Source organism: Phenylobacterium sp. (genome assembly GCF_035309685.1).
Taxonomy (GTDB): domain Bacteria; phylum Pseudomonadota; class Alphaproteobacteria; order Caulobacterales; family Caulobacteraceae; genus Phenylobacterium.
This window is the reverse complement of the sequence record NZ_DATGEX010000046.1, coordinates 1-55,192: the sequence shown is the minus strand read 5'-3', so window position 1 is coordinate 55,192 and position 55,192 is coordinate 1. Positions and strand designations below refer to the sequence as shown.

Here is a 55,192-nt window from a genome sequence, read left to right as displayed (position 1 = left end):
CGGCCGCCAGTTCGCCTTTGAGATCGATCCGCAGCGCAAGGAAAAGATGCTCAAAGGCCTGGACGCCATCGGCGAGACCCTGCTGGCGGCCTCCGAGATCGACACCTACGAGATGAAGCGGGCGCTGGACCGGCCCTGGCTCGAAGACGCCTGAAGGACTGACCATGAGCATCATCATCGCCGGCACGGTCCGCGTGCCGCCCGACCAACTGGCCGGCCTCAGACCGCACCAGCTGCGGATGCTGGCGGCCAGCCGCGCCGAGGACGGCTGCCTGACCTACAGCTATGGCGAGGACGTCGCCGAGCCCGGCCTGATCCGCGTCTTCGAGGTCTGGCGCGACCAGGCCGCCATCGACGCCCATTTCAAGGCGCCGCACATGGCCGTCTGGCGGGCCGCCTGCGCCGAGCATGGGGTTTCCGACCGCAAGCTCTTCGCCTACGAGACGGCCTCGGAACGCGCTCTAGCCTGAAGGCCCACCCATGACCGACCTGCTGCTCCTGCCCGGCGACGGGATCGGGCCCGAGGTGACCGCGCAGGTGCGCCGCGTGGCGACCCGCCTCGCCAACGACCTGAAGATCGACGAGCGCCCCTTCGGCGGGCAGAGCTTCGACGAGCTCGGCAGCCCGCTCACCGACGAGACGCTGGCCACCGCCAAGGCGTCGAAGGCGGTGCTGATGGGCGCGGTCGGCGGGCCGAAGTGGGCCAATGCGCCGCGCGACAAGCGCCCGGAAGCCGGCCTGCTCGGCTTACGCGCCGGCATGGGCGTGTTCGCGAACCTGCGCCCCGCCATCTGCTTCGGCCCGCTGGCCGGCGCCTCGACGCTGAAGCGCGAAGTGATCGAGGGCCTCGACCTGATGATCGTGCGCGAGCTGACCGGCGGGGTCTATTTCGGCAAGCCGCGCGGCATCGAGGACCTGCCCGGCGGCGGGCGGCGCGGCGTCGACACCCAGGTCTACACCACCTTCGAGATCGAGCGGATCGCCCGCGTCGCCTTCGAGCTGGCCCGCAAGCGCAAGAACAAGGTCCACTCGGCCGAAAAGTCCAATGTCATGGAGACCGGCTTGCTCTGGCGGCAAGTCGTCACGGATCTGCACAAGCGCGACTACGCCGACGTCGAGCTGGAGCACATCCTGGCCGACAACGCCGCCATGCAGCTGGTCAAGAACCCCAAGCAGTTCGACGTCATGGTCACTGACAACCTGTTCGGCGACATCCTCTCGGACGAGGCGGCCCAGCTCACCGGGTCGCTCGGCATGCTGCCGTCCGCCGCGCTCGGCGAGCCCGGGACGCCCGGCCTCTACGAGCCGATCCACGGCTCGGCGCCGGACATCGCCGGCCAGGGCATCGCCAATCCGCTGGCCGCGATCCTCTCCTTCGAGATGGCGCTGCGCTGGTCGCTGGACCGCGCCGACCTGGCGGACAAGCTCTACGCCGCGGTCGGCAAGGCCCTGGAAAAAGGCGCGCGCACGCCGGATCTGGGCGGCGGCCTCACCACCCTGCAGATGGCCGACGCGGTGCTGGCCGAGCTTTAGAGCGCGCGGCGCAGGAACACCGTGCCCTCCACCGGGGTGTCGTAGTAGCGCGGCGTCGGGCCGAAGCCGGTCTGCCGATAGAGCGCCAGCGCCTCGGCCATGGTCGGCAGGGTGTCGAGCTTGATCCCGCAATAGCCGATCGACCTTGCTCGCGAGACGATCGCCTCGACCAGCGCCCGGCCCAGGCCCATCCGGCGTCCGGCGGGGGCGACGTAGAGCCGCTTCATCTCGGCGTCGCCGCCGCGCTCGGGCCGGAGCGCGACACAGCCGAGCACGTCGCCCGCCGGTCCGGCGGCGATCAGCAGCTCGCCGCCCGGCGGACCGTACTTGCCCGGCAGGTCGGCGACCTCGGCGGCGAAGTCCTGGTAGCCCAGGTCGACGCCCAGCGACTGCGCATAGGCCTCGAACAGCGCCGCGACGGCGGCGAGGTCGCCCGCCGACTCCGCGCGCCGGATCTGGACGCCCGCCGGCGTCACAGCTTCAGCCGCCAGGTCTCGCTGACCTCGTCGTGGCCGAAGTCGTCGTGCACCCAGGTGCGCTCCAGCTCGAAGCCCTGGGCGGCGTAGATGCCGCGCGCGGCGACGAGCACCGCGTGGGTCCAGAGCACGATCTCGCGGTAGCCGGCGGCCCGGGCGAAGTCGACGCACTGCGCCACCAGCCGCTTGCCGAGGCCCAGGCCCCGCGCGGCCGGCGTCAGCATCAGCAGGCGCAGCCGCGCGACGCCGGGGTCTTCGTCCCTCACCAGGAAAACGCAGCCGATCCGCTCACCCTCCCGCTCGGCGATCCAGCAGCGCTCCATCGTCGCGTCGTAGCGGTCCAGGAAATCGGCGCAGATCCGCGCCGTCTCGGCTTCGATGTGGCCGTTCCAGCCGTATTCGCGGGCGTAGGTCACGCCGTGGCGCTCGACGATCCAGCCCATGTCGCCCGCCTGGTGGCGGCGCAGCCGCACCGGCCCGTCGGCCTTCGCGCCCAGCAGGGTCTCCACCTGCGCCATCGCCTCCGTCAACCGCGCGCGGCCGGCGTGCGAGAGCCCGCCCATCATACCCTCCACCAGGGCGTCGGAGCGCCGGTCGAAGGGGGCGAACACCGCCGCGCCGTGCTCGGTCAGCCGCAGCAGCGCGCTGCGGCCGTCGGTGGCGGAGCGTTCGCGGCTGACCACGCCGTCGCGCTCGAAGCGGGCGAGGATGCGGCTCAGGTAGCCGGCGTCGAGGCCGGTGATCTCGCCCACCGCCTTCGCCGTGACCCCATCGCCCTTGGCGATCTCGTAGAGCACCCGGCCCTCGGCCAGGGTGTAGGAGGTGCCGAGGTAGCCCTTTTCCAAGAGGCCGATGGCGCGGGTGTAGAAGCGGTTGAAGCGACGGACCGCGGCGACCGGATCGGCGGCATCGGCAGGCGGATGGTCGGCAAGCATGGCGATCTCCCGAACGCCAGCAGGCTCCAGTTACTTGACGGAGTCAACTATTTGCGGTGAGCGCCACCCGCACCGCCTCGACGGTCCGCGCCACGTCGGCCTCGGTCGTGCGCCAGTTGCAGGCGCTGACCCGCATGCAGCGCCGCCCGCGGAAGGTGACGCCGCCGAACAGCGCCTCGCCGCCGGCGTTGATCGCCGCGATCACCTGGTCGGTGCGCGCGTCGTGGTCGGCCTCGGTGGCCCCGGCCTGCGGCGAGAGGAACCGCACCAGCCCCTGGTTGAGATGCGACGAGGTCACGACCTCGGCCCCGGCCAGCGCGCCGATGCCCGCGGTGATCGCCTGCGCATAGCGGCAGGTGCGGTCGACGAGGTCGGCGACGCCCTCGCGGCCGAGCTCGCGCAGGGCGGCGTAGAGGGCGAACCCCCGTGCGCGGCGGGAGAACTCCGGGTTCCAGTCGATCTGGTCGCGGGCCGCGCCGCCGGCCGGCAGGTAGCTGGTGGCGAGCGTCATGGCCGCCCGGTGGGCCTGGGCGTCGCGGACGAAGGCGAGGCCGGAATCGTAGGGGACGTTCAGGTACTTGTGCGCGTCGGTCGTCCAGCTGTCGCAGAGCTCGATCCCCTCGGCGAGGCCGCGATGGGTGGGCGTCGCGCGCGCCCAGAGGCCAAAGGCGCCGTCCACATGGGTCCAGGCGCCGGCCGCGCGGGCCATGGGCGCGAGCTTCCCGAACGGATCGAAGGCCCCGCGGTTCAGCTCGCCGGCCTGCAGCACCACGATCGTCGGGCCGCCGTCCTCAGCCAAGGCCGCGCGCAGCCCCTCGGGCGCCACGCAGCCGGCCTCGTCCATCGGCAGCGGGACGATGTTGTCCGAGCCCAGGCCCATGAACCGCACCGCGCGGTCCACCGAGCCGTGGCGGTCGGCGTTGGCCAGGATGCGGATCGGCGGCGCCCCGGCCAGGCCCTTGGCCTCCACGTCCCAGCCGCCGTCGCGCAGCACCGCGTGGCGCGCGGCCGCCAGGCAGGTCGCGTGCGCCATCTGGGTGCCGGTCACGAAGCCGACGCTGGTCTGATCCGGCAGGCCGAAAAGGTCCTTCAGCCAGCCCGCCGCGACCTCCTCGACCACCGAGGCGGCCGGTCCGCAGGCGTGGATGCCGGCGTTCTGGTCCCAGGCGGTGGTCAGCCAGTCGGCCGCCATCGCCGCCGGCAGGCCGCCGCCGATCACCCAGCCGAAGAACCGCCCGCTCTGCGAGCCGAGGATGCCGCCCTCGACGTCGGCCACCAGGTCGTCGATCACCTGCACCGGCGCGACGCCCTGCGCGGCCAGCGGCCGACCCAGCCGCGCGCGCATCTCCTCCAGAGTGGCGGTGGTGGCGACCGACCGCGCGTCCAGGCCATCGAGCCAGGCGAAGGCGTGCTCGGCGGCCCGCGTCAGGGCGGCGCGTTCAGGTGTCTTCGTCGGCCCAGTCGTCATTTGGGGAGTCCCTCCAGGCGCGGGACATGGGGTGTCGTCGCGAGCTTCGTCAACGGGGCGATCGCGACAAACGGAAGGGGCATTCGACCTTGCCAAGCCGCGCGGCCGCATGATCCTGTCGCGCCTCGAACCAAGACCGGCGGGGAGATCCGATGGCGTACTGGCTGGTGAAATCAGAGCCCAACAAATACGCCTTCGGCGACCTGCAACGGGACGGCAAGACCGTCTGGGACGGGGTGCGCAACAACGCCGCCGCCCTGCACCTGAAGGCGATGAAGCTGGGCGACGAGGTGCTCTACTACCACTCCCAGGAGGGACTTGAGGTGGTGGGCGTGGCCAAGGTCGTGAAGGAGTCGTTCCTCGATCCCAGCGATCCGGCAGGCCGCTTCGTGGCCGTCGAGCTGGCGCCGGTCCGCGCCCTGCCCAAGCCCGTCAGCCTGCAGGCGATGAAGGCCAATCCGGCGCTCGCCGCCCTGGAGATGATCCGCCAGGGCCGGCTGTCGGTCTCGCCGGTCAGGCCCGCCGAATGGTCCGCGATCCTGAAGATGGCGGGCGCGTAGGCGGCTTCGCCGGCGTCTCGCCGGCGCGGCGCTGTCGGTACGCGCTGGGGCTCATCCCCAGGCGGCGCTGGAACTCGGCGTTGAACAGGCTCTTCGAGGTGAAGCCCGCGTCGTACATCACCGTCTTGATCGGCGCCCCGGGCTCGGCCAGCAGGCGAGCGGCCGCGGCCTCCACGCGGTGGCGGTTGAGGAAGGCGGCCACGTTGCCGCCGTGGCGCTCGTTGATCAGGCGCGAGACCTGCCGCGGCGCGGCGCCCAGGGCGCGGGCGAGACCGTCCAGGCCGAGCGCCGGGTCGAGGAAGGGCTGTCCCGCCATCACCGCCGCCAGCCGCGCGTCCAGGCTGTCGAAGTCCGGCTCGCCCTCGGCGGCGTAGGCGGCGATCAGCGGCGCGCGGCGCAAGGCGCGGCGCAGCGCCCAGAAGAGCGCCAGGCAGGCCGCCGCCAGCGACACCGCCAGCACCGCCAGGTAGCCGGGCGCGCCCAGGAACGAGCCGCTCGCCGAGGCCTGGGCCACGATCACCAGGCGCAGCCCAAGCACCAGCCCCGCCGCGATCAGCACGCCGGCCAGCAGCCGCCAGGTCGCCGCCGACCCATAGGCGTTACGGCCCACCAGGAAGCCGCGCACGGCGGCGGCGAGGTAGAGGCTCCAGACGCCGATGACATAGGCGTCCATCGCCGGCGCCCGCCCGCTCTCCCAGAGCGCGAGCCCCGCCAGCGCTGGGGCGAGGTGCAGAAGATCCAGGGCCGAAAGGCGGGGCGGCGGGCTCCTCGCCTGGCGCACCAGCTGCAGCACCAGCGCCGGCGCCATGAGGTCGAGGAACAGCACCAGATCGCCCAGGCGCGGCCAGTGGGCGATCTGCTGCGCCAGGTTCGCCCCCAGCATCAGGGCCACCACCGCGCAGAGCGCCGACAGGAACAGGCCGGCCCGCGAACGGTCGCTGGGCGCGGTCGCCAGAACCGCGGCGTAGAGCGCGAGCAGCACGCCGGCCGCCGCCTCGAGCGCGATGGCCGCCAGGCCGGACGCGGTCACCACGCCCACGAAACGGACCTCGAACGCATTTGCGGACCTGCGCGGCCGCGCGCGGCGGGCGCATTGCGCCTAGGCCGGGGCGTCGTCGTCCAAGGACCCCGCATGTTGCTCCGCCGCCTGATCCCCGCGCTCCTTCTCCTCGCCCTCGCCGGACCTGGCAGGGCCGCGGCGCGCTGCGACCTCGCCATCGCTCACGTCAACGTCGTGCCGATGAGCCGCGAGACCGTCCTGCCCGACCGCACCGTCCAGGTGCAGGGTGGGCGCATCGTCGCCATCGTCAAGGCGGGCGCTTCGCCGCTTGCCTGCCGCGTGACCGTCGAGGGCCACGGGCGCTATCTGCTGCCGGGCCTGAACGACCTCCACGTCCATCTGGACACCGCCGGCTTCGCCCAGGCCTTCGGGATCAGGGGCGCGCCGCCGGTCGATTTCCCGGCCGGCTTCGCCCTCTACCTCGCCAATGGCGTCACCGGCGTGCGGGTCATGTCGGGCGGGCCGGACATCCTGGCCTTCCGCGACAGCCAGAAGGGCCTGCGCTCAGCCTTTCCGCGCCTGGTGACAGCCAGCCCCATGCTGTCCGGCGCCCCGCCGGTGATCCCCGAGCCGATCACCCGGGTCGTGACGACACCGGACGCCGGCCGGGCGGCGGTCGATGAATACGCCACGGCCGGCTACGACTTCATCAAGGTGCGCGACAACCTGAGGCCCGAGGTGTTCCGCGCGATCCTGGCGCAGGCCAAGGTCCGCGGGCTCTATGTCGACGGCCACATCTCGCAGGGCCAGGGCCTGAGCGTCGCCGATGTGCTCGCCGCCGGCCAGCACGCCGTCGCCCACCTCGACAATTTCGCGCTGGCCATGAAGCGCGACAGCGACGCCCAGACCTACGTCCAGGAACTCCTCGCCTGCGGCTGCTTCGTCTCCTCGACCCTGCAGGTGGAGACCAATGCGCTGCGCCAGATCGCCGACTACGAGGGGATGATTTCGCGGCCGAGCGTGAAATATGTCCCGCCGCTGGCGGTGAAGGCCTTCTGGTCGAAGCCCAACAACGGCTACGCCGACGGCAAGGCCGACCCCGCCTTCTTCCGCGAACTCTACCGGCAAGACGGCGTCCTGCTGCGCGCCTTCGTCGCCGCCGGCGTGCCGGTGGTGGCGGGCACCGACGCCTTGAACCCGATGATCACGCCCGGCGAAAGCTTGCACGAGGAGCTGGAGGCGATGGTCGAGAGCGGGGTCACCCCCTACCAGGCGCTGCGCACCGCCACCGCGGTCCCGGCGCGGGTCGTTCCCGGCTTCGCGGATCTCGGCGAACTGGCGCCCGGCAAGACCGCGAACGCGGTGCTGGTCGAGGGCAATCCGCTCAAGGACCTGACAGCCTTACGGGCCCCGATGGGCGTGATGATCAACGGCCATTGGCTCTCGCGCGCGGACCTGGCGCGGGGTCTCGACCGCGCCGCCGCCAGCTACGCCCGATGATCCCTGGCCGCAGACATTTGCTGGGCGGGGCAGCGGCCTGCGCACTCGCGCCTGGCGCCGCCCTTGCCGCGAGGCCCTGGGCCGCCGTAACGCGGCGCCTCGCCGCCGACTATCCCGCCGATGGGCCCGGCGCGGTGGCCATCGCCGCGCGCGGCGAGCGGATCGCCTACGCCCGGGGCTTCGGCCTCGCCGAGCTGGAGCTGGGCGTTCCCATGGGCGCGGACAGCGTCGTGCGCATCGCCTCGCTGACCAAGCAGTTCACCGCGGTCGCCACCCTCAGGCTCATCGAGGCGGGCGGGCTTTCCCTGGACGACAGCCTGGCGCTGCGGCTCGCCGATTGCCCAACGGCCTGGCGGCCGATCACCCTGCGCAACCTGCTCAGCCAGACCTCGGGGCTTACCGGCGACATGGCGGCGATCTTCGCGCAGCCGCTCGTCGACCGCTCGCCGGGCGAGCTGCTGGCGCCCTTCCGCGACCGGCCGCTGACCGCGCCGCCCGGCGCGCGCTGGGGCTACAGCAATCTCAACTATTGGCTGCTCGGCAAGATCATCGAGACCACCACCGGCGAGCCCTACGCCGACCACATCGTCCGCCATGTGCTGGCGCCCGGCATGACGCGCACGCGCTACGGCGACGTGGGCGCGGTGATCCCGGGGCGGGCGCTCGGCTACGAACGCGAAGGCGGCGGCCCCTGGCGCAACGCGCGCGCTTTCAGCCAGACCATCGGCTACGCGGCCGGCGGGTTCCTCTCGACGCCTGCGGACATGGCCCGCTGGTACGCCGCGCTTGGCCGGGGCGAGATCGTCGGCCGCCGGATGCTCAATCTGGCCGGCGAGGCAGTCCGCACCCTCGACGGCAAGCCCACCGGCTATGGCCTCGGCTGGTATGTCTCCCAGATCGGCGGCGAGCGGGTGCTGCACCACGGCGGCAGCTCGATCGGCTTCATGGCCTACGATTTCTGGGTTCCGGCGCGGCGGCTGTTCGCCGGCGTCTTCCAGAACAGCAGCGATGAGCGCGGCGAACCGCGAGACGCCGCCCGCGCGGTGCTGGCCGCTCTCGTGGCCAAGGCGCCCTAACCCTCGACGGTCATCTGGGTCTGGGTGACCAGCGCCATCAGCTTGCCCTCGTCGTTGGTGATGCGGGTCTGCCAGACGCTGGAGCGGCGGCCGATGTGCAGCGGCGTCGCCTCGCCGGTGACGGTCGAGCCCACCGGCGCGCCGCGCAGGAAGTTGGTCTTGCTCTCCAGCGTCGCGGTCCGCGCGCCGGGCGCAAGGTTCAGCACCCCGCCGATGGCGCCCAGCGCGTCGGCAAACGCCATGTAGGCGCCGCCGTGCAGGATGCCGCCGGACGTGCAGAGGTCGTCGCGCACCGTCATCCGCCCGACGACGCGGGTCTTCTCGCGCTCGACGATCTCGACGCCCATCAGGTCGGAGAAGGGCATGCCGGTGGTCATCTTCGCGCTCCCCGAGGGCGCATCTTTCAAGATGCCACCCCGCCTTAGATCTCATGGATGATGCGAGCCTCTGGGTCCGAGCAAGTCAAGGAGCGGCTCTTTGGCCGCCCGCCTCGCGGCGCGCCTTTGGCGCGTCCTTGAGTTGCTCGGACCCAGAGGCAAACTGGCTGCCATGAGATTTAAGCCGCAGTCCGCGCGGCTGTCCTTACCTCCCCCGCGCAGCGGCGGGAGGGGGACCCTCGGCCAAGCGCAGCGAAGAGCCGAGGGTGGAGGGGGCATGCCTCAGGCGTTGCGGGTCTTTCGAGCAGCTCAAATGTCGAGCTTGTGGCTCGCCCCCTCCACCACTCGCTCTGCGGCGAGTGGTCCCCCTCCCGCCATTGCTGCCGCAATGGGGGAGGTAAGCGGGTTGCGCATTCGCCACGCCCTGACCATCTCAGCACTTCTGCAACCGGCTTTCAGTATCCCTCGCCTTGCGTCGCGGGGGCGCAGGGCGTAACGAACCGCTCCCTCAAGACCAAGGAGAACCGCGATGGGTTACCGGGTGGCCGTTGTTGGCGCCACGGGCAATGTGGGCCGCGAAATGCTGAATATCCTCGAGGAAGTGAACTTCCCCGTGGAGAAAATTCATGCGATCGCGTCGCGCAAATCCATCGGTGTGGAAGTCTCCTTCGGCGATCAGATCGTCCGTTGCGAGGACATCGCCCAGTTCGACTTCGCCAAGGTCGACATCGTGCTGATGAGCGTGTCCGGGATCTTCTCCAAGGAATGGTCGCCGAAGATCGCCGCGGCCGGTCCCATCGTCATCGACAATTCGTCGGCCTGGCGCATGGACCCCGACGTCCCGCTGATCGTGCCGGAAGTGAATCCGGACGACGCGATGTGGGCGAACCGCAAGAACATCATCGCCAACCCGAACTGCTCGACCGTGCAGCTGGTGGTGGCGCTCAAGCCGCTGCACGACCGCGCGCGGATCAAGCGCGTCGTCGTCTCGACCTATCAATCGGTGTCGGGCGCCGGCAAGGAAGGCATGGACGAACTGTTCGACCAGACGAAGAACGTCTTCGTGCTGGGGGCGACCCCGCCGAACAAGTTCCCCAAGCAGATCGCCTTCAACGTCATCCCCTTCATCGGGGAGTTCAAGGACGACGGCTACACCGACGAAGAGCAGAAGATGTGGAACGAGACCCACAAGATGCTCGATCCGGACATCGCGCTGACGGTCACCTGCGTGCGCGTGCCGGTGATGGTCGGCCACTCGGAAGCCGTGAACATCGAGTTCCACGAGCCGCTCGACGAGGACGAGGCGCGCGACATCCTGCGCGAAAGCCCCGGCGTGATCGTCATCGATAAGCGGGATTCCACCGGCTACATGACGCCGAAGGAAGCCCAGGGCGAGTTCCCGGTGTTCGTCAGCCGCATCCGCAACGATCCGACCGTCAAGAACGGCCTGAACATGTGGGTGGTCTCGGACAATCTGCGAAAAGGCGCCGCGCTCAACGCCGTGCAGATCGCAGAGCTGCTCCACGAGCGCGGCCTGATCCGCCAAAAAGCCCTCGCCTGACGCCATGACTAAGCCGGCGCCGGGCGGCGACTCCCGCCCGGCTCTGGCCGCGGCGATCGTCTGCTACCTCATCTGGGGGGTCGTGCCCCTGGTGTTCCAGGCCATGGGACACTTAGGGATGACCCCGTGGGAGATCCTCGCCAACCGCACGGTCTGGGCCGTGCCGATCGCAGCGCTGTTCGTCGTGCTGGCGGGTCAGGGGCGCGAGGTGGCCGCGGTGCTGCGCAACCGGCGCACGCTGGCCTGGCTGACGCTGTCGTCGCTGCTGATCGCCGGCAACTGGGGCATCTACATCTGGGCGGTGAACTCCGGCCGGGTGCTGGAGACGGCGCTTGGCTACTACATCAACCCGCTGCTCGGCATGGCGGCCGGCGCGCTGATCTTCAACGAGAAGATCGACCGGCTGGGCTATCTGGCCATCGCGCTGGCGGTGGTGGGCGTCGCTGTGCAGGCCGTCGCGGTCGGCGGCCTGCCGATCGTCTCCCTGGCGCTGGCGCTGAGCTTCGGCGGCTACGGCATCGTGCGCAAGCGCGTGGCGGCCTCGGCGCAGACGGGCCTCTTGATCGAGTGCCTGGTGCTGGCGATGTTCGGCCTGGCCTATGTGGTCTGGCTGCAGCGCTCGGGCGTCGGCCACCTCGGCAAGAGCCTGCCGGCCACGGCCTGGCTGCTGGCCTGCGGGCCGTTCACCGCCGTGCCGCTGGTGCTGTTCTCCTGGGCGGCCAGGCGGATCCCGCTCTCGTCGCTGGCCTTCCTGCAGTTCTTAGGGCCCACCAGCGGCTTCGTCATCGGCGTGGCGCAGGGCGAGGCGTTCACGCCGCTCAGGGCCGCCTCCTTCGTGTTCATCTGGGGCGGCGCGGTGGTGTTCGCGGTCGCGGCCCTGCGCCGCTCGCGGCCCGAGCTGATGGCCACCGAGCTGGTCGAGCCGGCCGAATGACCAAAGCTTAACTGGGACCCAGACCGCGGGTGTCTTAGTTTCACCGTGGAAGCTGGAGGCCTTGCGCCATGGGCAAGCTGATCGCCGGAACCGTCATCTGCGCCGCCATCTGCACGGGGGCGGCCGTCGCCGCGCCCGCCCGGGCGGTGGGCGTCGACACCCCGCAGGACCAGGGCCCGCAGGCCCAGCAGGTCTATCTGCGCGAGACCCAGAAGGTCACCGCCCGCGCGCAACTGATCTACAAGCTGGCCGACAACGCCCCGGCCGCCGAAGGCCGCGCCGAGGTGGTCGAGCGCAGCCAGGGCCTGGTGGTCTATGAACCGGCCGCCGCGCCCGCCGCCGACCCGCAGGTCCGCCCGGCGAGCCCGGTCCACACCACCACGACCTCGACCGTCAGCTGGACGCCCGCGCCGGCGCTGCCCACCCCGCGCAGCTTCTAGGCCGCCCGACCGGCCTGTCATCAAGCCATCGCAAACCGGGGGCAAAGCCGCCTCCTGGATATGTCCAGGATCTAGGGGCGGCTGATCCGTTGCGCCGAATAGGCGCCGCGCGCATGGTCGGACCCTGCAAGGTCAAGGTTCGAGCCGGAGTACAGCGCATGCGTCCGTTCCCCGCCCTCTGGCTGGCCGCCGCGGCCATCGGCCTGGGCGCCCTGAACCTGGCGGCCGAGCCCGCGCCCAAGCCCCGGCCGATCGGCGAGGCGACCACGGCTCTGCCGGGCGCCCTGCCCGCCGGGAACGGCTTCGATCTCCCCAACGGCTGGCGGGTGACCCCGGCCGGGAAGGTCGTCGCCGACCTCAACGACCTGATCCTGAAGATGCTGCCCTCGCCCGACGGGCGGGTGATCGTCGCCATGCACTCCGGCTACACGCCGCACGGCCTTTCGGTCATCGACGCCAAGACCCACAAGGTGGTGCAGGAAGTGCCGCTGAAGACCACCTGGCTCGGCATGTCCTGGTCGGCCGACGGCAAGACCCTCTACGTCTCCGGCGGCAACGCCAACGGCGAGAAGAAGGAGGCGGCGAGCCTCGGCCCGATCTATGCCCTGGCCTACGCCAACGGCCGGCTGGACCCGACGCCCAAGGCCCAGTTCACCGACAAGCTGCCCACCGACCAGACCTGGTGGTCCGGCGTCCACGCCGACGCCAAGCGCGGCCTGGTCTGGGCCGCCAACCGCGGCACCTCGATGGACGCCACCGACGTCGTGGCCTTCGACGCCAAGACCGGCGCGGTGAAGAAACGCATCCGCGTCGGCGTCAGCCCCTACGAGCTGGCGCTCAGCGCCGACGGCAAGCGGCTCTACGTCTCCGACTGGGGCGACAAGAGCGTCAGCGTGGTCGACATCGCGGCGGAGAAGGTCGTCAAGACCATCCCCGTGGGCTTCAACCCCAACGACATGGCGCTCAGCGCCGACGGGCGCCTGTTCGTCGCCTGCTCCAACGAGAACACCGTCTATGTGATCGACACCCGCACCGGAACGGTGATGCAGGTGATCTCGATCGCGCTGTATCCCAAGGCGCCGCTGGGCTCGACGCCCAACGCGCTGGCGCTCGACGCCAAGCGCAAGCTGCTGTTCGTGGCCAACGCGGACAACGACGACGTGGCGGTGATCGACGTGAAAAAGCGCGAGACCAGCGAGGTCCTGGGCTTCATTCCGGCCGGCTGGTACCCCTCGGCGCTGACCCTCGGCGAGAAGGGCGACGTCCTCTACATCGGCGCCACCAAGGGCGAGTCCGGCCACCCGACGCTGAAAGGCCCGACCAGCCCGCTGGCGTCGAAGTTCAACGGCGACGAGACGATCAAGACCGTGCAGCGCAGCAGCGTCGAGCGCGTGCCCTTGGCCGGCCTGCGGACGCATCTCGCCGCCTGGACGAAGCAGGTGTTCGCCGACACCCCCTACAACGACAAGCTGCTGGCCGAGGCCCGGCCGTTCCGCACCCCCAGCATCATGCCGAGCAAGGTGGGCGCAGGCTCGCCGATCAAGCACATCATCTACATCATCAAGGAAAACCGGACCTACGATCAGGTCTACGGCGACCTGCCGCGCACCAACGGCGACCCGCGCCTGGCGATCTTCGGCCGCCAGATCACGCCCAACCAGCACGCCATGGCCGAGCAGTTCGCGGCCTTCGACAACTGCTACGCCGACGGCGATGTCAGCAAGGACGGCCACTCCTGGGCCAACGCCGCCTACGCCACCGACCAGAACGAGAAGTCCTGGCCCACCGAATACGGCGGCCACAGCCAGTCCACCTGGCGGTCCATGGCCTACATGCCGTCCGGCGGCTACCTGTGGGACGCGGCCAAGCGCAGGGGCCTGACCTACCGCAGCTACGGCGAATATGCGACGCGCGCCTCCACCGGTGAGCCGATGCTGCAGATCTCCGGCGCCAACGGCCTGGTCGGCCACGTCTCGCCCAACTATCTGCAGAACCGGGTGCGCGACACCGAGAACGCCAAGGTCTTCCTCCAGGAGTTCAGCGAGTACGAGAAGAACTTCGACTCACATGACCCCGAGAAGCGCCTGCCCAACTACATCGTCATGTCGATGCAGGAGAACCACACCCACGGCACCGACCCCAAGTCGTTCAGCCCCAGGGCCATGGTCGCCAACCAGGACGTGGCGCTCGGCCAGATGCTGGAGCGCATCACCCACAGCAAGTACTGGCCGGAGACCGCCGTCTTCATCATGGAGGACGACGCCCAGGACGGCCCCGACCACGTGGACGCGCGCCGCACCGCCTGCCTGGTGATCAGCCCCTACATCAAGCGCGGGACCGTCGACTCCACGCTCTACACGACGAGCTCGATGGTGCGTTCGATCGAGCTGCTGCTCGGCCTGCCGCCGCTCAGCCAGTACGACGCGGCCGCCACGCCCTTCTACGCGGTGTTCGGCACCACGCCGGACCTGACGCCCTTCAAGGGCCTGCCGGCGCAGTACGACGTCAACGAGATGAACTCGCCCAAGGCCTACGGCGCCCGCGAAAGCGCCAAGATGAACTTCGCCGACGCCGACGACGCGCCCATGCACCGCCTGAACGAGATCATCTGGAAGAGCGTCAAGGGCCCGGACTCGCCCATGCCGCCGCCGGTGCATCGGTTCCGCGCGGTGGTCGGGCCGGAGGCGGGCGGGAGGGAGTAGGCCGAAAGCCCAACGCGTCGGGGGTGGTCCCACGGAGGGCAGCGGCGACTTCCAGGTCCACCCGCTGGTAGGGCGACGGCGTATTTCTGAGACGCTCTCGCTGTCGTACTCTCCTCGTAGGGAGCAAGGAGGCATGGCTAAGTCACCGCCAAGACCAAGGGCTACACGCGCGCAACGCGGATCAATTGCGCCTCTTGATCCGAACAATACCTTCGAAAAGGTCGTGCCGCCCGAATATGAAATGATGATCGGGCGGGCCATGCACACATGGTCCAGCCTAGAACAGGCTATCGAAGAGGCGGTCTGGGCCTTGCTGTCTCTCGATATTGCCAACGGTCGGATTGTCACCGGCAGGTTGGATGCCAATCACAAGATATCCCTACTTCGAAGGCTTTGCGAAAAACGGCTTCCCCTTAAGGAGTTGCAAAACGTCCTTACGCTCATCGGAAGGCTAGAAGATCTGTATTCGACTAGAAATCTATTCGCTCACGCCATTTGGGGCACCAACAGACCGAGTGGCCAAGTCGTAGCGCTTTCCCTCAAAGAAAAGGTTCCTAACGATTCCTCGGAGGACGTCGTGGTGGCCGCGTACTACGAAATCAGCCAGTTGGGCGAGATCGTACTAAGCATGATGAAGGCTACGAACGCCTTGGTTTCTTTTCGGAAAATGGTTTCGCCCAGATAGCTGGGGCCAACTAGCCTCACCGCCCCGCCAGGCAAAGCGCCAGCCACTCCAACCCCGCCGCATTGGTATGTCCACTTCCGACCCATTGCGGACACTGACCGAGTCCGCCGCCGGCGCGTCCGCGCGGAGCGCCCCTTCGATCTCATGGATGATGCGAGCCTTGGGGTCTCGGCTTGTCAAGGACGCGCTCTTTGGCGCGCCGCTACGCGGCCGGGCGAAGCCCGATCCTTGAGAAGCCGAGACCCCAAGGCAGACTGGCCGGCATGAGACTTAAGGCTGGGAAGGGCCGGCCGGCGGCGACAGGCGCCAAATCCCCACTCGCCGATACCGGCTGATGCTTCTCCTCCCCTTGTGGGAGGAGGTGGCCTGCGGAGCAGGTCGGAGGTGGGGTTTCTCAGACTCACAGCCTCGAACCAGGCTTCGTCTCGCGCGGATGGCTCAGCGCGACCCCACCTCCGTCAGCCATCCGGCTGACACCTCCTCCCACAAGGGGAGGAGGATCTCGATCTGGCCTCTTAAAGGCTCGCGTAGGCCGCCTCGATCAGCCGCCGGGGCCTGCTGTCGTTCAGCAGGTCCGTCGACTGCTTGTTCATCACATAGGCGCCGCCCAGCTTGCGCTCCGGGTCGGCGAAGGCGCAGGAGCCGCCCCAGCCGGAGTGGCCAAAGGTCTCGTCGCCTGGGCCCCAGGGGTGCACGGTCTCGTTGCGCATGAAGCCCGCGCCCCAGCTCATCTCGAAGGGCAGCACCAGGTCGGGGCCACGGATGCGCGAGCGGGCGGCTTCGGCGATCAGGGCGGGCGAGAGAATGTCCTCGCCGTCCAGCCAGCCGTCGTTGGCCAGCGCCCCCATCACCCGCGCCAGCGCCTGGGCGGTGGCATAGCCGGTGGCCGACGGCAGTTCGAACCGGCGCAGGACGTCGGCGCCGAGGCCGCCGGGCTGGGCCCAGGGCGTCAGGAAGGCGGCCTTGGTGGCGGCGTTGAGGTGGCCGAAGTCCGGCAGGGCCTTGGGCCGCTGCAGCTCGGCCACGCGCCCGGCCTCGGCGTCCGGCAGGCCAATCCAGATGTCGAGGCCGAAGGGCACGGCCAGCTCCTCCCGCAGGGCCGCCCCCATGTTCCAGCCCTCGACGCGCCGGAAGATCTCGCCCGCCAGATAGCCGAAGGTGATCGGGTGATAGCCGCTGGCGCTGCCCGGCGGCCAGATCGGCGCCATGGCCGCGAGCTTGGCGCAGATGGCGTCCCAGTCGAACCATTCCGCGGGCTCCATCCGCTCCGGAAAGCCGGAGAGCCCTTCCTGGTGGCTCATCACCTGCTCGACGGTGATCTCAGCTTTGCCCGCCTGGGCGAACTCCGGCCAGAGCGAGGCGACCGTCTGGGCGTAGTCGAGCTTTCCGGCGTCGACCAGCCTGGCGATCATCAGGGCCGCGATGGCCTTGGTGGTCGAGAAGATCGGCGTCAGCGTCCTGTCGTCGAAGGCGCGGGTCTTGGCCCGGTCGGCGTGGCCGGCCCAGATGTCGAGCACGATCTCGCCGGCCTCCACCAGGGTGAAGCGCGCGCCCAGTTCCTCGCCCGCCGCGAAATTGGCCGCGAAGGCGTCCTTCACGGCGTCGAAGCGGATGGGGGCGAGGCCGGCGATCTCGACCAAGGGCAAGCTCCTGGAAGGCTAGAGCGGCTCTATGCGCAAGGCCGCGGTGGGGCGCACCAGCCGCTCGCCGAGCGCGATGATCGGCAGTTCCGGCGCGCGCCAGTCCTGCGCGGCCTGCACCACCTCGGCGGCGGCGCGGGCGGCCCGCTCGGCGGCGGCGACGGGGGTGAGGCCCTCGATCAGGCCCGCGCCGAAACTCGCCGCCACCAGGTCGCCGGTCCCGTTGGGCGCATAGGCGAGCCGGCGGTGCGCGAACAGGGTCGCCGCCTTGGCTTCGACGATCAAGAGGCCGATCTCGCCCTCGTCCACCGGCGCCGAGGTGATCAGCGCGGGCTTGCGAAGGCCGCGCGCCGCCGCCGCCGCGCCGGCCGCGCTCTCGATCTCGGCGCCTGAGAGGAAGCCCAGCTCCCACAGGTTCGGGGTGATCCAGTCGGCCAAGGGCACGAGCCGGTTCGCCACCGCCTCAGCCACCTCCGGCTCGACGTAGAGGCCCTTGGGGAAATCGCCGAGGATCGGATCGACCACCACCACCGGCGGCCGCTCCGACGCGACCTTGATGCGGCCCAGGACGTCGGCGGCGATCTCCACCTGCTCGGGCGAGGCGAAATAGCCGGTGATCACCAGGTCGACGAGGCCGAACAGGGCGTCGGCCTCCACGTCGGCCAGCATCTGGCTGAAGACCTCCGGCGGGGTCGCCTGGCCGTGCGCGCCGCGCGCCGGGTTGCGGCCCAGCATGACGGTCGGCACCAGCACGGGATCGATCTTGTGCGCGGCCAGCAGATACTGCTGCGCCGCCCCGCCGATCCGGCTGGCCGCGACGAATGAGGAGAGGACGAGGGCCAGCGGCATCAAACTGGCTTAGCCGCGCCGCGAAGCGGAAGAAAGAATAACCACGGAAAACACGGAAAACACGGAAGGGAAATTGGCCCGCGTTCCGTGATCTTTCCGTGTCTTCCGTGGTTCCAAAATCGACCTTTGCCGCTCGCGCGGCGAGGGCGCGCGCTAGTACCGGTAGTGGTCCGGCTTGAACGGGCCTTCGGTGGGCACGCCGATGTAGTCGGCCTGGTCCTTCGAGAGCTTGGTCAGCTTCGCGCCGAGCTTGCCCAGGTGCAGCATGGCGACCTTTTCGTCGAGGTGCTTGGGCAGGGTGTAGACCTTGGTCTGGTACTTGGCGCCCTGTGTCCACAGTTCGATCTGGGCCAGGGTCTGGTTGGTGAAGCTGGCGCTCATCACGAAGCTTGGGTGGCCGGTGGCGTTGCCCAGGTTCACCAGGCGGCCTTCCGACAGCACAATGATCTTCTTGCCGTCCGGGAATTCCACGTGGTGGACCTGCGGCTTGATCTCGTCCCACTTGAAGTTGCGCAGGCCCGCGATCTGAATCTCGCTGTCGAAGTGGCCGATGTTGCAGACGATGGCGTTGTTCTTCATCGCCCGCATGTGGTCGACGGTGAGCACGTCCTTGTTGCCGGTGGCGGTGACGAAGATGTCGGCCTTGTCGGCGACGTCTTCCATGGTCTGGACCTCATAGCCCTCCATGGCCGCCTGCAGGGCGCAGATCGGGTCGATCTCGGTGACGATCACCCGGGCGCCGCCGTTGCGCAGCGAGGCGGCCGAGCCCTTGCCCACGTCGCCATAGCCCAGGACCACGGCCACCTTGCCGGCCAGCATCACGTCGGTGCCGCGGCGGATGGCGTCCACCAGGCTCTCGCGGCAGCCGTAGAGGTTGTCGAACTTCGACTTGGTGACGCTGTCGTTGACGTTGATCGCCGGGAACGGCAGCTCGCCGCGCTCGGCCATCTGGTAGAGGCGGTGGACCCCGGTGGTGGTCTCTTCCGAGACGCCCCGAATCGCGTCGCGGATCGCCGAATAGAAGCCGGGCTTCTCCTTCAGGTAGCGCTTCATCACCGCGTAGAGGGCTTCTTCCTCCTCGTTCTGCGGGTTGTTGAGGACGCTCGGGTCCTTCTCGGCCTTGGGGCCCAGCACGCAGAGCAGGGTGGCGTCGCCGCCGTCGTCGAGGATCAGGTTCGGATAGCCGCCGTCCGACCATTCGAAGATCTTGTGGGCGTACTCCCAGTACTCCACCAGCGTCTCGCCCTTGATGGCGAAGACCGGCGTGCCCTTCACCGCGATGGCGGCGGCGGCGTGGTCCTGGGTGGAGAAGATGTTGCAGGAGGCCCAGCGCACGTCGGCCCCCAGCGCCTGCAAGGTTTCGATCAGGACGCCGGTCTGGATGGTCATGTGGAGGGAGCCGGCGATGCGGGCGCCCTTCAGCGGCTGGTCCTTGCCGAACTCGGCGCGCACGGCCATCAGGCCCGGCATCTCGGTCTCGGCGATGTCGAGTTCCTTGCGGCCCCAATCGGCGAGCGCGATGTCCCTGACGATGTAGTCGGTCATGTTGTCCTCTAGCGCCGATCTTCGGCAAATGTGGCGGCGAAATGGGGGAGTTGGCCGGCTCTATAGCCGCGCGCCATAGGCCATGCAAGAAATCATATAAAGACTTCTTTATGTGATTCTTAACCCCAGAACGGGTCGGCCGCCTGCAGCCGGTCAAGCGCCTTGGCGGCGCCGGCGACCAGCCGCGGCTTGGCGGCAGCCTGCAATCCCACCAGTTCCCCGGCCGCGAAGGCGGCTTCCGACGGCAGGGCGAGCGCGGCGAGCAGCGGCGCGGCGGTCGCCAGATCGTTCAGCGCGCCCAGCACCTCCTGCAGCTCTTTCAGGTGGCGCAGATAGCGGTGGACCGCCTTGTCGCCGTAGAGGCTCGCGAAACCGTCGCAGGCGTAGCGCAGCTTCTTGGCCTCGATGCGCAGGTGATGGCGCGCGGTGTCGTCGCCGCGCTCGACGTCGCGACCGCGCTTGCCGAGTTTCTTCAGGCGCGTCTTCAGCGCCCGCCGGGCGAAGGGGCCGACGGGCTTGTCCGCGCCGTCGGCGGCGCGCCAGCCGCCGGTCTCCACCCAGGCGGCGGCGTCGATCATCAGGGCCCGGAACCGCTCGGACGCGCAGGCCTGCGAGGCCTGGGCCCAGGCGGCCTCGCGCGCCACGTCCAGCGCCGCGCGCAGCCGCTCGACGCCGGGCGGCGGGTTGGCGCCGAGTTCGGCGGGGGCCAGGGTCTCGGCGGCGAAGACGTCGAGATTGCGCGCCCGCCCGCAGTTGGCGGCCAACCACTTGAGGTCCGCCTTGGCGGTCTCCAGCCCATCGCCCTCCAGCACCGCCTTGAAGGTCGAGAGCGCGCTGCGCAGGCGCCGCGCGCCGACCCGCAGCTGGTGCACCGCCTCGGGCGCCGCGGCCGGGGAGAGCGGACTCTCGCGCAGCACCGCGGCGTTGGCGGCGATCTGGGCCAGGGCCAGACGCGCGATGGCCTGGAAGGCGTCGCCGACGGTGGCGCCGTCGGCCAGCGCCACCTTGCCGCTCTTCTGCGCGGACGGCGCGGCGTCGCCGGCCACCAGGGCCTGGCCGCGCGAGGCCTTGCTGTCGAAGGCGAGGTAGAGCGGCGCGGCGGCCGAAAGCTCGCGAGCCAGGGCGAACAGCGCCGCGGGCGGTCCGGACTTCAGCTCCAATTCGACCTCGCAGATCGGCCGACGCTGATCGCCGCCCGATACCTCGCCCTGGTCGAGCGCCAGTTCGATCTCGGCGCCCTGGTAGCGGAAGGTGCGCTGGCGGCGGCTGACCCGGACGTTGAAGGCGGGCTTGAGGCTCGCACCCTGCGGCAACAGCTCCGGCAGGGGCTCCAGCGCCGGATCGGGCGCCAGGCCCTCGATCGGCGCCTCGTGCTCCTCGCGCACCAGGCCTTGGCCGCGCTTCAGCGTCTGGATGCGCTTGCCCTTGTGCTCGCGCACCCGCAGCGACGCGCCGGCCTTCTGCAGCACCAGGTCGGGGGTGTCGAAATAGACGCTGATCAGCTCGCGGGTTTCGTCGTCGCCCGCCAAAGACGCCTTGGGCGCGGCGGCCAGCACCGCGGCCAGATCCTCCGGCCCGCAGGCGAACTTCAGTTCGATCTCACGATCCGGGGACATCCCAACGCGCTCCGTCGTGGCGGGCTTCCATAGCATTTCCAGGCCCCTGTACGCCAAGTCTGTCGGCGCCCGCCTAGCCGAAACGTCCTGCGCGCCCTATCTCGGGGGTCCCGGGGGACGCATGCCGCAGCCGATCATCTCCATCGAGAGCCTGTCGAAGACCTACGCCGGCGGCTTCCAGGCGCTGAAGGACGTCAGCCTGAGCATCGAGAAGGGCGAGATCTTCGCGCTTCTGGGCCCCAACGGGGCGGGCAAGACCACGCTGATCGGCGTCACCTGCGGCCTGGTGAACCCGACCGCCGGCCGGGTGATCGCCGACGGCTGCGACGTGGTGAAGGACTACCGCGCGGCGCGGAAGAAGATCGGTCTGGTGCCGCAGGAAATCTCCACCGACATGTTCGAGACCGTCTGGTCGACGGTGAACTTCAGCCGCGGCCTGTTCGGCAGGCCCGCCAATCCGGCCTACATCGAAAAGGTGCTGCGGGACCTCAGCCTCTGGGACAAGAAGGACGCCAAGATCATGGCGCTCTCGGGCGGCATGAAGCGGCGCCTGATGATCGCCAAGGCGCTCTCCCACGAGCCGCAGATCCTGTTCCTGGACGAGCCCACCGCGGGCGTCGACGTGGAGCTGCGCCGCGACATGTGGGAGATGGTCCGGTCCTTACGCGAAAGCGGCGTCACCATCATCCTGACCACCCACTACATCGAGGAGGCCGAGGAGATGGCCGACCGCATCGGGGTGATCTCCAAGGGCGAACTGATCCTGGTCGAGGAGAAGGCCGAGCTGATGCGCAAGCTCGGCAAGAAGCAGCTGACCCTGCACCTGCAGGAGCCGCTGACGAGCGTCCCCGCAGACCTCACCGCCTACGACCTGGCGCTGGCCAACGGCGGCGCCGACCTCGTCTACAGCTTCGACACCCAGGCCGAGCACACCGGCATCGCCGAACTGCTGCGCGAGCTTTCCAGGCGCGGCGTCGACTTCAAGGACCTGCAGACCGAGCAGAGCTCGCTGGAGGAAATCTTCGTGAGCCTGGTCAGGGGCGCCGCATGAACGTCCACGCCATCGCCGCCATCTACCGCTTCGAGATGGCGCGCGCGTTCCGCACCATCGTCCAGTCGATCGCAGCCCCGGTGATCACCACCTCGCTCTATTTCATCGTCTTCGGCGCGGCGATCGGGCGGCGGATGCCGGCGCTGGACGGAGTCAGCTACGGCGCCTTCATCGTGCCCGGCCTGATCATGCTGTCGATCCTGACCGAGAGCATCTCCAACGGCTCGTTCTCGATCTACATGCCGAAATTCTCCGGCACGATCTACGAGGTGCTCTCGGCGCCGATCTCGGCGGTGGAGATCATCCTGGGCTACGTGGGCGCGGCGGCGTCGAAGTCGGTGCTGCTGGGGATCATCATCGCCATCACCGCCAGGCTGTTCGTGCCCTATCACATCGCCCACCCCTTTGTGGCGCTCGCGTTCCTGGCCCTGACCAGCGTCACCTTCAGCCTGTTCGGCTTCCTGACCGGGGTCTGGGCCGACGGCTGGGAGAAGCTGTCGATCATCCCGATGATGGTGGTGACCCCGCTGACCTTCTTAGGCGGCAGCTTCTATTCGATCTCCATGCTGCCCGAGCCCTGGCGGCAGATCGCGCTCGGCAACCCGGTCGTCTATCTGATCAGCGGCTTCCGCTGGGCGTTCTACGGCATCTCCGACGTCAGCGTCGGCACCAGCCTGTTGATGACGCTGGGCTTCCTGCTCGCCTGCCTGATGGCGGTGACCTGGATCTTCCGCACCGGCTGGCGGCTGAAGACCTGACCCTACTCGTCCTCGTCGAACTTGGCGGTGACCAGGGCTTCCAGGGCGATGACGACGGCCTCGGCCTCGGCGCCCTCGGCTTCGATCTCGATGCAGCAGCCGGGGCCGGCGGCCAGCATCATCAGGCCCATGATCGAGCGGGCGTCGACGGTCTGGCCGTCCTTGGACACCCGCACCTCGGCGTCGTAGCCCGAGGCGGTCTTGACGAACTTGGCCGACGCGCGGGCGTGCAGGCCGCGCTTGTTGACGATCTCGACGGTGCGGGTCGCCGCCTCGCTCACCGGCCTACTTTTCGCCGGCCAGGACGTAGGACGCGACGGAAATGTACTTGCGGCCGGCTTCCTGGGCGCAGGCGACCGCATCCTCCAGGCTCTGGCGGGAGCGCACCGAGGCCAGCTTGATGAGCATCGGCAGGTTGAGGCCGGCGATCACCTCGGCCTTGGTCTGCTCCATCACCGAGATGGCGAGGTTGGACGGCGTGCCGCCGAACATGTCGGTGAGCAGGATGACGCCGGCGCCGGTGTCCACCCGCCCGCAGGCCGCCAGGATGTCCTTGCGGCGGCGCTCCATGTCATCTTCCGGGCCGATGCAGATCGCCTCGACGGCGGCCTGCGGCCCGACCACATGCTCCATGGCGAAGACGAACTCTTCCGCCAGGCGCCCGTGCGTGACGATCACGAGCCCGATCATGCGCCTGGCCCGAACATGCGTACTTCTTCCAAGGGTATCCCCACCCGCGCGGCCTAAAACCCGTCCCGCGAAGCCGTGCTAAATACGCCTCTTGTGCGCCGCGTCAAAGTGGCTGAGCGCGCGACGCAGTTTCGCAGGCGCCGAGGCGGGCCGGGGATCGATCGCGATCAGCGGCCGGGAAACCCCCAGGACCTCGGCGAAGGCCGGCTCGGGAATGCGCTCCGGCGCCCCGCAGCGGGCGACCAGCGCCACCTCGGCGAACGGCAGGACGCCCAGGCGGACGACGTCGAGGCCGCGGATTTCCAGCAGGCCCGAGAGTGTGTCCGGCGCCCGGCCGAACAAGGCGCCTTCGCAGGTCCAGAGCAGCACCCGGTCGTCGGCGACCAGCGAAAACCCCGCGTCGAGCGCGCGCAGCGCCAGGTCACTCTTGCCGGCCCCGGCCGGGCCCTCGATCAGCACGCCGCGCCAGACGCCGCCAAGCCGGGCGGCGATCAGGACGCCGTGGCGGATCATGGCTTCGCTTCCGGAAGGAACAGCAGGAAGATCGCGCCCACCACCTGGCCGTCCACCACCCGGTTCTGCGCCTGCAGGGTTCCGCCGTGCGCCTGGACGATCTGGCGGGCGATGGAGAGGCCCAGGCCCGAGTTGCCGCCGAACGCCGCGCCCTTGGGCCGCGAGGTGTAGAACCGCTCGAAGATGGTCTCCAGATTCTCCGCCGGGATGCCGGGACCGTTGTCGGAGACCGTGGCGATCACCCGGCCCGCGGCCTTCTGCATGGCCACCACCACCTCGCCGCCGGGCGGGCTGAAGGAGCGGGCGTTGTCGATCAGGTTGCGGAACACCTGGCCAAGCGACCCCTCGCGGCCCTGCACCATCACCGGCTCGGAGGCGCCCGAGCGGTGCAGGACGACCCGCACGTCGCCGGGCTTGGCTGTCGCCTGGTAGAGCGCGACGATGTCGGCCACCAGCCGCTCCAGATCGACGGGCTTGGGCGCATCGCGCGACAGTTCCGCATCCAGCCGCGAGGCGTTGGAGATGTCGGTGACCAGCCGGTCCAGGCGCTGCACGTCGTTCTGCAGGATCTTCAGCAGGCGCGCGCGCGCCACCGGCTCGGTGACCAGCTCCAGGGTCTCCACGGCGGACCGCAGGGAGGTGAGCGGATTCTTGATCTCGTGCGCCACGTCGGCCGCGAAGCTCTCGATGGCGTCCATCCGCTCCGACAGCGCCTGGGTCATGTCCTCCAGGCTGCGCGTCAGGTCGCCCAGCTCGTCGTCGCGTCCCGCCAGGTCCGGCAGCGAGATCGCGCGTGCGCCGGCCAGCCGCACCCGGTCGGCGGCGCGCGCCAGGCGGCGCACCGGCTGGGCGATCAACTGGGTGAGCAGCAGGGACGAGGCCAGGCTGACGGCGATGGCGATCAGATAGAACGGCACCTGCGCCATCCGCTCGCGCGCGATGATCGCGTCGACGTCGTTGGCTTCGAGGGTCAGCACCCCCAGCACCGCCTGCACCCGCTGGATGGGAATCGAGACCGAGACCACCCGCTCGCCGGTCTCACTGCGCCGCAGGACCGCCACCGGGTGGCCACGCAGCGCCTGGGCCACCTCGGCCTTCAGCGCCGCCTGCGCCTCGGTGGCGGCGGAGCCGCGGCGGGGCCCGAGGCCCAGCGACATCGGCGTCTCGCCCCGCTTGCGCGCCGGCGGCAGGGCCTTTTCCTCCACCCGGTCGGCGACCAGCGCGCTGTCGGCCACCGGCCGGCCGCTCGGATCGAACAGCCGGGCCCGCTGGGTCTTCGGATTGGCCAGCATCTGCAGCACGACGCCGGCGTTGGTGGGGTCCATCTGCGGGAAGGGCTCGCCCACCGTGGCGGCCTGATCGATGATCGAGGCCATCAGCTCGCCCTGGGTGGTCAGGCTGTCGATGCGGGCGTTGACCAGCCCCTGGCGCAGTTCGTTGAGCACCAGGGCGCCGGCGATCAGGATCGCCAGGCCCAGCACATTGAGGACGACGATCAGCCGGCCAAGGCTCGATCCCGGCAGCCAGCTGAACCGCGATGGCGTCGCCGCGCGGCGCTCCCGCTCCCGCGCGCGGTCGCGATTGGAGCCTTCGCCGCCCCGCTCAGGTTTCGCGGTAGCGGTATCCAACGCCGTAGAGGGTTTCGATTGCGTCGAACTCGGGGTCAACGTCGCGGAACTTCTTGCGCATGCGCTTGATGTGGCTGTCGATGGTGCGGTCATCGACATAGACCTGATCGTCGTAGGCCGCGTCCATCAGGTTGTCGCGGCTCTTCACGAAGCCCGGCCGCTGCGCCAGCGATTGCAGGAGCAGGAATTCGGTCACCGTCAGCTTCACGGGCTTGCCTTCCCACAGGCAGTCGTGGCGCGCCGGGTCGAGCGTCAGCTTGCCCCGCTTGATGGCGCGGCTCCCCTCGGCGCCGGGCGCGGCGGGCGCCGGCTCCTCGCCCTCGACGCCGGCGCGGCGCAGCACCGCCTTCACCCGCTCGATCAAGAGGCGCTGGCTGAAGGGTTTGTGCATGTAGTCGTCGGCGCCCAGGTTGAACCCCAGGATCTCGTCGATCTCCTCGTCCTTCGAGGTCAGGATGATCACCGGCATGTCGCTGGTCCGGCGCAGGCGCCGCAGCACCTCCATCCCGTCCATGCGCGGCATCTTCACATCGAGGATCGCCAGGTCCGGCGGCTCGTTCTCCAGCGCCGCCAGGCCCGACGCGCCATCGTAGTAGGCCTTCACGGTGTGGCCGTGGCTTTCCAGGGCGAGGCTGACGGAGGTGACGATGTTCTCGTCGTCGTCCACCAGGGTGATCTTAGCCATTGCGGTCGTCGTCTCCTTGGAAGCCCGAGTCTTGCAAAACAGGGCGGGGCGTCGCCCGAGGGTAACGCGCCAGCCAAGCTAGTTATCCCCGACGGTGGCCTCAATGGGGCGGCCTAAATGGGGCGGCCTCGATGGGGCGCAATAACGACGGTCAATAGGACCTTAAAGCTTCGCGGCTAGTCTCCGGTTCACTTGGAGGGACTCTATGCCCGCTGCCGACGTTCATTTCGAGGTCTTCGTCCGACGCTATCCGGACTCCGGTTGGGCCCTCAAGATGGCCACCGACGTGCGCGCCACCGCCCTCGACACGGCCAACGAACTGATCCGCAAGGGCGCGGTGGCGGCGGTGCGGGTGATGCGCGAGACGCTCGATCCGGAGAGCGGCGAGTTCCACGGCCTCACCATCCTGAACCTCGGCGTCCCGGAGAAGCCGCGCAAGGTCAAGGCGCCGGAGCCCACCGAGCCGCTCTGCGTCGCGCCGCAGGACCTCTACACCTGCCACGCCCGCGAGCGGATCGGCCGCCTGTTCGAGACCTGGCTGGAGCGTCACGAGGCCTGCCCCTTCGAACTCTTGCACCGCCCCGACCTCGTCGAACAGCTGGAGGCCAGCGGCGTCGAGATCACCCACGCCATCCAGAAGATCGCCGTGCCGGAGGCCCATTCCCGCGGCGCCTCGGTCGGCGAGATGACCGCCTCGTTCAAGAGCCTGGGCGAACGCGCCATCGAGCGGCTGATGAAGGACGCCCGCAAGGGCCTGCCGCAGGTCTCGCCCGACACCTTCGGCAAGGTCGCCGCCCAGCTCGCCAGGGACCCCGAGGGCGCCTACCGCCTGGGCTGCGCGGTGGCCACGCACCTGTCGCCGGCCCGCAGCTGGGGCGAGAAGGTCGGCCTGCTGCTCGATCTCGCCGACAATGCGCCGCCCGAGGGGGCCGGCCGCGCGCTCGCGCTGTCGGTCATCGCCCAGCCGCTGGAGGAAATCGTCGGCTGCGAAAAGGGTCTCGACAACATCCTGGGCGGCGGCCTGGACCTGGGCGCCCGCCTGGCGGCCATGACGCGCCTGGCCGCCGCCACCGTGGTCGACCACCTGGTCAAGGCCGAACCCAGCGTCGCCAAGGTGATGCCGGAGCTTTCCACCCGCGCGCAACGGCTGGCCAAGTGGTTGCCCTGCGCCGATTTCGAGGGCGTCCGCGCCGCCATCGGCCAGCGCATCCTGCGCGACCTGGGCGGCCAGCGGCGCCTCAGACCCTCCGACCCGGTCAGCGAGATCGACGTGATCCGGGGCCTGGCCATGGCGCTCACCGCCGCCTCGGGCAAGCTGCTGCCGCTGGACAACGTCCAGGCCGCGGTCACCGCCCGCTCGAAGATGCTGGTCGCCCGCGACTTCGTGGAAGTCTACCTGGGCGAAGGCAATACGGTGCAGGAGGAGGCCGAGGCGCTGGTCTGGCTGACCGAGAACATCATCGGCGCCAGCAACAAGCGCGAGGCCGGCCGCTGGCTGAGCTCGCTGATCCTTAGCCTGCGCTTCGAGCGCGAGTGCCGCGAGACGCACCATCCGGCCATGCGGCTGGTGGAGCTGGCCAAGCTGCAGAAGGCCGTCGCCCGCTGCGGCCTGGTCGAGGAGGCCTTCAAACCGCTGCAGCTCAAGCTGGGCGAGATCGGCGGCCTGGTCGAGGCCGACGCCAGGCTGATCGCCACCACCGCGCGGGCGACCGCGCCGGCGCTCAACCGCCTGACCGCGCTCCTGAAGCTGGCCTGCGGCGAATCCGGCCCGCTCGGCCCCGTCGCCGACCGCGCCCGCGCCGAAGCCATGAAGCTCGCCCGCGCCGACGACACCCGCGCGGAGCTCTCCGGCGCGCCGGACCAGGTGGACGCGATCCGCGACCTGCTGAAGCACGCGGCGCTGGCGGCCTAGGGCGGCCCGAACTCCCTCGTCATCCTCCGGTCAGCCGCAGGCTGATCCGGGGGACCCATGATCTCCGTGATCACGGAAGAATCGCGGCGGCGCCGCCGAGGGCCGTGTTGCACCCATTGAGATCATGGGTCCCCCGGATCGCGTCTTCGCGCGACCGGAGGATGACGAAAGTGGGGTTTAGCCGGCAGGTGGCGGCTTAAATCTCATGCCGGCCAGTTTGCCTTGGGGTCTCGGCTTCTCAAGGACCGGGCTTCGCCCGGCCGCCACGCGGCGGCCCGAAGAGGCCGTCCTTGACAAGCCGAGGCCCCAAGGCTCGCATCATCCATGAGGTTTAAGGCCGGGTGGCATCTCGGAGAGATGCGAAACACCAAGACAAGTGAGGATGGCCGCCATGACCCCCGCGCAGATAGCCCTCCTCGTCCCAATGGCTGTTCATTTTCATCAGGACTTCGACATCGATCCGATGACCGCGCGGGACCTTTTCGCGGCTTATGCCCGCGGCCTGGAGGCAGCCCAGCGTCAAAACTACTACGATGCCTTGGAAGCTCTGCTGCGAGAGGGCAAAGACGAAGTGGCTTTTAGGGACGCGTTTTGGGCGATCGGGGCCGAGCACGCCCCGTTCCGCAATGAGGTGGAATCTTTTCTGGTTTGGTCACAAGGGTCGGAGGGCCAAGCCGAAATCAGCTCACCAGGCCCTACCTTACACTACGAAACGGTTCAGGTGGACTTGAGCAGGCCGCCCAACTGAGCCTCATCGACGGCGCCGCCGGCTTAGACTCCAAGCACCCCCCGCAAAGCCTCGACCACCCGCTCCACATCCCCATCCGCCATCCCCGGATAGAGCGGCAGGCTGAGGCATCGGTCGTACCAGGCCTCGGCGCCCGGCAGGTCGAGCCCGCCATACCGCTCGGCGTAGTAAGGCTGGCGGTGGACCGGGATGTAGTGGACCTGGGTTCCGACGCCCCTTTCGCGAAGGGCGTCGACCACCTGCCGGCGGGTCGTCCCAGCGGCCTCGAAGTCGATCAGCACGCACAGCAGGTGCAGGACCGGGTCGCTCCAGGCGGGGCGGGCGGCGATGCGGACCATCGGGGCGAGCGGCGCGAGCGCGGCTTCGTAGGCCATGGCCAGCGCTCTCCGCCGCGCGGCGAACCTGGGGAGTTTCTTCAGCTGCGAGAGGCCGAGGGCGCAGAGGATGTCGGGCAGGCGGTAGTTGAAGCCGGGTTCCGGCATCTCGTACCACCAGGGATCGGCGCCGGCGGGCCGCACCATGCCGTGGCTGCGCATGACCCTCAGGCGCTCGGCCAGCGCCGGGTCGTTGGTGGTGACCATGCCGCCCTCGCCGGTGGCGATGGTCTTGACCGGGTGGAACGAGAAGGTGGCCATGGCCGAGTGGCGGGCGTCGCCGACCCGCTCGGCGACGTTGCCGTAGGTCATGGCCGTGCCCAGCGCATGCGGCGCGTCCTCGACCAGCACCGCGCCGGCGTCGTTCGCCAGGGCTGCGAGGCCGGGCAGGTCGGCGGCGTCGCCCCTCAGGTGGACCGGCAGGACGGCGCGAGGCTTGCGGTCGCCCACGCGGGTCAGGGCGTCCGCCAGGGTCTCCGGCGTCATCAGGCCGCTATCTGGGTCGACATCGGCGAACACCACCTCGGCGCCCACATAGCGGGCGCAGTTGGCGGTGGCCAGGAAGGTAATCGAGGGCGCGATGACGACCTCGCCCGGCTGCACGTCCAGCGCCAGCATGGCCAGGTGCAGGGCGGCGGTGCCGTTGGCGCAGGCGACCGCGTGGCGCGCGCCGACCGTCTCGGCAAACGCTGTCTCGAACGCCTCGACCAAGGGGCCGGTGGTCAGGAAATCCGACTTCAGCGCTTCGACGACGGCCGAAATGTCGTCGTCCTCGATGGTTTGGCGACCGTAGGGAAGGATGGCCTTTGTCGAGGTTGGCGCGGCCATCCTAGTCGACCGCGCGCCGCCGGCGTTGCGGGCTGGACTCGTTGACCACCGCCAGCAGGGCCTCGCCGGTCAGCCAGTCGGTGTTGGTGTCGCTGGCGTAGCAGAAGTTCTCGTCGGGCCGGGCGCCCTTCAGCGGCTCGCGGGGATATTCCACGAAGGCCGGCTCGATGGCGTAGCGGTCGCCGAGGTCGACGGTGGTCCGTGTGTCGTCGGCGGAGATCATGATCTCGTGCAGCTTCTCGCCCGGCCGGATGCCGACCACCTTGATCGGCAGGTTGGGCGCCATGGCGGCGGCCAGGTCGGTCATCTTCATCGACGGGATCTTGGGGACGAAGATCTCGCCGCCATGCATTTCCTTTAGCGACGACAGCACGAACTCGACGCCTTCGTTGAGCGTGATCCAGAACCTCGTCATCCGGGTGTCGGTGATCGGCAGCTCCGTGGCGCCGCGGGCGATCAGCCGCTGGAACAGCGGGGCGACCGAACCTCTGGAGCCGACCACATTGCCGTAGCGCACCACCGAGAACCGCGTGCCGATGTCGCCCGACAGGTTGTTGGCGGCCACGAAGGTCTTGTCCGAGGCGAGCTTGGTCGCGCCATAGAGGTTGATCGGGTTGCAGGCCTTGTCGGTGGAGAGCGCGACGACCTGTTTCACCCGGTTGGTCAGGCAGGCCCAGACCACGTTCTCGGCGCCCATGATGTTGGTGTGGATGCATTCGGATGGGTTGTATTCGGCCGCCGGCACCTGTTTCAGGGCCGCGGCGTGGATCACCACGTCGACGCCGCGCAGGGCCAGGATCAGCCGTTCGCGGTCGCGCACGTCGCCCAGGAAGAAGCGCAGGCGGCCAAGCTTCTCCGGCCCGAACCGCTCGGCGAGGTCCTGCTGCATCTCGCTCTGCTTCAGCTCGTCGCGCGAATAGATGATCAGCTTGCGCGGCTCCGCGCCCGCCAGCACCGTTTCGACAAAACGGCGCCCGAACGAGCCCGTGCCGCCGGTGACGAGGATGACCTTGCCGTCGAGGTCGAGGGTGGTCGGCGCAAATCGGCCCAAGGCGCGCTCCGGGAAGCCTGGCAGTCCACCCTCTTGTCGCAGGCGCGCGTAAAGAAGCCGCTAACCATAATCGCGATAGATGGAGGGATGCGCCGCCGCGACCTCATCGCCGTCCTCGCGCTTCTCGCGCCCTTCTCGGCGCCCGGCTTCGCCATGGCCGGCGACGACAAGGGGAAAAAGAAGAAGTCCGGCGGCGAGGACTACCTGCCGATCGATGCGATCACCGGCACCACCAACAAGGCCGGCGGCCGGCGTGGCGTGCTCAGCGTCGACTGCGGGCTGGAAATCCCGGACGCCAAGCTGCGCGACTATGCCGACAAGTCGATGCCCCGGCTGCGCGCGGCCTATGTCCAGACGATCCAGGTCTACGCCGCCGGCATGCCTTCCGGCTCAGAGCCCAACATCGACTTCATCGCCCAGGCCCTGCAGCGCCAGACCGACCTGATCCTGAAACGTCCCGGCGCGAAGCTCCTGCTGGGCGCCGTGGTCGCCAACTAGGCCGGCCGCCATAAGATTTACGCCGCCACCGGCCGGCGGCTATTTCTTTGGCGGGCGCTTGCGAATTCGTTCGGCCAGGCCTGGCGGCAGATTGGGCCGCCGCTTGGGCGTCGCGTCGACCGCTCCGCACTGCAGCGCCACGGCGTCGATGAACTTCGCCATCTCCAAGTCGAGCTCGGTGACCCCGCCGGCGTCGTGGGTGGTCAGCACGATATCCACCTTGGCGTAGACGTTGCTCCACTCCGGATGATGGTCGAGCTTCTCGGCCTGCATGGCGACCCGGCTCATGAAGCCGAAGGCGCGGCTGAAGTCGCCGAACACCACCTGGCGATAGATCGCCTCGCGCCCATCCCCTTTTTCGGCGCCTTTCGCCGCCGTCCAGATCGGCAGCTTTTCCAGGACCGCGGCCAGGGGGAGCTTCTTCGGCCGGCTCATGCGACCGGCTCCGCGCCGAAGGTGAGGCCCGTGGCGCGGGCGAGGTCGGCCAGCGTCTGGTCCACGTCGACCACCTTGATCGCGGTCATGCCAAGCTGCGCCGCCGGCTTGCAGTTGATGCCCAGGTCGTCGAGGTAGACGCAGGCGCCCGGCTCGACGGCCAAGAGTTCGCACATCATCTGGTAGATCCTGGGGTCGGGCTTGCGGACCCCGGCCTTGGAGCTCTCGATGATCGCGTCGAACAGCGGCATGACCTGACCCATGGCGCCGGCCGCCTGCTGGCCCTCGTCCTGGCCGGGGCTATGCATCGAGACGACGTTGTTGGTGATGCAGCCGACCTTGAAATGCGCCTTGCAGGTCTTCAGCGCCGCCACCATCCGCGGCCGCAGCTCGCCGGCCAGCTTCGGCAGCACCTCGGCGCCGCGCAGCGGATGGCCGAGCGCCGTGGATTCCTTGAGGAACAGCGCGTCGAAACCGGCCGGGTCGATCTCGTTGCGCTCGAACAGCGCCCAGGCGTTGGTGTCGGGGTTGGTGGCGTTGACCCGGCGGATCAGGTCCTTGGGCAGACCCATCTCCGCTTCCAGGCGGTTGAAGGCCTCGAACGGCGAGGAGGTGAACACCCCGCCGAAGTCCCAGATCACCGCCTCGATCTCCGGTTTCGCCGACATTCCAAACTCCGCACCCTTCAAGGCGCCAATCCTTGAGGAGGGGGGACGCTAGAGAGGCGGGCGCGGACGTGCAAGTAAGGGCCGATGCGTCCGATTGATTTGCGACTCGACAGGCTGCCCCAGCGCGTTCGCGTGGGGATCTATGCCCTGGCCTGCCTGATCCTGCTCTATCTCACCCTCGCGCCCGGCCGCGACGTGCCCGGCGTCGGGTTGGTCTGGGACAAGGCCGAGCACGCCATCTCCTGGGCCGTGCTGACCGGCGCGGGCCTGTTGCTGTCGACGCACCGGCGTTGGGTGATCCCGGTCTTCGCTTTCATCTTCGGCGCGGTGATCGAGGTGCTGCAGGGGACCATGGGCCTGGGGCGCGATGGCGACTGGCATGACTTGGCCGCCGACAGCGTCGGCATCGCGGTCGCCTGGGTCGTCTGGCGGCTGATGCTGCGGGCGGGCTGGGTGCGGTGAGGCCGCGGCACCGGCCCTGGGAAGAGGCGGCCGACTTCCAGATCGGTCTTCGGCCCATCGCGCCCGAAGACTGGCTCGAGGGCGGCGAGGCCGATCCGGCGGCGCGCAAGGACCCGCTGTTCGCCGCCAGCCGCGGCCTCGTCTGGGCGGAAGCCGACGGATCGCGGCCAGGCCAGGCCGAGGCCGCCGACCTGATCGCCGCGGCGCTGGGGCCCGCGCCGGCGCCAGCCGAGCTCCCGCCGCTCTACGCGGCCGCGCGGCGCCTCCCCGACGACCTCTGCCTGATGGAGAAGCGCGACGGCGAATGGCGGCTGACCGCGCTCTCGCTCTCGGCCGGCAGCTTCTTCACCGCGCAGGAGGTGATCGGCCGCTCGCTCGGCGAGCTGCACGGGCCGGTGACCGGCTTCGCCGACCGGTTCCTGGTGCGCGTGCAGCGGATCTTCGAGGGTCTGCGGCCCGATCTGGTCCTGGAGCGGCGCAACTGGACGGTGCTCAACTCAAACGCCCTTCACACGCCCTCGTCCGCCCCGATCCGCGCCCGGATCGGCGAGATCGGTCCGTCGCAGGCGGCTTCCGCGTTAAGCCTGCGGGTCGAGCGCCAGACCCTGCGGCGCCTGCCGCGCACCGGCGGAGCGCTGTTCACCATCCGCGTCTGGCTCGCGCCGCTGGGCAGTTTGGCCGGCCAGCCCGAGCGCCTGGCGGCCTTCGCGCACGCCTGGCGCTCGGCGACACCGGAATTGCGCGCCTACAAGCGGTTCGACCTCTATGACGATCTGGTGGAAAGCTTCCTCGCCGACCCGCAACCGGCCTAAGGCCTTTCGGAGCCCCCATGCCGCCCAAGCCCGACGCCCAGCCCTTCGTCTACCTGGCCGCGCCCTGCTACGGCGGGGTGATCAACCTGTACTTCATGCACTCGGTGCTGGCCCTGCAGGACGCCTGCCGAGCGCGGGGCGTCGGCCTGCACATCGAGCTGATGGGCGGCGACGCGCTGATCACCCGCGCCCGCTCGCGCCTGGCGGCGAGCTTCCTGGCGCACCCGGAGGCGACGCACCTGCTGTTCTGCGACGCCGACATCGGCTTCGCCCCGGAAAACGTCTTCCGCCTGCTGGACGCCGACAAGGCGGTGATCGCCGCGGTCTGCCCGATGAAGCACATCGACTGGGAGCGCGCCCGCCTCGCCGGCAAGGCCGACGCCCCGGACATGATGGCCGCCTCGATCGGCTATGTGGTGCGCTTTATCCCCACGCCGGACCATTCGGTGGAGGTCGAGAACGGCATCGCAAGGGTGGCCTATGGCGGCACCGGCTTCCTGATGATCCGCCGCGACGCCATGCAGGCGATCTGCGACGCCCATCCCGAGCTGCGCGCCAAGATGGGCGATGTGAGCGGCGGCGGGGCGGCTGAGGCGGTGATGGTCTTCGACACCATGGTCGAGCCGGAAACCGGGCAATATCTGTCGGAGGACTACGCCTTCTGCCGCCGCTGGCGCGACCTGGGCGGGGAGATATGGGCCGACTTCGAGGCCCGGCTGACCCACGTCGGCCACGCCGCCTATACCGGCAGCCTCATGCAGGCGATGCAGGTGGGCGCGCCGAAGACGTCCGGAGAGCGCTAGACCCTAGCGGTGGTGCAGGATGATCGCGTCGGCGGTGCGCTCGATGCGCAGCGGCGCATAGGCCGCCAGCCGGCGCAGCACGTCGGGCTCGTTGTCGGTCACCAGCACCCCTGAGAAGCGCAGGGCGGCGGTCCTGGCGTCGGCGGTGCGCACCGGCACCGAGAAGCGGCGCGACAGGTCCGCGGCGACGTCGGAGAGCGGCTGGTCCTTGTAGATCAGCTGGCCGTTGGTCCAGGCGAAGGACTGGATCGGGTCGGCGACCTTGAGGATCTGGCCGGCCTGGCCCTCGGTGTGGGTCAGTTCCTGGCCGACGGAGACCCGGGTCGGCGCGGCGCCCAGCGCGTCGGCCGGGCGCACCTCGACGACGCCGCGGCGCACGGTCAGGTCCACCTGATCGTCGCGGTGGCGCAGGTTGAACTCGGTGCCGACCACGCGCACCTGGCGGTCGCCGACCGCGATCAGGAAGGGCCTGCGCGCGTCGTGGGCCACGTCGAACACCGCCTCGGCGTCGGCCATCTCCACCCGGCGCGCATCGCGGCCGAGCCTGACGGTGATCTTCGAGGCCGCGTTCAGCCGGATATGGGTGCCGTCGGCGAGCGTGATGTCGCGGGTCCGGCCGGCCGGGGTCTGATACGTCTGGGTGGACACAGCGGCCGGCTGCAGGCCCAGGCCCACGACCACCGCCAGGCTGGCGGCGATGGCCGCCGCCGCGCCGATCCACAGCCGGCGGCCTGGCGCGCGCCCCGCCGGCCGCACGGGCAGGCGTCGGCGCGCCGCGACCAGGGGCCGGCCGCCGAGGTCCTTGGAGACCGGCGCGTACTCCAGATCGACCCAGAGGCCCTCAAGCCGCTCATAGGCGCGCGCATGCGCCGGCGAGGCCTGCAGCCAGCGTTCGAAGCCCTGCCAGTCCTCGTCGGTCGCGGCCTCGCCCTGGAGGTGCGCGAACCAGCGCGCCGCCTCCTCAGCGGCGTGACCGTCGTCCAGATTGTCGTCGGTCGTTGCCATCAAACCCTAGCCCGCAGGGCGGCAAGCCGCCTGCTGTCGATGAGATGACGCCACGGGCCCGCCAGCTCCTCCAAATAACGTGTTTGGCGGATCATGGCAGCCTCGCCAAGAGATGCTTCAGCGCCGCCATCATATGCTTCTCCACTGCGCTTCTGGAGATGCCCAGCTGCGCGGCGACCTCGGGATGGCTGAGACCCTCGAACTTGTGCATCCGGAAGACACGTTGTGTCTGCGGACCGAGCTCCTTCAGGGCCTCGGTGAGCAGCGCCAGCCGCTGGCGCGCCGCCACCGCGGCCTCGGCGTCCGGCTCGGAGGAGACTTCATAGACGCCGACGCGGGTGGTCTGGGTGTCCAGCCAGGCGCCGTCGCGGTGCGCCGTGCGCCGCTCGCCGCGCAGACGGTCGAGCATCAGGTTCGAGCCCAGGCGGTAGAGGTAGGCCATGGGGTTCTGGATCTCGGACGGCTCGTCGATCCCCGAAAGGCGCACATAGATGTCCTGCACCAGGTCCTCGGCCGCGGCCGACGAGCGCAGGCGCACGGTGAAGAACCGCACGAGGTCGGTGCGGCGCTCCAGGTAGAGCCCGATCAGCGGCGATCTGCCGTCGTCAGCCAAGTCGAACCGTTCCCTGCCGCCGCCCCATCGTCCGCCCATTCAAGGTGGGCGGCGCCATTCCCATACACGGCGTCCGCGGACGATGCGAAGAGGTTGCGCGAGGCGGTGGTGGCCGCGCGACGTTTTCAGGGGACGGTTTCCAGGCCCCGGCGCCGCGGGTATGAGGGCGCATGCGCGCACCGTCCGGGGTTCCCTTGCGTCCGAAAACCGCCCCGAAGAGCGCTCAGCTGCAGCTCGGCGTCGTCATCCCGACCTTCAAGGAGGCGCCCAATGTGCGCCCGCTGCTGGCCAAGCTGGAGGCGGCGCTCGAGGGCGTGGTCTGGCAGGCGATCTTCGTCGACGACGACAGCCCCGACGGCACCGCTGCGGTGGTCAAGGCGATCGCCGCGGTCGATCCGCGGGTCATGTGCCTGCACCGGATCGGCCGCCGCGGCCTGGCCGGCGCGGTGATCGAAGGCGCCATGGCGAGCGCCGCGCCCTTCGTCGCGGTGATCGACGGCGACATGCAGCACGACGAGACCCTGCTGCCGCAGATGCTGGCCGCCCTGGAACAGGACCGCGCCGATATCGTGGTGGGCAGCCGGTACCTCAGCCAGGCGGGCTCGGACGCCTCGGCGCTCGGGGCGACGCGCGAGGCCGGCAGCCGGCTCGCCAACTGGCTCGGCAAGCGCGTGCTGCGCGCCGAGGTCACCGACCCGATGAGCGGCTTCTTCATGATCCGCCGCGAGCTGGTGGAGGCCGTCGCCCCGGCGCTGGCCACCTCCGGCTTCAAGGTGCTGTTCGACATCCTGGCCTCGCAGAAGACCCCGCCGCGCTATCTGGAGCTGCCCTACGAATTCCGCGCGCGGACGGCCGGCGACTCCAAGCTCGATGAGGGCGTGGTCGTCCAGTACCTGGGCCTGCTCATGGCCAAGCTCAGCCGTGACCTGATCTCGCCGCGCTTCATCATGTTCGCCCTGGTGGGCGCGAGTGGCGTGGTCGTGCACCTGGCGATCCTGCGCACCCTGCTGCAGTTCGGCTTCTCGATCGCCCAGACCGCCGCGGCCTTGGGCGCCATGACCTCGAACTACCTGATCAACAACGCGGTCACCTACCGCGACCGGCGCAAGCGCGGCGTCGGCCTGCTGATCGGCTACTTCAAGTTCGTGGTGCTCTGCAGCGTGCCGCTGGCGGCCAATGTGGCCGTGGCGACCATGGTCTTCGAGCGAGGCCCGTCCTGGTGGGTGGCGGGCGTCGCCGGCGCCGTGGTGGCGGCGGTCTGGAACTACATCACCACCGCGCGGGCCGTCTGGTGAGCCCCTCGCCAATGGGGAGCCTGCCGTCGTCCCGCAGAAGCCTGCTGCTGCTGGTCCTGGCGCTGACCGCCGTGCGCCTTGTGGCGGCCGGCGGCATCCACCTGACCGAGGACGAGGCTTACTACCGGCTTTGGGCGCAACATCTGCAGCTCGGCTATCTCGACCACCCGCCGATGATCGCCTGGTGGATCCGCGCGGGCGAGACGTTGTTCGGCGACACCCCGCTGGGGGTCCGGGTCGCCGCCGTGCTGGCGAGCGGGGTCTCGAGCTGGCTGATCGGCGAACTGGCGCGCGCGCTGGGCGCCGATGGCCGGACCGCCTTCCGCGCGGCGCTTTGGTACAACGCCACCCTCACCGTGGGCCTGGGCGGGATGCTGGCGATCCCGGACGCGCCGGCCAGCCTGTTCTGGTCGGTGACGCTCTGGACGCTCGCCCGGTTCTGGCGGACGCGGCGCGCGGCCTGGTGGCTGGCGGCCGGCCTCGCCGCGGGCCTGGCGGTGATGTCGAAATACTCGGCCCTGTTCCTGGCGCCGGGCGTGCTGCTCTGGCTCGTCGCGGTCCCCGGCGGCCTGGCGGAGCTGCGCAAGCCCGGGCCGTGGGCGGCGGCGGCGATCGCCGCCGGCGTCTTTTCCGCCAACATCGTCTGGAACGCCCAGCATCACTGGATCACCTTCGCCAAGCAGTTCGGCCGGATCGCGCCGCACGGCGTCTCGCCCGGCCACGTCGCCGAGCTGATCGGCGAGCAGCTCCTGCTGTTCACCCCCTTGCTGGCGATCTTCGCGGCGCTCGGCGTGCGCCAGGCCTGGCGCGAGCGGAAGGACCCCGCCGCGGTCCAGCTGATGCTGCCGGTCGCCACCTCGGCGCCGTTCGCGGCCTATCTGCTGATCCACAGCCTGCACGACCGGGTGCAGGCGCATTGGCCGGTCCCGCTGTTCGGGGCGCTGGCGCTCTGTGCGGCGGTGGCGGCGGGACGGCTCGGCGAGGCGCGGCAGTGGAAGGGCCTGCGGTTCGCGGCGCCGGCCCTGGGCTTCGTGGTCGCCGCCGCGTGTTTCGTGCTGGCGGCGTCGCCCACGCCGCTGCTCGGGCGAATCGACCCAACGCTCGCGCTGCGCGGCTGGCCGCGGTTCGCGAAGGACGTGGAGGCGGTGCGCGCGAAGAGCGGCGCGGCCTGGGTCGGCGCCGAAAGCTACGGCGTGTTTTCACAGCTCAACGACGAGCACCGCTCCTCGCCCCTGCTGGAGGTGGTGGAGCGCGACCGCTACTGGGCGACCGATCCGGACCGTCCGGACTTCACCAAGCCCGGGCTGGTGGTCGACCTGTCGCGGCGGATGAAGGTTTTCGACGTGATGCGCTGTTTTCGGCGGGTGACCCCGGTCGCCGAGCTGACGCGGGCCGGCGGACCAGCCTCGAAGGATCTGGGGCACAATCAGCGCTACACCGCCTACCTGGTCTCCGACCCGAAGCGCGACGTCTGGATCATCGGTTGTCCCGACGAGATCGCCCCCGGAGTCTGGCGCTAGGGGCGTGTGGCGCTAGAAGCGGCGCGCGAGCCCGAATCCGACGGTGCGCGGGCGCAGCGGCGTCGCCTGGGTGGCGCGGGCGCGGCTGAAGGGGTTGCCGAAGGCGAAGGTGTTGCCCCGCTCGTCGGCGACATTGTCCACATAGGCGCTGACCTGCCAGGCCTGGCTCCTCAGCGCCGCGGCGACCCGCCCCGACGCGTAGCCGCCCATGGCGTTGCCCAGGCCGCCGTCGAAGGTGAGGTAGGAGCGCCCGACATAGGAGAGCTGGGCGGAGGTCTCCGCCTCGTAGGCGCCGATCCGCCAGCGGTAGCGCACGTCGGCGGCGCCCATGTCATAGGGCACGCCCGGCAGGCCGATATCCCGCCTGGCCGGGAAGACATCGCCCGCCCGGGTGATCTGCGGATCCTCGAGCAGGATGTTGGCGCGCACCTGCAGATGCTCGTCCGGCCGCCACACCGCCTCGGCCTCGACGCCGGTGTTGGAGCCGTCGCCGATGTTGACCGTCATCGGCAGGCCGGACGCCAGGCGCTGGTCGGTCTGCAGCCCGTACCAGTCGGCGTGGAAGACCGCGCCCCGCAGGTTCAGCCGATGGTCGAACAGCGGCAGGCCGGCGCCGACCTCATAGCTCCACAGGTGATCGGGGCGGAACTGGGCGGCCACGGTCTCCGGCGTCACGCTGCCGCCCGCCGCCGGCGGAATGTTGAAACCCCCGGCGCGGTAGCCCTCCTGCACCTGGGCGTAGATCACCAGCTCGGGCGTCGCGGCGAAGCTGATCCGGGCCTTGGGCGCCACGCCCTGGTCGGTCAGCTTCTCGTGGATCGGCGCGACCGCCGTCTGGGCGATGTCGAAATCGCCGGCCCGGGTGTCGACCCGCGTCGCGAACCAGCGCCCGCCCAGGGTGCCGGTGATCCGGGCGGTGACGTCGTAGGCGACCTCGCCATAGACCGCGCCTTCCGACAGCTCGTCGCGGCGGCGGTAGATCGACTGCGAGTCCACGGGGTTGAGGCCGACCAGGAAGGCCGCGTCCATTTCGTCGGTGTAGGAGACGAAGCCGCCGACCAGCCAACGCAGCGGGCCCGGCGCATTGGAGGTCAAAAGGCCCTCGGTGGCCCAGAGCTTGATGTGCTTGTCCTCGTCGAACGCCTGGACGCGCAGGCCGCCCACCGCGCGGAAGGCGCCGGTGGCGTCGTAGCGGGTGTCCAGCGAGTGGTCGATGAAGGCGGTGGAGATCTTCAGATCGGCGAGGCCCCCGGCGTGCGAGGCGGTCGCGCCCACCTCGGTGAAGTCGTTGTGGTGCGGCTCGCGCACCGCCGCGTCGCGGGTCAGCGGGCCGTCGGTCCCTTGCGTGTACTGGCTGTCGGCGGTGACGATCTTCTGGTGCGCGACGCCGGCCTCCACGGTCCAGCCGTCCGGCAGGTCGGCCAGGCCCGCGATCCGTCCGCCAAGCCGGCGGCTGAAGTTGACGTCGCGCAGGTTCAGGACCGGGTTGTCGATATAGCCGCCGTGCTCGTCGGCATAGGCCACCGCCCGGATCGCCGCGCGCCCGTCGGCCAGCGGCGCATTGACCATGCCTTCGACGCCGGACGAAGGGGCGCCGTGCTGGGTCGCCATGGCCTCGGCGGAAACCGCGCCAGCATAGCCGGTCACGTCGGGCCGCGCGGTGACGATGCGCACGATGCCGCCCATCGAGCCCGAGCCATAGAGCGTGCCCTGCGGCCCGCGCAGCACCTCGACGCGGTCGATGTCGGCGAGGCGCAGGTCCGGGTCGGGCGCGTTGTAGGTGATCGGCACCTCATCGAGGTAGAGGCCCACGGTCGACTGGGTCTTGCCGGTGAACGAGCCGTCGGAGAGGCCGCGCACGAAGATCTTGTTGCGCCCGGACCCCAGGTTGGTGACGGCGACGCCCACCAGCTGGGCGGCGACATCGTCGAAGCTTTGGCCGCCCAGGGCGTTCACGTCGGCGGCCGACAGCACGCTCACCGCCGAAGCGCTGCGGGTCAGCAGTTCCGGGCGTTTTTCGGCGGTGACCACCAGCTCATCCAGCCGGGGCGCCGGCGTGATCTCGCCGTCGGCGTGCGGCGGTGGGGCTGTGGCCGCCATCGGGCGGCCGACGACACGGAAGCTCTTCGCGTCCAGCGTCTCGAAGCCGCAGCCGCCCGGCAAAAGGGCGCCCAGCGCCTGCGCCGGCGTCATCGCGCCTGAAATCGCGCGGGAGGCGCCCGTGCAGCCCCTGGCCGGCAGACCGCCCACCGAGACCCCGCCTTGCACCGCAAAGCGAACCAGAGCAGCCTCCAGGGGTTCGGAGGGGAGGCGGAAGACTCGCGTTTCGGCGGCTTTTGCCGCGTTCGGCGCCACGCTCGCGGCCAGCAAAACCAGCCCGCTGGCCGAGGCTGCGGCCAACCGGCGCCTTGCATTCGCCGTCCTGAGGTGGTTGTCGGTAGGCAACGTCATTCAGGCGTGAACTCCCCAGACGCCGCAACACCGGGGCGAGGCGACCAGATCAATGCGTACAAGTCCACTGGCCCTGCTCGACCTTCCCGGTGACGCCGTCGCCGCGGAGCGCGACGCCTGCCGCGCCAGCTTCGCGCACGCCCTGAAATCGGCCGCCGCCCAGGACGACCCCTACCGGCACTGGATGCTGCGGAACGTCCTGCCCGCCGACATGGCCGCGGCGATGGACGCCCTGCCGTTTCCTGCCCCGGCCCTGAACGGCCTATCCGGCTCTCGCGAAATCCACAACAACACCCGCAGATACATCGATGCGGACGCGATCGCCAAACATCCGATGTGCGCGGCTCTGGCGCAGGCCTTCCAGCATCGCGAAACCGTGGCCGTGGTCGAGGATGTCACCGGCGCGCGCCTGGACGGCTGCTGCCTGCGGATCGAATACGCCCAGGACACCGACGGCTTCTGGCTGCAGCCGCACACCGATCTGGGCGTCAAGAAGTTCACCCTGCTCTACTACCTCGGCCCCGACGGCCAGCCGGACCTGGGCACCGACGTCTACGCCGACGCCAAGACCTGGTCGCACCGCGCGCCCTTCGAGATCGGCGGGGCGCTGGCCTTCGTGCCCTCCGACCGCACCTGGCACGGCTTCGAGCCCCGCCAGATTCCGGTCGTGCGCAAGTCGCTGATCGTCAACTACGTGACGCAGGAATGGCGGGCCCGCGAGCAGCTGGCCTACCCCGACACCCCGGTCAGCGGGCGCTAAGCCGGCTCAGGCCGCCGCGGGGAGCGTCACGATCGCCGTCGTCGCCCCGGGCGAGGAGGTCAGCTCCACATCTCCGCCATGCGCCCGCGCGGTCGAGCGCGCGATGGGCAGGCCCAGGCCCACCCCGCCGTTGTCGAGATTGCGCGAGGCGTCGGTGCGGTAGAACGGCTGGAACACCCGGCCAAGCTCGTCCGGCGACAGGCCAGGGCCCGGATCGACGATCTCCACCACCGCCGCGGCCCCGTCCTGACGCACATTGATCCGCGCCTCGCCGCCATATTTCAGCGCATTGTCCACCAGGTTGGAGAACAGCCGCTGCAGGGCGACGGGATCGCCGTCCACGGTCACCGGCGCGCCATCGACGATCTCCACCTGACCGCCGACCATGGCCGCGTCGTCGGCGACGCACTCGATCAGCGACAGCAGGTCCAGCTTTTCACGGCGGCGCGGCGCGCCCTCGTCGCGGATGAAGGCCAGCACGCCGCCGATCATCTGCTCCATCTGCTCCACGTCGGCGAGCACCGAGGCCTTCAGCGACGGCGGCGCAGCCTCGACCTTGAAGCGGATGCGGGCGAGCGGGGTGCGCAGGTCGTGGGAGATTGCGCCGACCATGGCCGTGCGGTCGTTGATGTAGCGCTTGAGCCGCGCCTGCATCTCGTTGAAGGCGTGCGCCGCCGCGCCGACCTCGGCGGGCCCCTTGAGGGTCATCTGCGGGGCGTGCGGATCGCGGCCCAGGGTCTCGGCGGCCTCGGCGAACCGCCTCAGGGGCGCGGAAATCCGCCGCGAGAACAGGTAGCCCGCCGACGCCACCAGCAGGAAGCCCGCCAGCAGCCAGGCGGACGCCTGCATCTGCCAGGCGGAGGGGAAGGATTCCGGGGTCGAGCGGACCACCATCCAGGTCCCGTTGTCGAGCTGCAAGGCCGCGGCGAAGTCGCCGAAGATCGGCAATTCGGGCCCGCCGCCGAAGCGCCGGCGGCCGCCGCCCCGCATCCAGGGCCGGCGCGGATCGCCCGGCGCGCCTTGACCCGCCGTGGCCTCTGGGGCCGACGGAAGCGGCGAGCCCTGGGCGACGGCTCCCGGCCCGGGCCCAAACCCGGAGCCAGGGTCCGGCGGGCCGCGGTCCATCTCGAAGGGCGAGGCGCCCATCGGGCCGCCGCGGTCGGGGCCGCGCGGCGGGGCGTCGCCGGTGAGCGCGCGGCGAATGCGCCAGAGCGGGGACGCGTTCTGCTCCTCCAGCCGCACGCGGGTCTCCGGCTCGCCCAGGGTGCGGGCCAGCGCCGCCAAGGTCCGCTGATGCTCCCTGTGCGGCGAGGTCAGTTCCGCCGGAAGGGCGGTCGCAATGCTGCGGGTCAGCGGCCGGCCAAACCGGGTCTTCAGCGTGCCGCCGCGCATGGCGGCGGCGACGTCGGCCACCCGGTAGACCGGCGGCCTCGGCGGCGGGATCAGCAGGATGATGCCGAAGCTGATCGCCTCGGCGACGATCAGGCTGGCCAGCAGCAGGGTGACCAGCTGGACGCTGATCGGCGCCCGTGGCCAGGAGCGGCGCTTGCGGGGGCTGGCCGGGCCGGCGTCCGCCCCGGAGCCCGTCCCTGGCGCCTCGGTCACGCCGCCCTCTTGGTCATGCTCGGGTCACCTTGGCGTCGAACAGGTAGCCGGCGCCGCGGTAGGTCTTGATGATCTCGCCCTCGACGCAGGCGTGCAGCTTGCGGCGCAGGCGGCTGATCTGCACATCGACCGCCCGGTCGAAGACCTCGGTCTGCGAGCCGCGCGCCTGTTCCAGCAGCTGGTCGCGGGAGAGGATCCGCTGCGGGTTCTCCAGGAACACGCTGAGCAGGGAAAACTCGCCGCCGGTGAGCAGGATGGTGGTGCCGTTGGGCGCGCGCAGCTGGCGGCGCAGGGTGTCCACCACAAAGCCCTGGAAATGATAGGTCTTGCCGCGCCTGGGCGCGCCGCCGCGCACCTCGTCCAGCCGGCGGAAAACCGCGCGGACCCGGGCCAGCAGCTCGCGCGGGCTGCAGGGCTTGGGCAGGTAGTCGTCGGCGCCCAGCTCCAGACCCAGCACCCGGTCGACCTCGTCGCCCATGGCGCTGACCATGACGATGGCCGGCCCGCCGGTCTCGGAAAGCCGGCGGCAGATCGACAGGCCGTCCTCGCCGGGCAGCATCACGTCCAGCACGATCAGGTCGATGGGCGCGGCCGCCAGCGCGGCCTCCATCGAGGCGGCGTCGTGGGCGGCGTGCAGCTGGTAGCCGTGCTCGGCGAGATAGCCGACCACCTGCTCGCGCAGCTGCGAGTCATCGTCCACGACGAGGATGTGGCGGGCGGGAAGGACGCTAGCTTGAGTGTTCATGGCCTTCTCCTTCCGTGAGGATTGTGGCGCCGCAACAACCACCACGCCACAATCCTTTGGAGACGCTGGTCTTTACAGCCGCCCGCCCTTGGAGATCGGGGCGCGGTCAGTCGCCGCGCGGCGGGCCGCCCGGTCCGCCGAAGCGGCCGCCCATCGGGCCGCCGAAGCCGCGATGGCCGCCCCAACCCCCATGCTCGTGGCCGCCGTGCATACGCTGCAGGGCGTCGAACACCTGGCGCTGCTCGGGGCTGAGCGCGGCGTAGAAGGTCCGCAGGGCCTCGGCGTGCTTCTGCTGCATGGCGGCATGTTCGGACTCGCGGCGGGCCATTTCATCGAGGCGCTGCGGCGTTGTCATGGGTGGCGCGGCCATTGGCGGGCGCGGCCCGGCGCCGGGACCGCCGGGCGGACCGCGGCGGCCGCCCGCGGGCGGGCCGTCGGGGCGCTTGTGCGATTGCAGGAAGGCGGTGAGCGCGCCCTCCTGGTCGGGGCGCAGGCGCAGGATGGTGCGCAGGTCCTGAGCGTGTTGCTTCTCGCGCGCCTCGTGCATGGCCTCGAAGCGGGCGCGCATCTGGGCGCGGTCGGCCCCAGCACCGTTTGGCGGGCCGCGGTGGTCGTCCTGCTGCGCCCAGGCCGTGGAGCCGGCGAGGGTGGCGGCCGCAAGCGCGGCGAGGGCGGCGTGGCGGATCGTCGAAGTCATCGAATAGTTCCCTGGTTCGTCCCGGGGCTTGATGCCACAGGCCTTGGCCAGGGGAATTTCCGAACCGGCGACTCGCCGGACATGGCGCGGAAACAGAATGGCGCGCGGAAACAGAATGGCGGCGGCCGGAGGCCCGCGAAGGACGCTCCGGCCGCCGACAAGGCCTAGGCGGTCACGGCTTGCGCCGAGGCGGCGCCGGCGGCGCCGCGGTTGTGCGTGTCCAGGAACGCCTGGATGCCGGTGGTCAGCTCGGAAACGCTGAGCTTGCCGTCGCCGTCCGTGTCCCACTTGCTGATCGCCGCCGCGAGGGTGGAATTGGCGGCGGTGGCGGTGGTGGACGATGTCGGAGTCGAGCCGGTGGCAGGCGCCGAAGCCGGCGAACCGGACGAGGTCGACGAGGCCGGCGTCAGGCCAAGCGCCGTCTCGATCTCGCTGACGCTCAGTTCACCATCGCCGTCCGTATCGGCGGAACCCACCAGCTGGCTGGCGAGGTCCGCGCTGGAGGGAGGACCACCGGCGCCTTCGGCGTGGTGGTGATGGTGGTGATGGGCGCCCTGCGGGCCTCCGGCTTGCGCGCCCTGCGCCGCATTCTGGGCGTCCAGGGCGTTGGTGAGTTCGCTGGCGCTGATCTGACCGTCACCGTTGGTGTCGATCGAGGCGAACGCCCGGCTGAGCGCGTCCGCGCTCGAACCTGAGGTGGTGTCGGCGCCGATGGCCGTCTCGATTTCGCCGAGACTGAGCGAGCCGTCGCCGTTGGTGTCGGCCGCGCTGATGACCTTCGAGGCCACCACGGACGCGGAGGAGGGCGCTTCCTGCGCCGAGAGCAGGGACGAGAGCGTGGCCGAGGCGAACTGGTCCGCGCTCGTCGTGCTCGCCGGCGTCGCCGCCGCCGTCGTGGAGGGGGTTGTCGTTGTCGTCGCGGCGCCGCCCGGCAGGTCTTGCCCAGCGGGCGGCGGCTGTTGCTGTAGGAGCATGTTCAGGAGGCGTTGTGCCTCACCCCCTCCGTAAGCTGTTGGAGTTGAAGATATTTGCATCTAAGCCTCGCTTGAGGTTTCAAGAGTGCGCGGCCCGCTCCAGGCGTAAGGGGCTTGCCGCGCGGCCTAAGCCTTGCAAATTTCGGGGAAATTCGTCGTTTGGCCGACTGTTTCGGCCGCCGATGCAAGAGTGAAACGATCGAGACGCGCTTGGCCGCCACGGAAACGAGATCTAAGGGCTGGAGCCATGCGCCGGACACAATCATGCTCGATCGATCGGTCCGTCGTGAGGGATTGCACTAGATGACTGGGTATTTTTCGCCGAACGCCGCCCAGGACGCCCTTGCGCGGGCGTCTGGCGTCTCGGCGCGCCGGCCGGTTTTCGGCCGCCTGCTGCGCTATGGCCCGGCCATGGTCAGCGTCTCGGCGCTGATCTGGGCGGCTCCGGCGCTGGCCCAGACCACCTCGACGACGCTCAGCAACTCCAGCACCACGCCGCTGGCCACCTCGACCTCGGGCGACATCACCATCAACACCGGCGCCACGCTGCACCCGCCTTCCGGCGCGGCGGTGACCATCGACAGCAACAACTCGGTGACCAACAGCGGGGTCATCCAGTTCCAGAACCTCAACAATGTCGTGGGCATCCTGGCGCACGGCGGTTTCGCGGGGACGATCAGCAACAACGCCACCATCGAGGTGGACGACACCTCGACGACGACAACGGACAGCAACGGCATCATCCACGGCCCGTTCGCCAACGGGACCAGCCGCTTCGGCATCCAGGTGATCGGCCCCGGCGTCTTCACCGGCGACGTCGACAACAGCGGCGCGGCCAGCATCACCATCAAGGGCGACAACTCCGCGGCCATCTCCGTCGAGACCGCGCTCAGCGGCACTCTGCTCAACGCCGGCAACATCTCCGTGGCCGGGACCAACAGCTTCGGCATCCGCACCACCAGCACGGTGGGCAACGGCGTGACGCTGAGCGGTACGCTGGTGTCCCAGGGCCAGGGCGCCCAGGGCGCGAACCTGGGCGGCGACGTCACCGGCCAGGTGCGGATCAACGGCACCTATTCGACCACCGGCTACCGCTACACCACGCGCAGCACCGACACGAACTTCCTGAGCCACCTGACGGCGGACGACCTGCTGCAGAGCGGCGCCACGGTCACGATCGGCGGCAATGTCACCGGCGGCGTCCTGGTCGACGCGACGACCAGCACCGACGCCTCGGGCAATGTCACCACCGCCGCCGGCTCGCTGAGCTCCATCGCGGCGGCGCCGGCGCTGATCATCGGCGGCGCCAACGGCAAGAACATCACGCTCGGCAACGTCGACGTGGGCGGCGGCGGAGTCGCCGGCACCGAGGCCTTCGGCCTGAGCATCAAGGGTTCGGTCGTCGGCAACGGCGTCTACGACGGCGTCAGCTCCACCGGCGCGCAACTGGGCGTCGCCGGCGGCGGCACGATCGACACCACCGGCGGCATCCACGTTTCCGGCGCGGTCAGCGCCACCGCCTACGCCGCCAGCGCGACGGCCTTCCACCTCACCGGCGTCATCGCGCCTGATTTCCGCAACGACGGCTCTATCCAGGCGGTGATGAACTCCGACGCCGCGGGGGCGTCGGCCCAGGCGCTGTCGATCGAGGCCGGCTCGAAAATCACCGCCCTGCAGAACGCCAACGTCATCAGCGCCACCGTCTCCGGTCAGCAGGCCAACGCCATCGCCATCATCGACCGGTCCGGCACGCTCTCCGAGATCGAGAATATCGGCCAGATCTCGACGGCGCGGGGGCTGACCAGCGTCGCGACCCCGGTCACCGGAGCCGACGTGGCGCTGGACGTGAGCAAGAACGCCACCGGCGTCCACCTGCTGCAGGACGCCCCCACGGGCGACACCTTCGTGCCGTCGATCACCGGCTCAGTGCTGTTCGGCCCCGGCGCCGACCGCGTGGAGATCCTGGCCGGAACCCTGACCGGCAATGTGGACCTGGGCGCGGGCGCCAACAGCCTGACCATCGACAACGGCGCCGCGGTTAAGGGCAACCTCGACGCGGCTGGCGGGACCATCGCCATGTCGATCGGGACCGGCTCGCTGCAGATCAACGACGCCAGCCAGTTGAAGCTCACCAGCCTGACGCTGGGCAGCGCCTCATCGCTGATCGTCACCGCCGACCCGTCGCTGGGCCAGGCCACGAGCCTGAACGTCGCCGGCGCGGCCAGCATCGCCAGCGGCGCGACCATCGGCGTGCGCCTGGCCAATGTCCTGCCGGGCACCGCCACCTACACCATCATCCAGGCCAACCAGCTGACCGCCGGCACGCTCGACACCGCGCTGCTCGGCTCGACGCCGTTCCTCTACAACACGAGCCTTTCCACCAACCTGGCGGCCGGCACGGTCTCGGCGACCCTGACCCGCAAGACCGCGGCGCAGCTGGGCCTGCCTTCGACCTCCGCCGGCGGCTATGAACCGCTGCTCGCGGTGATCGCCAAGGACCCCGGGCTGGAGGGCGCGCTGCTTGCCCAGACCACCCAGGCCGGCACCATCAACCTCTACAACCAGTTGCTGCCCAACCACTCCGGCGCCCTCTTCAACGCCATCGCCGCCAGCGTGTCGGCCTTCGGCCGGCCGCTGGACGACCGGCAGGACCCGGTGGGCGGCGGCTTCTGGATGCAGGAGACCAACGCGGGCCTGTTCTCCGACGCGCGCACCAACGACCCCGGGTACAAGGCGTGGAGCTTCGGCGCCGTCGCCGGCTACGAGATTCCGCGCACGCCGCTCGGCATCCTGGGCGTCACCTTCGGGGCCAGCACCAACGAGGTCTATCCCGACGACCGGGACTCGGCGGCCGACCTGCACGCCAACCTGGTCGACGCCGGCCTCTACTGGCGCACGACCCGGGGCGGCTTCTCGGCCAACGCCCGGGTGGGCGTCGACTACGCGCGAATTTCCAGCGACCGGGTGATCGAGGTCCTGGGCGGCGACGGCCTGGCCGTGACCCGCAGCGCCAATGGCTCCTGGTCGGCGATCGGCTTCAACGCCCGCGGCACGGTGAGCTACGAGGCCCGGTTCGCGAACTACTATTTCCGCCCGCTGGCCACCCTCGACTACATGCGCCTGACCGAGGGTTCCTACACCGAGAGCGGCGGCGGCGATGTCCTGGACCTGGCGGTGGGCTCGCGCACCTCATCCCGGCTCTCCACCTTCGCCGGCGTCGCGGTGGGCGCCCTCTACGGCCCCGATCGCAGCTGGGGCCCCGAAGCCCTGATCGGCTACAAGGGCGTCGCCAACGAGGTCCTGGGCGTCACCACCGCGCGGTTCACCGGCGGCGGCAATCCCTTCCAGCTCACCTCCGACCAGATCTCCGGCTCCGGCGCGGCGGTCCATCTGTCGGTGCGCGGCGAGAACGGCTCGGGCGGCTTTGCGGTGGAAACCGGCGCCGAGGCCCGTGACGGACTCAACATCTACGACCTGCGGCTCACCGGCCACGTGCAGTTCTAGGGCGACGCCCTAGGGCCCTAGATCTTCCGCAGCAGGTAGAAGCCGCCCTCGACGGGGCTCGCGGCCTCGCGGCGCAGGGTGGCGGCGGTGCGCGCGGCGATCTCGAAACGGCCGTCGGCGAGGCGTTCGATGTAGCGGTCGGCGTGGGCGTAGCGGCCGTTGCCCTTCAGCCGATAGCTCTCGCCGTCGGCGGCCTCGGTGGAAAACGCGAACAGCCCGCCCTGGCGCAGCGCCCGGCCGGCGCCCTCGAAGACCGCGCCGAGGTCGCCCAGATAGGGGAAGGTGTCGGCGGCTGCCAGCAGGTCCCACCCGCCCTGCGCCTGCGCCAGCACGGTCAAGAGATCGGCGGCCTCCAAGTGATCGTAGAGCCCGCGGGCGGCGGCCTTGGCCAGCATGCCGGCGGAGAGGTCAACCCCGCTCAGGAGGCGCGCGTAGGGCCGCAGGAACGAAGCGCAAAGGCCGGTGCCGCAACCCAGGTCCAGGACATCGAGCGCGCCCTCGGCCTGCGCGGCCTGGGCGATCAGCGCGGCCAGGCGTTCCGGCCCCTGATAGGCGAGGCGGCGCACCAGGCGGTCGTCGAAATCGTCGGCCATGTCGTCGAAGCTCTTGGCGACCAGTTCGGCGGGCTGGCGCGGCGTCACGTGCGCCAGCGCCGCGTCGCGCAGGTGGATCGCCTCGATGTTGTCCGGCCGGCGTGAGGCCCAGGCCTGCGCGACCCGGCCCGCGGCGGCCCGCTCGCCCGCCCAGTCGAGATAGAGCAGCGCGGTCTTGAACACCCGGTCGGCTTCCGCCGGCGTCGCCAGCAGGCCCGGCGGATAGGCGGCGACGGCGCGCGCCATGTCGCCGTCGATGGCGGCGACGATGAAGTCGCAGGCCTGCTTGACCTCGAGGGCGACGAAGGAGGTGGGATCGAGCGCGACGGCGGCCGCCAGGCTCGCGGCGGCGGCCTCGAACCGCCCGCATCTCAGGAGCGCGGCGCCCAGGTTGAGGCGCAGCTCGGCGCTCTCGCCGGCGAGGTCCAGGGTGCGCGTAAAGGCTTCGGCAGCGCCGGTGAAGTCCTCTCGGCTCAGGCGGGCGAGCGCGGCGACCTGCCAGGCGTCGGCGCTGGCGGGATCGAGCGCGAGCGCCGCGGCGCAGGCGGCCTCCGCCTCGTCGGCCTTGCCCTGGCGCAGGAGCGCGCTGGCGAGGTTCATCCAGGGCGCGAACTGCCCCGCGTCCAGGTTCAGCGAGCGGCGCAGCGCCGCGGCCGCCTGGTCGAGTTCGCCCAGAGCCACCAGCACCAGCGCCAGATTGTTCCAGGCCATGGGCTCGTGGCCGGCGACCTCGGCGACGGCGCGGAACGCCTGCTCGGCGGCGCGGTAGTCGCCGACCGCATAGCGCGCCAGGCCCTGGCGGGTCAGGCCCACCGCCGGCGCCGGGACCGGCGGCATGATGGTCGAGATGAGCGGGTCAAGCGCCTCGGCCTGGACCTGCGGCTGGGCGGCGTGTGGTTGGGGACGTCTGCTCAAGGGCATCTGAAGGGTCGCCGCTCCGGCGCGAAGCGCGCCGCCAGACCCTGTCGCCTTATGGTTAAACGCGGGTAACCATCAGGCTATTCGCTGGCGCACCCGACACGATTCGAACGTGTGACCTTTGCCTTCGGAGGGCAACGCTCTATCCAGCTGAGCTACGGGTGCTTGTTCCAGCGGACGCTTCCTCTAGCGGAAAGGCGCCGATGGCGCCAGCGCGAGAATGGCCGCCTATTGCTCCCAGGGCGCCACCGGGGTCGGACACGCCTTCACGGGCTGAACCTCCAGAGTGTGCCGCGACTGCGCGCTGCTGAGAGGGCTGATCCAGCATTCGTCGAAGACCGAGCAATAGCAGGCGCGATAGCTGAGCTCGCGTTGGCGCACCCGGTCAAAGGCCTTCCAGATGTCCTTGTTGTCAGGCGTGAGGTCGAAGCGGAAGAATTGTCTCTGGTCGCCCGCCCGCAGGACGACGCCGAGCACCGGAAGCGTGCCGGTTTGAAAGGTTGTGGTCTTGTCGTTCGTGCAGCAGGCCCTGAGCAACGCGGCGGACGACGTGTAGGCCTTGCCCCGCCAGAAGACCTCGAAGCTCTGCACCTTGGCCGGTCCGACGCCGGCGTTCTGTAGTTCGAGGGTGATGCGGTTCGTGCCGTTGTCGTCGTTGCCGGAGTCGATCTGCAGGAAGGGCCACGAGGCCGCGGCCACCATCCGGTAGTTGGCGTCGACCATCTTCTGGTTCGCACGTTCGGTGGCGATGGCGACCCAGAGGGAAATCACGGCGACGACGAGCCCGACGAGGGTGGCTGCGTATTCGATCCAATGGCGCCGGTAGGGCTCGATAGGCTGCAAAGGGTCGCTCACCGTCCACTCCCGTAACGCGCGGCTCGGGCGCGATGCTTCCGGCGCGCCGCGGCCACGGTCAAGTTACGGTCCTGAAAGGCTAGGCGGCGCCCTTGACGCTGTCCCAGAAGGTCTTCGCCTTGCCGGCGAAGCTGGCGTTCTTGGGATGCTGGGCGTCGCCGCAGAGGCCGGCGAATTCACGCAGCAGCTCCTTCTGGCGGGCGGTCAGCCGGCTGGGCGTCTCGACGAACAGCTCCACCACCAGGTCGCCGCGGTCGCGGGAGCGGAGCGAGGGCATGCCCTTGCCCTTCAGGCGCACGGTCTTGCCGGTCTGGGCGCCCTCAGGGACCTTGACCGGCAGCTTGCAATTGCCGTCGCAGTTCTCGCCGCCCATCAGGCAGGGGGCCTCGATCTCGCCGCCGAGCGCGGCCACCGCCATCGGCACCGGCACGGTGCAGAGCAGGTCCAGGCCATCGCGCTCGAAGAGCTCGTGCGGCTTCACCGAGATGAAGATGTAGAGGTCGCCGCGCGGGCCGCCCCGCTGACCGCCGTCGCCCTCGCCGGCGAGGCGGATGCGCGCGCCGTCGTCGACGCCGGCGGGGATGCGCACGCTGAGCGTCCGCTCGCGCCGCACCTGGCCCATGCCGTGGCAGTCGGCGCAGGGGTCGAGCACCAGGCGGCCGGAGCCGCCGCAGCGCGGGCAGGCGCGCTCGATGGAGAAGAAGCCCTGGGTGGCGCGCACCCGGCCGGCGCCGCCGCAGGCGTTGCAGGTGGTCGGGCTCGTGCCGGGCTTGGCGCCCGAGCCGGTGCAGGTCTCGCAGGTGAGCGCGGCGGGCACGGTGATCTCCACCTCGGCAGACGCATAGGCCTGCTCCAGCGTGATCTCCAGGTCGTAGCGCAGGTCCTGGCCGCGGGTCGGCCCGGAGCGCTGTCCGCCGCCGCGTCGGCCGCCGCCGAACATGTCGCCGAAGACGTCGCCGAACACCTCGTTGAAGATGTCGCCCACGTCGTGGAACTGGGCGCCGCCCGGCCCGCCGCCGGCGCCGCTCACGCCGGCGTGGCCGAAGCGGTCATAGGCGGCGCGCTTCTGCGGATCCGACAGGATCGAATAGGCTTCGTTGATTTCCTTGAACCGGCCCGAGGCCTCCTCGCAGCCGCCATTGCGGTCGGGATGGTGCTCCATGGCCAGCTTGCGGAAGGAGGCCTTCAGGCCGTCCGCGTCGCAGGTGCGCTCGACACCGAGGATTTCGTAATAGTCGCGCATCAATCCGCCGTAGGGCCAAACTGTAGATGTGCCGCGCCCAGCGTCCCTTGGGAAGAGGGGGTCTCCTGGGAAGCAGCTGTCTGTTGGGAAGGTGGGAAAACCCCCGCCCGGCTACAAGACCCAAAACCCCAGTAGGGCGGCATCGAGCGGGCGGGGGTCCCTAGTCGCGCAGAAGCGGCGGCGACGTCCCCAGTGGCGATCTCTTCGCAAATGACGCGTTGAGCCGCCATGGGGCGCGTTGTCACGCCGACTTCTTGTGGTCGTCGCCGTCGACTTCCTCGAATTCGGCGTCGACCACTTCTTCGCCGTGCTGGCCGGCGTGCGCCGCGTCCTCGTCGGAGGCGGGGCCTTCGCCGGAAGCGTTCTGCTGCGCGGCGTACATCGCCTCGCCCAGCTTCATCGACGCCTGCAAGAGCGCCTGGGTCTTGGCCGAGATCACCTCGGCGTCGCCGCCGTCCACGACGCCCTTGAGGTCGTCGAGCGCGGTCTGGATCGCCGTGCGGTCGGCCTCGCCCACCTTGTCACCGTGTTCGGCCAGAGCCTTTTCGGTGGAGTGGATGGCGCTGTCGGCCTGGTTCTTGGCCTCGACGCCGGCCTTGCGCTTCTCGTCGTCGGCCTTGTTGCTCTCGGCTTCCTTGACCATGGCGTCGATGTCCGCGTCGGAGAGGCCGCCGTTGGCCTGGATGCGGATCGACTGTTCCTTGTTCGTCGCCTTGTCGCGAGCCGAGACGTTGACGATGCCGTTGGCGTCGATGTCGAAGGTGACCTCGACCTGCGGCACGCCGCGCGGCGCCGGCGGGATGCCCACCAGGTCGAACTGGCCCAGCATCTTGTTGTCCGCCGCCATCGGGCGTTCGCCCTGGAACACCCGGATGGTCACCGCCGACTGGTTGTCGTCAGCCGTGGAGAAGGTCTGGGACCGCTTGGTTGGGATCGTCGTGTTGCGCTCGATCAGCGGGGTGAACACGCCGCCCAGGGTCTCGATGCCCAGCGTCAGCGGGGTGACGTCCAGCAGCAGCACGTCCTTGACGTCGCCTTGCAGCACGCCGGCCTGCACCGCGGCGCCCAGGGCCACGACTTCGTCGGGATTAACGCCGGTGTGCGGCTCACGGCCGAAGAAGGCCTTCACGGTCTCGACGACCTTGGGCATGCGGGTCATGCCGCCGACCAGGATCACCTCGTCGATGTCGGACTTCTTCAGGCCCGCGTCCTTCAGCGCCTGCTCGCAGGGGCCGATGGTCTTGGCCACCAGGTCTTCCACCAGGGCTTCCAGCTTGGCGCGGGAGAGCTTGATGTTGAGGTGCAGCGGGCCGTTGGCGTTCATCGAGATGAACGGCAGGTTCAGTTCGTACTGGGTGGTGAAGGAAAGTTCCTTCTTGGCCTTTTCCGCCTCTTCCTTGAGGCGCTGCAGGGCCAGCTTGTCTTTCCGCAGGTCGACGGAATTCTCTTTCTTGAACTCCTCGGCCAGGAAATCGACGATCCGCAGGTCGAAGTCCTCGCCGCCCAGGAAGGTGTCGCCGTTGGTCGACTTCACCTCGAAGACGCCGTCGCCGATCTCCAGGATCGAGACGTCGAAGGTGCCGCCGCCCAGGTCGTAGACG

52 protein-coding genes and 1 tRNA gene (1 of these 53 cut by a window edge) are annotated in these 55,192 nt (G+C 70.0%); 23 read left to right on the top strand and 30 right to left on the bottom strand.

The window, feature by feature from the left end; genetic code table 11:
* The 3 genes in view from leuD to leuB are tightly spaced (at most 10 nt apart) and all read left to right on the top strand, a layout consistent with a single transcriptional unit that may run on beyond the window.
* Positions 1 to 154 carry the 3' end of a 3-isopropylmalate dehydratase small subunit gene (leuD, locus tag VKQ35_RS15060; RefSeq protein ID WP_324363022.1) on the top strand. 458 nt of this gene lie to the left of the window's left edge, so only the last 154 of its 612 coding nucleotides appear in the window; the start codon falls outside the window, past its left edge; its stop codon occupies positions 152 to 154.
* Positions 155 to 164: 10 nt separating this feature from the next.
* Positions 165 to 470 (top strand): putative quinol monooxygenase, encoded by a 306-nt coding sequence (locus VKQ35_RS15055; RefSeq protein ID WP_324363020.1) that lies wholly within the window; start codon positions 165 to 167, stop codon positions 468 to 470.
* Between the two features lie 10 nt (positions 471 to 480).
* Complete coding sequence (gene leuB, locus VKQ35_RS15050; RefSeq protein WP_324363018.1) at positions 481 to 1,533, top strand: 3-isopropylmalate dehydrogenase; 1,053 nt, start codon at positions 481 to 483, stop codon at positions 1,531 to 1,533.
* On the opposite strand, the gene VKQ35_RS15045 is transcribed toward leuB, so the two are convergent.
* The 3 genes from VKQ35_RS15045 to VKQ35_RS15035 are packed head-to-tail and all read right to left on the bottom strand — an operon-like array spanning position 1,530 to position 4,412.
* Positions 1,530 to 2,009 carry a GNAT family N-acetyltransferase gene (locus VKQ35_RS15045; RefSeq protein ID WP_324363016.1) on the bottom strand — a complete coding sequence of 160 codons (480 nt, stop codon included), beginning with the start codon at positions 2,007 to 2,009 and terminating at the stop codon, positions 1,530 to 1,532. The two genes, leuB and VKQ35_RS15045, sit on opposite strands and share 4 nt — an antisense overlap.
* The gene (locus tag VKQ35_RS15040; RefSeq protein ID WP_324363014.1) at positions 2,006 to 2,944 is read right to left on the bottom strand and encodes a helix-turn-helix domain-containing GNAT family N-acetyltransferase; all 939 of its coding nucleotides are present in this window, start codon (positions 2,942 to 2,944) and stop codon (positions 2,006 to 2,008) included. Before VKQ35_RS15040 ends, VKQ35_RS15045 begins: the two co-directional genes overlap by 4 nt.
* A 43-nt stretch (positions 2,945 to 2,987) precedes the next feature.
* Entirely contained in the window at positions 2,988 to 4,412 is a 1,425-nt protein-coding gene (locus VKQ35_RS15035) for a pyridoxal phosphate-dependent decarboxylase family protein (RefSeq protein WP_324363012.1), read from the bottom strand.
* A gap of 152 nt (positions 4,413 to 4,564) precedes the next feature.
* Between VKQ35_RS15035 and VKQ35_RS15030 the strand changes: the two genes are divergently transcribed.
* Positions 4,565 to 4,972, top strand: coding sequence for an EVE domain-containing protein (locus VKQ35_RS15030; RefSeq protein WP_324363010.1), 408 nt, complete (start codon positions 4,565 to 4,567; stop codon positions 4,970 to 4,972).
* On the opposite strand, the gene VKQ35_RS15025 is transcribed toward VKQ35_RS15030, so the two are convergent.
* Complete coding sequence (locus tag VKQ35_RS15025) at positions 4,926 to 6,011, bottom strand: helix-turn-helix domain-containing protein (RefSeq protein WP_324363008.1); 1,086 nt, start codon at positions 6,009 to 6,011, stop codon at positions 4,926 to 4,928. The two genes, VKQ35_RS15030 and VKQ35_RS15025, sit on opposite strands and share 47 nt — an antisense overlap.
* Before the next feature lie 93 nt (positions 6,012 to 6,104).
* On the opposite strand from VKQ35_RS15025, the gene VKQ35_RS15020 reads away from it, so the two are divergent.
* Both VKQ35_RS15020 and VKQ35_RS15015 read left to right on the top strand, forming a co-directional pair.
* Positions 6,105 to 7,472 carry an amidohydrolase family protein gene (locus VKQ35_RS15020; RefSeq protein WP_324363006.1) on the top strand — a complete coding sequence of 456 codons (1,368 nt, stop codon included), beginning with the start codon at positions 6,105 to 6,107 and terminating at the stop codon, positions 7,470 to 7,472.
* Positions 7,469 to 8,548, top strand: coding sequence for a serine hydrolase domain-containing protein (locus VKQ35_RS15015; protein ID WP_324363004.1), 1,080 nt, complete (start codon positions 7,469 to 7,471; stop codon positions 8,546 to 8,548). The genes VKQ35_RS15020 and VKQ35_RS15015 overlap by 4 nt, the downstream gene beginning before the upstream one ends.
* Here VKQ35_RS15015 and VKQ35_RS15010 read toward each other — a convergent pair.
* A complete protein-coding gene (locus tag VKQ35_RS15010; RefSeq protein ID WP_324363002.1) occupies positions 8,545 to 8,925 on the bottom strand; it encodes a PaaI family thioesterase in 381 nt (126 codons plus the stop codon). The two genes, VKQ35_RS15015 and VKQ35_RS15010, sit on opposite strands and share 4 nt — an antisense overlap.
* Before the next feature lie 529 nt (positions 8,926 to 9,454).
* On the opposite strand from VKQ35_RS15010, the gene VKQ35_RS15005 reads away from it, so the two are divergent.
* The 5 genes from VKQ35_RS15005 to VKQ35_RS14985 all read left to right on the top strand — a co-directional run bounded on the left by VKQ35_RS15005 (position 9,455) and on the right by VKQ35_RS14985 (position 15,247).
* A complete protein-coding gene (locus VKQ35_RS15005; RefSeq protein ID WP_324363000.1) occupies positions 9,455 to 10,486 on the top strand; it encodes an aspartate-semialdehyde dehydrogenase in 1,032 nt (343 codons plus the stop codon).
* Between the two features lie 4 nt (positions 10,487 to 10,490).
* Positions 10,491 to 11,420: an EamA family transporter RarD gene (gene rarD / locus VKQ35_RS15000; RefSeq protein WP_324362998.1), complete on the top strand. Its 930-nt coding sequence runs from the start codon at positions 10,491 to 10,493 to the stop codon at positions 11,418 to 11,420.
* A 68-nt stretch (positions 11,421 to 11,488) separates the two neighbouring features.
* A complete protein-coding gene (locus tag VKQ35_RS14995) occupies positions 11,489 to 11,860 on the top strand; it encodes a hypothetical protein (protein WP_324362996.1) in 372 nt (123 codons plus the stop codon).
* Positions 11,861 to 12,018: 158 nt separating this feature from the next.
* Positions 12,019 to 14,562, top strand: coding sequence for a bifunctional YncE family protein/alkaline phosphatase family protein (locus VKQ35_RS14990; RefSeq protein ID WP_324362992.1), 2,544 nt, complete (start codon positions 12,019 to 12,021; stop codon positions 14,560 to 14,562).
* A 133-nt stretch (positions 14,563 to 14,695) separates the two neighbouring features.
* Positions 14,696 to 15,247: a hypothetical protein gene (locus tag VKQ35_RS14985; RefSeq protein WP_324362990.1), complete on the top strand. Its 552-nt coding sequence runs from the start codon at positions 14,696 to 14,698 to the stop codon at positions 15,245 to 15,247.
* A 515-nt stretch (positions 15,248 to 15,762) separates the two neighbouring features.
* Here VKQ35_RS14985 and VKQ35_RS14980 read toward each other — a convergent pair.
* The 4 genes from VKQ35_RS14980 to VKQ35_RS14965 all read right to left on the bottom strand — a co-directional run bounded on the left by VKQ35_RS14980 (position 15,763) and on the right by VKQ35_RS14965 (position 20,897).
* Positions 15,763 to 16,887: a serine hydrolase domain-containing protein gene (locus VKQ35_RS14980; protein WP_324362988.1), complete on the bottom strand. Its 1,125-nt coding sequence runs from the start codon at positions 16,885 to 16,887 to the stop codon at positions 15,763 to 15,765.
* Positions 16,888 to 16,905: 18 nt separating this feature from the next.
* The gene (locus VKQ35_RS14975) at positions 16,906 to 17,736 is read right to left on the bottom strand and encodes a PfkB family carbohydrate kinase (protein WP_324362985.1); all 831 of its coding nucleotides are present in this window, start codon (positions 17,734 to 17,736) and stop codon (positions 16,906 to 16,908) included.
* A 153-nt stretch (positions 17,737 to 17,889) separates the two neighbouring features.
* A complete protein-coding gene (gene ahcY / locus VKQ35_RS14970; RefSeq protein WP_324362983.1) occupies positions 17,890 to 19,281 on the bottom strand; it encodes an adenosylhomocysteinase in 1,392 nt (463 codons plus the stop codon).
* 119 nt (positions 19,282 to 19,400) lie between these two features.
* Positions 19,401 to 20,897, bottom strand: coding sequence for a CHAD domain-containing protein (locus VKQ35_RS14965; RefSeq protein ID WP_324362981.1), 1,497 nt, complete (start codon positions 20,895 to 20,897; stop codon positions 19,401 to 19,403).
* A 121-nt stretch (positions 20,898 to 21,018) separates the two neighbouring features.
* Here VKQ35_RS14965 and VKQ35_RS14960 point away from each other — a divergent pair, with 121 nt between their 5' ends.
* Together VKQ35_RS14960 and VKQ35_RS14955 are read left to right on the top strand one after the other, a co-directional pair.
* Positions 21,019 to 21,948 carry an ABC transporter ATP-binding protein gene (locus VKQ35_RS14960; protein WP_324362978.1) on the top strand — a complete coding sequence of 310 codons (930 nt, stop codon included), beginning with the start codon at positions 21,019 to 21,021 and terminating at the stop codon, positions 21,946 to 21,948.
* On the top strand, positions 21,945 to 22,706 hold the full coding sequence (locus VKQ35_RS14955) for an ABC transporter permease (protein WP_324362976.1): 762 nt from the start codon (positions 21,945 to 21,947) through the stop codon (positions 22,704 to 22,706). The genes VKQ35_RS14960 and VKQ35_RS14955 overlap by 4 nt, the downstream gene beginning before the upstream one ends.
* Positions 22,707 to 22,708: 2 nt before the next feature.
* On the opposite strand, the gene VKQ35_RS14950 is transcribed toward VKQ35_RS14955, so the two are convergent.
* The 5 genes from VKQ35_RS14950 to VKQ35_RS14930 all read right to left on the bottom strand — a co-directional run bounded on the left by VKQ35_RS14950 (position 22,709) and on the right by VKQ35_RS14930 (position 26,222).
* Complete coding sequence (locus VKQ35_RS14950) at positions 22,709 to 22,987, bottom strand: HPr family phosphocarrier protein (protein ID WP_324362974.1); 279 nt, start codon at positions 22,985 to 22,987, stop codon at positions 22,709 to 22,711.
* Positions 22,988 to 22,991: 4 nt separating this feature from the next.
* Positions 22,992 to 23,396: a PTS sugar transporter subunit IIA gene (locus VKQ35_RS14945; RefSeq protein WP_293372605.1), complete on the bottom strand. Its 405-nt coding sequence runs from the start codon at positions 23,394 to 23,396 to the stop codon at positions 22,992 to 22,994.
* Between the two features lie 78 nt (positions 23,397 to 23,474).
* Positions 23,475 to 23,909, bottom strand: a complete 435-nt coding sequence (locus VKQ35_RS14940) for an HPr kinase/phosphorylase (protein WP_324362971.1) — start codon at positions 23,907 to 23,909, stop codon at positions 23,475 to 23,477.
* On the bottom strand, positions 23,906 to 25,537 hold the full coding sequence (locus tag VKQ35_RS14935) for a stimulus-sensing domain-containing protein (RefSeq protein WP_414692352.1): 1,632 nt from the start codon (positions 25,535 to 25,537) through the stop codon (positions 23,906 to 23,908). The genes VKQ35_RS14940 and VKQ35_RS14935 overlap by 4 nt, the downstream gene beginning before the upstream one ends.
* Positions 25,512 to 26,222, bottom strand: coding sequence for a response regulator transcription factor (locus VKQ35_RS14930; protein WP_324362969.1), 711 nt, complete (start codon positions 26,220 to 26,222; stop codon positions 25,512 to 25,514). The genes VKQ35_RS14935 and VKQ35_RS14930 overlap by 26 nt, the downstream gene beginning before the upstream one ends.
* 205 nt (positions 26,223 to 26,427) lie before the next feature.
* Between VKQ35_RS14930 and VKQ35_RS14925 the strand changes: the two genes are divergently transcribed.
* Entirely contained in the window at positions 26,428 to 28,134 is a 1,707-nt protein-coding gene (locus tag VKQ35_RS14925; protein ID WP_324362967.1) for a hypothetical protein, read from the top strand.
* Positions 28,135 to 28,516: 382 nt separating this feature from the next.
* On the top strand, positions 28,517 to 28,882 hold the full coding sequence (locus VKQ35_RS14920) for a hypothetical protein (RefSeq protein WP_324362965.1): 366 nt from the start codon (positions 28,517 to 28,519) through the stop codon (positions 28,880 to 28,882).
* A gap of 23 nt (positions 28,883 to 28,905) precedes the next feature.
* On the opposite strand, the gene pseC is transcribed toward VKQ35_RS14920, so the two are convergent.
* Together pseC and pseB are read right to left on the bottom strand one after the other, a co-directional pair.
* A complete protein-coding gene (gene pseC, locus VKQ35_RS14915; protein ID WP_324362964.1) occupies positions 28,906 to 30,084 on the bottom strand; it encodes a UDP-4-amino-4,6-dideoxy-N-acetyl-beta-L-altrosamine transaminase in 1,179 nt (392 codons plus the stop codon).
* 1 nt (position 30,085) lies between these two features.
* Positions 30,086 to 31,135, bottom strand: coding sequence for a UDP-N-acetylglucosamine 4,6-dehydratase (inverting) (gene pseB, locus VKQ35_RS14910; protein ID WP_324362962.1), 1,050 nt, complete (start codon positions 31,133 to 31,135; stop codon positions 30,086 to 30,088).
* Between the two features lie 87 nt (positions 31,136 to 31,222).
* On the opposite strand from pseB, the gene VKQ35_RS14905 reads away from it, so the two are divergent.
* Complete coding sequence (locus VKQ35_RS14905) at positions 31,223 to 31,633, top strand: hypothetical protein (protein WP_324362960.1); 411 nt, start codon at positions 31,223 to 31,225, stop codon at positions 31,631 to 31,633.
* A 39-nt stretch (positions 31,634 to 31,672) separates the two neighbouring features.
* Here VKQ35_RS14905 and VKQ35_RS14900 read toward each other — a convergent pair whose 3' ends face one another.
* On the bottom strand, positions 31,673 to 32,068 hold the full coding sequence (locus VKQ35_RS14900; protein WP_324362958.1) for a 4a-hydroxytetrahydrobiopterin dehydratase: 396 nt from the start codon (positions 32,066 to 32,068) through the stop codon (positions 31,673 to 31,675).
* On the bottom strand, positions 32,065 to 32,736 hold the full coding sequence (locus VKQ35_RS14895; RefSeq protein WP_324362957.1) for an HAD-IA family hydrolase: 672 nt from the start codon (positions 32,734 to 32,736) through the stop codon (positions 32,065 to 32,067). Before VKQ35_RS14895 ends, VKQ35_RS14900 begins: the two co-directional genes overlap by 4 nt.
* Before the next feature lie 132 nt (positions 32,737 to 32,868).
* Here VKQ35_RS14895 and VKQ35_RS14890 point away from each other — a divergent pair, with 132 nt between their 5' ends.
* The 3 genes from VKQ35_RS14890 to VKQ35_RS14880 are packed head-to-tail and all read left to right on the top strand — an operon-like array spanning position 32,869 to position 34,813.
* Positions 32,869 to 33,198: a hypothetical protein gene (locus VKQ35_RS14890; protein ID WP_324362955.1), complete on the top strand. Its 330-nt coding sequence runs from the start codon at positions 32,869 to 32,871 to the stop codon at positions 33,196 to 33,198.
* Positions 33,195 to 34,010 (top strand): heme-dependent oxidative N-demethylase subunit alpha family protein, encoded by an 816-nt coding sequence (locus VKQ35_RS14885; RefSeq protein WP_324362953.1) that lies wholly within the window; start codon positions 33,195 to 33,197, stop codon positions 34,008 to 34,010. Before VKQ35_RS14890 ends, VKQ35_RS14885 begins: the two co-directional genes overlap by 4 nt.
* A 17-nt stretch (positions 34,011 to 34,027) precedes the next feature.
* Complete coding sequence (locus VKQ35_RS14880; protein ID WP_324362951.1) at positions 34,028 to 34,813, top strand: hypothetical protein; 786 nt, start codon at positions 34,028 to 34,030, stop codon at positions 34,811 to 34,813.
* A 3-nt stretch (positions 34,814 to 34,816) separates the two neighbouring features.
* On the opposite strand, the gene VKQ35_RS14875 is transcribed toward VKQ35_RS14880, so the two are convergent.
* Positions 34,817 to 35,818: a FecR family protein gene (locus VKQ35_RS14875; protein ID WP_324362950.1), complete on the bottom strand. Its 1,002-nt coding sequence runs from the start codon at positions 35,816 to 35,818 to the stop codon at positions 34,817 to 34,819.
* Between the two features lie 91 nt (positions 35,819 to 35,909).
* Positions 35,910 to 36,431 carry a sigma-70 family RNA polymerase sigma factor gene (locus VKQ35_RS14870; protein WP_324362948.1) on the bottom strand — a complete coding sequence of 174 codons (522 nt, stop codon included), beginning with the start codon at positions 36,429 to 36,431 and terminating at the stop codon, positions 35,910 to 35,912.
* 170 nt (positions 36,432 to 36,601) lie between these two features.
* On the opposite strand from VKQ35_RS14870, the gene VKQ35_RS14865 reads away from it, so the two are divergent.
* Both VKQ35_RS14865 and VKQ35_RS14860 read left to right on the top strand, forming a co-directional pair.
* Complete coding sequence (locus VKQ35_RS14865) at positions 36,602 to 37,726, top strand: glycosyltransferase family 2 protein (protein ID WP_324362946.1); 1,125 nt, start codon at positions 36,602 to 36,604, stop codon at positions 37,724 to 37,726.
* Positions 37,723 to 39,246, top strand: coding sequence for an ArnT family glycosyltransferase (locus tag VKQ35_RS14860; protein ID WP_324362944.1), 1,524 nt, complete (start codon positions 37,723 to 37,725; stop codon positions 39,244 to 39,246). Before VKQ35_RS14865 ends, VKQ35_RS14860 begins: the two co-directional genes overlap by 4 nt.
* 12 nt (positions 39,247 to 39,258) lie before the next feature.
* Here the strand turns inward: VKQ35_RS14860 and VKQ35_RS14855 are convergent, their stop codons facing one another.
* On the bottom strand, positions 39,259 to 41,496 hold the full coding sequence (locus tag VKQ35_RS14855) for a TonB-dependent receptor (protein ID WP_324362942.1): 2,238 nt from the start codon (positions 41,494 to 41,496) through the stop codon (positions 39,259 to 39,261).
* A 253-nt stretch (positions 41,497 to 41,749) separates the two neighbouring features.
* Between VKQ35_RS14855 and VKQ35_RS14850 the strand changes: the two genes are divergently transcribed.
* The gene (locus VKQ35_RS14850; protein ID WP_324362940.1) at positions 41,750 to 42,457 is read left to right on the top strand and encodes a hypothetical protein; all 708 of its coding nucleotides are present in this window, start codon (positions 41,750 to 41,752) and stop codon (positions 42,455 to 42,457) included.
* A 6-nt stretch (positions 42,458 to 42,463) separates the two neighbouring features.
* Here the strand turns inward: VKQ35_RS14850 and VKQ35_RS14845 are convergent, their stop codons facing one another.
* From VKQ35_RS14845 to VKQ35_RS14830, 4 genes are all read right to left on the bottom strand, one after another.
* Complete coding sequence (locus VKQ35_RS14845; RefSeq protein WP_324362938.1) at positions 42,464 to 44,062, bottom strand: HAMP domain-containing sensor histidine kinase; 1,599 nt, start codon at positions 44,060 to 44,062, stop codon at positions 42,464 to 42,466.
* Positions 44,063 to 44,075: 13 nt separating this feature from the next.
* Entirely contained in the window at positions 44,076 to 44,807 is a 732-nt protein-coding gene (locus VKQ35_RS14840) for a response regulator (protein WP_324362936.1), read from the bottom strand.
* Between the two features lie 106 nt (positions 44,808 to 44,913).
* Positions 44,914 to 45,504, bottom strand: a complete 591-nt coding sequence (locus tag VKQ35_RS14835; RefSeq protein ID WP_324362934.1) for a Spy/CpxP family protein refolding chaperone — start codon at positions 45,502 to 45,504, stop codon at positions 44,914 to 44,916.
* 164 nt (positions 45,505 to 45,668) lie between these two features.
* Entirely contained in the window at positions 45,669 to 46,478 is an 810-nt protein-coding gene (locus VKQ35_RS14830) for an EF-hand domain-containing protein (RefSeq protein WP_324362932.1), read from the bottom strand.
* Between the two features lie 303 nt (positions 46,479 to 46,781).
* Here VKQ35_RS14830 and VKQ35_RS14825 point away from each other — a divergent pair, with 303 nt between their 5' ends.
* A complete protein-coding gene (locus VKQ35_RS14825; protein ID WP_324362930.1) occupies positions 46,782 to 49,982 on the top strand; it encodes an autotransporter outer membrane beta-barrel domain-containing protein in 3,201 nt (1,066 codons plus the stop codon).
* A 17-nt stretch (positions 49,983 to 49,999) separates the two neighbouring features.
* Here the strand turns inward: VKQ35_RS14825 and VKQ35_RS14820 are convergent, their stop codons facing one another.
* The 5 genes from VKQ35_RS14820 to dnaK all read right to left on the bottom strand — a co-directional run.
* Complete coding sequence (locus tag VKQ35_RS14820; RefSeq protein WP_324362928.1) at positions 50,000 to 51,490, bottom strand: tetratricopeptide repeat protein; 1,491 nt, start codon at positions 51,488 to 51,490, stop codon at positions 50,000 to 50,002.
* Positions 51,491 to 51,581: 91 nt separating this feature from the next.
* Positions 51,582 to 51,658 (bottom strand) — tRNA-Arg (locus VKQ35_RS14815).
* Positions 51,659 to 51,721: 63 nt separating this feature from the next.
* Positions 51,722 to 52,348: a hypothetical protein gene (locus tag VKQ35_RS14810; protein WP_324362926.1), complete on the bottom strand. Its 627-nt coding sequence runs from the start codon at positions 52,346 to 52,348 to the stop codon at positions 51,722 to 51,724.
* Between the two features lie 79 nt (positions 52,349 to 52,427).
* Positions 52,428 to 53,591 carry a molecular chaperone DnaJ gene (gene dnaJ, locus VKQ35_RS14805; protein WP_324362924.1) on the bottom strand — a complete coding sequence of 388 codons (1,164 nt, stop codon included), beginning with the start codon at positions 53,589 to 53,591 and terminating at the stop codon, positions 52,428 to 52,430.
* Between the two features lie 241 nt (positions 53,592 to 53,832).
* A partial coding sequence (dnaK, locus tag VKQ35_RS14800; RefSeq protein ID WP_324362922.1) for a molecular chaperone DnaK occupies positions 53,833 to 55,192 on the bottom strand: 1,360 nt, incomplete at its 5' end.

What these genes read in the sequence shown, in the direction of transcription:
- VKQ35_RS15055 (WP_324363020.1), top strand. Translation starts at nt 165, where the DNA reads ATGAGCATCATCATCGCCGGCACGGTCCGCGTGCCGCCCGACCAACTG.
- leuB (WP_324363018.1), top strand. Translation starts at nt 481, where the DNA reads ATGACCGACCTGCTGCTCCTGCCCGGCGACGGGATCGGGCCCGAGGTG.
- VKQ35_RS15040 (WP_324363014.1), bottom strand. Translation starts at nt 2,944, where the DNA reads ATGCTTGCCGACCATCCGCCTGCCGATGCCGCCGATCCGGTCGCCGCG.
- VKQ35_RS15035 (WP_324363012.1), bottom strand. Translation starts at nt 4,412, where the DNA reads ATGACGACTGGGCCGACGAAGACACCTGAACGCGCCGCCCTGACGCGG.
- VKQ35_RS15030 (WP_324363010.1), top strand. Translation starts at nt 4,565, where the DNA reads ATGGCGTACTGGCTGGTGAAATCAGAGCCCAACAAATACGCCTTCGGC.
- VKQ35_RS15020 (WP_324363006.1), top strand. Translation starts at nt 6,105, where the DNA reads ATGTTGCTCCGCCGCCTGATCCCCGCGCTCCTTCTCCTCGCCCTCGCC.
- VKQ35_RS15015 (WP_324363004.1), top strand. Translation starts at nt 7,469, where the DNA reads ATGATCCCTGGCCGCAGACATTTGCTGGGCGGGGCAGCGGCCTGCGCA.
- VKQ35_RS15010 (WP_324363002.1), bottom strand. Translation starts at nt 8,925, where the DNA reads ATGACCACCGGCATGCCCTTCTCCGACCTGATGGGCGTCGAGATCGTC.
- VKQ35_RS15005 (WP_324363000.1), top strand. Translation starts at nt 9,455, where the DNA reads ATGGGTTACCGGGTGGCCGTTGTTGGCGCCACGGGCAATGTGGGCCGC.
- rarD (WP_324362998.1), top strand. Translation starts at nt 10,491, where the DNA reads ATGACTAAGCCGGCGCCGGGCGGCGACTCCCGCCCGGCTCTGGCCGCG.
- VKQ35_RS14995 (WP_324362996.1), top strand. Translation starts at nt 11,489, where the DNA reads ATGGGCAAGCTGATCGCCGGAACCGTCATCTGCGCCGCCATCTGCACG.
- VKQ35_RS14990 (WP_324362992.1), top strand. Translation starts at nt 12,019, where the DNA reads ATGCGTCCGTTCCCCGCCCTCTGGCTGGCCGCCGCGGCCATCGGCCTG.
- VKQ35_RS14985 (WP_324362990.1), top strand. Translation starts at nt 14,696, where the DNA reads ATGGCTAAGTCACCGCCAAGACCAAGGGCTACACGCGCGCAACGCGGA.
- VKQ35_RS14975 (WP_324362985.1), bottom strand. Translation starts at nt 17,736, where the DNA reads ATGCCGCTGGCCCTCGTCCTCTCCTCATTCGTCGCGGCCAGCCGGATC.
- ahcY (WP_324362983.1), bottom strand. Translation starts at nt 19,281, where the DNA reads ATGACCGACTACATCGTCAGGGACATCGCGCTCGCCGATTGGGGCCGC.
- VKQ35_RS14965 (WP_324362981.1), bottom strand. Translation starts at nt 20,897, where the DNA reads ATGTCCCCGGATCGTGAGATCGAACTGAAGTTCGCCTGCGGGCCGGAG.
- VKQ35_RS14960 (WP_324362978.1), top strand. Translation starts at nt 21,019, where the DNA reads ATGCCGCAGCCGATCATCTCCATCGAGAGCCTGTCGAAGACCTACGCC.
- VKQ35_RS14955 (WP_324362976.1), top strand. Translation starts at nt 21,945, where the DNA reads ATGAACGTCCACGCCATCGCCGCCATCTACCGCTTCGAGATGGCGCGC.
- VKQ35_RS14945 (WP_293372605.1), bottom strand. Translation starts at nt 23,396, where the DNA reads ATGATCGGGCTCGTGATCGTCACGCACGGGCGCCTGGCGGAAGAGTTC.
- VKQ35_RS14940 (WP_324362971.1), bottom strand. Translation starts at nt 23,909, where the DNA reads ATGATCCGCCACGGCGTCCTGATCGCCGCCCGGCTTGGCGGCGTCTGG.
- VKQ35_RS14930 (WP_324362969.1), bottom strand. Translation starts at nt 26,222, where the DNA reads ATGGCTAAGATCACCCTGGTGGACGACGACGAGAACATCGTCACCTCC.
- VKQ35_RS14925 (WP_324362967.1), top strand. Translation starts at nt 26,428, where the DNA reads ATGCCCGCTGCCGACGTTCATTTCGAGGTCTTCGTCCGACGCTATCCG.
- VKQ35_RS14920 (WP_324362965.1), top strand. Translation starts at nt 28,517, where the DNA reads ATGGCCGCCATGACCCCCGCGCAGATAGCCCTCCTCGTCCCAATGGCT.
- pseC (WP_324362964.1), bottom strand. Translation starts at nt 30,084, where the DNA reads ATGGCCGCGCCAACCTCGACAAAGGCCATCCTTCCCTACGGTCGCCAA.
- VKQ35_RS14905 (WP_324362960.1), top strand. Translation starts at nt 31,223, where the DNA reads ATGCGCCGCCGCGACCTCATCGCCGTCCTCGCGCTTCTCGCGCCCTTC.
- VKQ35_RS14900 (WP_324362958.1), bottom strand. Translation starts at nt 32,068, where the DNA reads ATGAGCCGGCCGAAGAAGCTCCCCCTGGCCGCGGTCCTGGAAAAGCTG.
- VKQ35_RS14895 (WP_324362957.1), bottom strand. Translation starts at nt 32,736, where the DNA reads ATGTCGGCGAAACCGGAGATCGAGGCGGTGATCTGGGACTTCGGCGGG.
- VKQ35_RS14880 (WP_324362951.1), top strand. Translation starts at nt 34,028, where the DNA reads ATGCCGCCCAAGCCCGACGCCCAGCCCTTCGTCTACCTGGCCGCGCCC.
- VKQ35_RS14875 (WP_324362950.1), bottom strand. Translation starts at nt 35,818, where the DNA reads ATGGCAACGACCGACGACAATCTGGACGACGGTCACGCCGCTGAGGAG.
- VKQ35_RS14865 (WP_324362946.1), top strand. Translation starts at nt 36,602, where the DNA reads ATGCGCGCACCGTCCGGGGTTCCCTTGCGTCCGAAAACCGCCCCGAAG.
- VKQ35_RS14850 (WP_324362940.1), top strand. Translation starts at nt 41,750, where the DNA reads ATGCGTACAAGTCCACTGGCCCTGCTCGACCTTCCCGGTGACGCCGTC.
- VKQ35_RS14840 (WP_324362936.1), bottom strand. Translation starts at nt 44,807, where the DNA reads ATGAACACTCAAGCTAGCGTCCTTCCCGCCCGCCACATCCTCGTCGTG.
- VKQ35_RS14835 (WP_324362934.1), bottom strand. Translation starts at nt 45,504, where the DNA reads ATGACTTCGACGATCCGCCACGCCGCCCTCGCCGCGCTTGCGGCCGCC.
- VKQ35_RS14830 (WP_324362932.1), bottom strand. Translation starts at nt 46,478, where the DNA reads ATGCTCCTACAGCAACAGCCGCCGCCCGCTGGGCAAGACCTGCCGGGC.
- VKQ35_RS14825 (WP_324362930.1), top strand. Translation starts at nt 46,782, where the DNA reads ATGACTGGGTATTTTTCGCCGAACGCCGCCCAGGACGCCCTTGCGCGG.
- dnaJ (WP_324362924.1), bottom strand. Translation starts at nt 53,591, where the DNA reads ATGCGCGACTATTACGAAATCCTCGGTGTCGAGCGCACCTGCGACGCG.